Source organism: Microcystis aeruginosa NIES-4325, assembly GCF_008974145.1.
Lineage (GTDB): Bacteria > Cyanobacteriota > Cyanobacteriia > Cyanobacteriales > Microcystaceae > Microcystis > Microcystis aeruginosa_G.
Genome location: NZ_BJKP01000001.1, coordinates 115343 through 173013, shown reverse-complemented (window position 1 = coordinate 173013; position 57671 = coordinate 115343). Strand labels below are relative to the sequence as shown.

At 42.5% G+C, this 57671-nt stretch carries 47 protein-coding genes and 1 pseudogene (1 of these 48 cut by a window edge); 22 read left to right on the top strand and 26 right to left on the bottom strand.

All coding sequences use genetic code 11. The features are described from left to right. The 6 genes from MiAbW_RS00775 to MiAbW_RS00745 all read left to right on the top strand — a co-directional run. Nucleotides 1-2399, top strand: the 3' portion of a protein-coding gene (locus tag MiAbW_RS00775; protein WP_151694506.1) for an nSTAND1 domain-containing NTPase. The gene continues 1363 nt to the left of window position 1, outside the view; the window shows 2399 of its 3762 coding nt (coding positions 1364-3762); its start codon lies beyond the left edge, outside the window; its stop codon occupies nt 2397-2399. A gap of 383 nt (nt 2400-2782) precedes the next feature. Beyond that, nucleotides 2783-2989 (top strand): type II toxin-antitoxin system HicB family antitoxin, encoded by a 207-nt coding sequence (locus tag MiAbW_RS00770; protein ID WP_151694505.1) that lies wholly within the window; start codon nt 2783-2785, stop codon nt 2987-2989. After that, entirely contained in the window at nt 2986-3192 is a 207-nt protein-coding gene (locus MiAbW_RS00765; RefSeq protein ID WP_151694504.1) for a type II toxin-antitoxin system HicA family toxin, read from the top strand. The genes MiAbW_RS00770 and MiAbW_RS00765 overlap by 4 nt, the downstream gene beginning before the upstream one ends. Nucleotides 3193-3891: 699 nt before the next feature. Next, entirely contained in the window at nt 3892-4638 is a 747-nt protein-coding gene (locus MiAbW_RS00755; protein WP_151694503.1) for a pseudouridine synthase, read from the top strand. 26 nt (nt 4639-4664) lie between these two features. Then, nucleotides 4665-5426, top strand: coding sequence for a helix-turn-helix domain-containing protein (locus MiAbW_RS00750; RefSeq protein ID WP_151694502.1), 762 nt, complete (start codon nt 4665-4667; stop codon nt 5424-5426). A gap of 8 nt (nt 5427-5434) precedes the next feature. After that, on the top strand, nt 5435-6286 hold the full coding sequence (locus MiAbW_RS00745) for a hypothetical protein (RefSeq protein ID WP_151694501.1): 852 nt from the start codon (nt 5435-5437) through the stop codon (nt 6284-6286). A gap of 207 nt (nt 6287-6493) precedes the next feature. On the opposite strand, the gene MiAbW_RS00740 is transcribed toward MiAbW_RS00745, so the two are convergent. From MiAbW_RS00740 to MiAbW_RS00720, 6 genes are all read right to left on the bottom strand, one after another. Continuing rightward, the gene (locus MiAbW_RS00740) at nt 6494-7486 is read right to left on the bottom strand and encodes an aldo/keto reductase (protein WP_151694500.1); all 993 of its coding nucleotides are present in this window, start codon (nt 7484-7486) and stop codon (nt 6494-6496) included. 51 nt (nt 7487-7537) lie between these two features. Then, entirely contained in the window at nt 7538-10603 is a 3066-nt protein-coding gene (locus MiAbW_RS00735; RefSeq protein ID WP_151694499.1) for an efflux RND transporter permease subunit, read from the bottom strand. Nucleotides 10604-10685: 82 nt separating this feature from the next. Next, on the bottom strand, nt 10686-11063 hold the full coding sequence (locus MiAbW_RS00730; RefSeq protein WP_151694498.1) for a four helix bundle protein: 378 nt from the start codon (nt 11061-11063) through the stop codon (nt 10686-10688). Between the two features lie 75 nt (nt 11064-11138). Further along, complete coding sequence (locus tag MiAbW_RS00725) at nt 11139-12599, bottom strand: efflux RND transporter periplasmic adaptor subunit (protein WP_151694497.1); 1461 nt, start codon at nt 12597-12599, stop codon at nt 11139-11141. 100 nt (nt 12600-12699) lie between these two features. After that, nucleotides 12700-12822 carry a hypothetical protein gene (locus MiAbW_RS20375; RefSeq protein ID WP_274596514.1) on the bottom strand — a complete coding sequence of 41 codons (123 nt, stop codon included), beginning with the start codon at nt 12820-12822 and terminating at the stop codon, nt 12700-12702. Between the two features lie 51 nt (nt 12823-12873). Then, on the bottom strand, nt 12874-14451 hold the full coding sequence (locus MiAbW_RS00720; protein ID WP_151694496.1) for a hypothetical protein: 1578 nt from the start codon (nt 14449-14451) through the stop codon (nt 12874-12876). A 483-nt stretch (nt 14452-14934) separates the two neighbouring features. Here MiAbW_RS00720 and MiAbW_RS00715 point away from each other — a divergent pair, with 483 nt between their 5' ends. Then, the gene (locus tag MiAbW_RS00715; RefSeq protein WP_151694495.1) at nt 14935-15426 is read left to right on the top strand and encodes a hypothetical protein; all 492 of its coding nucleotides are present in this window, start codon (nt 14935-14937) and stop codon (nt 15424-15426) included. Here MiAbW_RS00715 and MiAbW_RS00710 read toward each other — a convergent pair. From MiAbW_RS00710 to MiAbW_RS00690, 5 genes are all read right to left on the bottom strand, one after another. Beyond that, complete coding sequence (locus tag MiAbW_RS00710) at nt 15423-16457, bottom strand: M42 family metallopeptidase (protein ID WP_151694494.1); 1035 nt, start codon at nt 16455-16457, stop codon at nt 15423-15425. The two genes, MiAbW_RS00715 and MiAbW_RS00710, sit on opposite strands and share 4 nt — an antisense overlap. Nucleotides 16458-16571: 114 nt before the next feature. Beyond that, nucleotides 16572-17909 carry a helix-hairpin-helix domain-containing protein gene (locus MiAbW_RS00705; protein WP_151694493.1) on the bottom strand — a complete coding sequence of 446 codons (1338 nt, stop codon included), beginning with the start codon at nt 17907-17909 and terminating at the stop codon, nt 16572-16574. Between the two features lie 320 nt (nt 17910-18229). Further along, complete coding sequence (locus MiAbW_RS00700; RefSeq protein ID WP_151694492.1) at nt 18230-19189, bottom strand: aldo/keto reductase; 960 nt, start codon at nt 19187-19189, stop codon at nt 18230-18232. Nucleotides 19190-19235: 46 nt separating this feature from the next. After that, nucleotides 19236-19427: a hypothetical protein gene (locus MiAbW_RS00695; RefSeq protein WP_151694491.1), complete on the bottom strand. Its 192-nt coding sequence runs from the start codon at nt 19425-19427 to the stop codon at nt 19236-19238. Nucleotides 19428-19547: 120 nt separating this feature from the next. Then, nucleotides 19548-21047: an SLBB domain-containing protein gene (locus tag MiAbW_RS00690; protein ID WP_151694490.1), complete on the bottom strand. Its 1500-nt coding sequence runs from the start codon at nt 21045-21047 to the stop codon at nt 19548-19550. Between the two features lie 130 nt (nt 21048-21177). On the opposite strand from MiAbW_RS00690, the gene MiAbW_RS00685 reads away from it, so the two are divergent. Then, on the top strand, nt 21178-23376 hold the full coding sequence (locus MiAbW_RS00685; RefSeq protein WP_151694489.1) for a phosphoketolase: 2199 nt from the start codon (nt 21178-21180) through the stop codon (nt 23374-23376). A gap of 74 nt (nt 23377-23450) precedes the next feature. Here the strand turns inward: MiAbW_RS00685 and MiAbW_RS00680 are convergent, their stop codons facing one another. Next, nucleotides 23451-24380, bottom strand: coding sequence for a 2OG-Fe(II) oxygenase (locus MiAbW_RS00680; RefSeq protein WP_151694488.1), 930 nt, complete (start codon nt 24378-24380; stop codon nt 23451-23453). An 84-nt stretch (nt 24381-24464) separates the two neighbouring features. Between MiAbW_RS00680 and MiAbW_RS00675 the strand changes: the two genes are divergently transcribed. From MiAbW_RS00675 to MiAbW_RS00665, 3 genes are all read left to right on the top strand, one after another. Further along, entirely contained in the window at nt 24465-25592 is a 1128-nt protein-coding gene (locus MiAbW_RS00675; protein WP_151694575.1) for an ABC transporter permease, read from the top strand. Between the two features lie 75 nt (nt 25593-25667). Further along, nucleotides 25668-26894, top strand: coding sequence for a glycoside hydrolase family 10 protein (locus MiAbW_RS00670; protein ID WP_151694487.1), 1227 nt, complete (start codon nt 25668-25670; stop codon nt 26892-26894). 421 nt (nt 26895-27315) lie between these two features. Next, nucleotides 27316-30195: a UPF0182 family protein gene (locus MiAbW_RS00665; protein WP_151694486.1), complete on the top strand. Its 2880-nt coding sequence runs from the start codon at nt 27316-27318 to the stop codon at nt 30193-30195. 149 nt (nt 30196-30344) lie between these two features. On the opposite strand, the gene MiAbW_RS00660 is transcribed toward MiAbW_RS00665, so the two are convergent. Together MiAbW_RS00660 and uvrB are read right to left on the bottom strand one after the other, a co-directional pair. Beyond that, entirely contained in the window at nt 30345-31340 is a 996-nt protein-coding gene (locus MiAbW_RS00660; RefSeq protein ID WP_151694485.1) for a flagellar assembly protein H, read from the bottom strand. A gap of 4 nt (nt 31341-31344) precedes the next feature. After that, nucleotides 31345-33348, bottom strand: a complete 2004-nt coding sequence (gene uvrB / locus MiAbW_RS00655) for an excinuclease ABC subunit UvrB (RefSeq protein WP_151694484.1) — start codon at nt 33346-33348, stop codon at nt 31345-31347. 191 nt (nt 33349-33539) lie between these two features. Here uvrB and MiAbW_RS00650 point away from each other — a divergent pair, with 191 nt between their 5' ends. Then, a complete protein-coding gene (locus MiAbW_RS00650; RefSeq protein WP_151694483.1) occupies nt 33540-34031 on the top strand; it encodes a hypothetical protein in 492 nt (163 codons plus the stop codon). 313 nt (nt 34032-34344) lie between these two features. Further along, on the top strand, nt 34345-35028 hold the full coding sequence (locus MiAbW_RS00645) for a DALR anticodon-binding domain-containing protein (RefSeq protein ID WP_151694482.1): 684 nt from the start codon (nt 34345-34347) through the stop codon (nt 35026-35028). 129 nt (nt 35029-35157) lie between these two features. Here MiAbW_RS00645 and MiAbW_RS00640 read toward each other — a convergent pair whose 3' ends face one another. Beyond that, nucleotides 35158-35988: a hypothetical protein gene (locus MiAbW_RS00640; protein WP_151694481.1), complete on the bottom strand. Its 831-nt coding sequence runs from the start codon at nt 35986-35988 to the stop codon at nt 35158-35160. A 364-nt stretch (nt 35989-36352) separates the two neighbouring features. Here MiAbW_RS00640 and MiAbW_RS00635 point away from each other — a divergent pair, with 364 nt between their 5' ends. The 3 genes and pseudogenes from MiAbW_RS00635 to MiAbW_RS19845 form a co-directional block, all read left to right on the top strand. Then, nucleotides 36353-36847, top strand: a complete 495-nt coding sequence (locus MiAbW_RS00635; RefSeq protein WP_002784781.1) for a hypothetical protein — start codon at nt 36353-36355, stop codon at nt 36845-36847. Nucleotides 36848-37196: 349 nt separating this feature from the next. Then, nucleotides 37197-37787 carry a Uma2 family endonuclease gene (locus MiAbW_RS00630; RefSeq protein ID WP_151694480.1) on the top strand — a complete coding sequence of 197 codons (591 nt, stop codon included), beginning with the start codon at nt 37197-37199 and terminating at the stop codon, nt 37785-37787. A 1028-nt stretch (nt 37788-38815) separates the two neighbouring features. Then, nucleotides 38816-39004: pseudogene (locus MiAbW_RS19845) on the top strand (IS30 family transposase); the annotation flags it as partial. 80 nt (nt 39005-39084) lie between these two features. Here MiAbW_RS19845 and MiAbW_RS00610 read toward each other — a convergent pair. The 3 genes from MiAbW_RS00610 to aroC form a co-directional block, all read right to left on the bottom strand. Next, a complete protein-coding gene (locus tag MiAbW_RS00610) occupies nt 39085-40851 on the bottom strand; it encodes a hypothetical protein (RefSeq protein ID WP_151694478.1) in 1767 nt (588 codons plus the stop codon). 495 nt (nt 40852-41346) lie between these two features. Then, the gene (locus MiAbW_RS00605) at nt 41347-42549 is read right to left on the bottom strand and encodes a glycosyltransferase family 4 protein (RefSeq protein WP_151694477.1); all 1203 of its coding nucleotides are present in this window, start codon (nt 42547-42549) and stop codon (nt 41347-41349) included. 13 nt (nt 42550-42562) lie between these two features. Continuing rightward, a complete protein-coding gene (gene aroC, locus MiAbW_RS00600; protein WP_151694476.1) occupies nt 42563-43663 on the bottom strand; it encodes a chorismate synthase in 1101 nt (366 codons plus the stop codon). 482 nt (nt 43664-44145) lie between these two features. On the opposite strand from aroC, the gene sfsA reads away from it, so the two are divergent. After that, nucleotides 44146-44865 (top strand): DNA/RNA nuclease SfsA, encoded by a 720-nt coding sequence (gene sfsA, locus MiAbW_RS00595; protein ID WP_151694475.1) that lies wholly within the window; start codon nt 44146-44148, stop codon nt 44863-44865. Between the two features lie 127 nt (nt 44866-44992). Here the strand turns inward: sfsA and MiAbW_RS00590 are convergent, their stop codons facing one another. The 3 genes from MiAbW_RS00590 to MiAbW_RS00580 all read right to left on the bottom strand — a co-directional run bounded on the left by MiAbW_RS00590 (nt 44993) and on the right by MiAbW_RS00580 (nt 46725). Then, the gene (locus MiAbW_RS00590) at nt 44993-45553 is read right to left on the bottom strand and encodes an NYN domain-containing protein (protein ID WP_151694474.1); all 561 of its coding nucleotides are present in this window, start codon (nt 45551-45553) and stop codon (nt 44993-44995) included. 73 nt (nt 45554-45626) lie between these two features. Continuing rightward, nucleotides 45627-46295 carry an energy-coupling factor ABC transporter ATP-binding protein gene (locus tag MiAbW_RS00585; RefSeq protein WP_151694473.1) on the bottom strand — a complete coding sequence of 223 codons (669 nt, stop codon included), beginning with the start codon at nt 46293-46295 and terminating at the stop codon, nt 45627-45629. A 172-nt stretch (nt 46296-46467) separates the two neighbouring features. Further along, on the bottom strand, nt 46468-46725 hold the full coding sequence (locus MiAbW_RS00580) for a hypothetical protein (RefSeq protein ID WP_151694472.1): 258 nt from the start codon (nt 46723-46725) through the stop codon (nt 46468-46470). Between the two features lie 782 nt (nt 46726-47507). Here MiAbW_RS00580 and MiAbW_RS00575 point away from each other — a divergent pair. After that, entirely contained in the window at nt 47508-48128 is a 621-nt protein-coding gene (locus MiAbW_RS00575; RefSeq protein WP_151694471.1) for a vWA domain-containing protein, read from the top strand. 49 nt (nt 48129-48177) lie between these two features. On the opposite strand, the gene glgA is transcribed toward MiAbW_RS00575, so the two are convergent. The 5 genes from glgA to MiAbW_RS00550 form a co-directional block, all read right to left on the bottom strand. After that, nucleotides 48178-49605, bottom strand: a complete 1428-nt coding sequence (gene glgA / locus MiAbW_RS00570; protein WP_151694470.1) for a glycogen synthase GlgA — start codon at nt 49603-49605, stop codon at nt 48178-48180. A gap of 160 nt (nt 49606-49765) precedes the next feature. Further along, a complete protein-coding gene (gene psb35 / locus MiAbW_RS00565) occupies nt 49766-49966 on the bottom strand; it encodes a photosystem II assembly protein Psb35 (protein ID WP_150977892.1) in 201 nt (66 codons plus the stop codon). A 59-nt stretch (nt 49967-50025) separates the two neighbouring features. Further along, a complete protein-coding gene (locus tag MiAbW_RS00560) occupies nt 50026-50433 on the bottom strand; it encodes a gamma-glutamylcyclotransferase family protein (RefSeq protein WP_151694469.1) in 408 nt (135 codons plus the stop codon). Next, nucleotides 50430-51455: an aldo/keto reductase gene (locus tag MiAbW_RS00555; protein WP_151694468.1), complete on the bottom strand. Its 1026-nt coding sequence runs from the start codon at nt 51453-51455 to the stop codon at nt 50430-50432. Before MiAbW_RS00555 ends, MiAbW_RS00560 begins: the two co-directional genes overlap by 4 nt. 655 nt (nt 51456-52110) lie before the next feature. After that, a complete protein-coding gene (locus MiAbW_RS00550; RefSeq protein ID WP_151694467.1) occupies nt 52111-52839 on the bottom strand; it encodes a GDSL-type esterase/lipase family protein in 729 nt (242 codons plus the stop codon). A gap of 227 nt (nt 52840-53066) precedes the next feature. Here MiAbW_RS00550 and MiAbW_RS00545 point away from each other — a divergent pair, with 227 nt between their 5' ends. From MiAbW_RS00545 to clpB, 4 genes are all read left to right on the top strand, one after another. Next, the gene (locus tag MiAbW_RS00545; protein ID WP_151694466.1) at nt 53067-53960 is read left to right on the top strand and encodes a methylenetetrahydrofolate reductase; all 894 of its coding nucleotides are present in this window, start codon (nt 53067-53069) and stop codon (nt 53958-53960) included. 119 nt (nt 53961-54079) lie between these two features. Continuing rightward, complete coding sequence (locus MiAbW_RS00540) at nt 54080-54382, top strand: hypothetical protein (protein WP_002768918.1); 303 nt, start codon at nt 54080-54082, stop codon at nt 54380-54382. A gap of 22 nt (nt 54383-54404) precedes the next feature. Further along, entirely contained in the window at nt 54405-54890 is a 486-nt protein-coding gene (locus tag MiAbW_RS00535) for a GNAT family N-acetyltransferase (protein ID WP_151694465.1), read from the top strand. A 92-nt stretch (nt 54891-54982) separates the two neighbouring features. Then, nucleotides 54983-57643, top strand: coding sequence for an ATP-dependent chaperone ClpB (gene clpB / locus MiAbW_RS00530; protein ID WP_151694464.1), 2661 nt, complete (start codon nt 54983-54985; stop codon nt 57641-57643). Nucleotides 57644-57671: the final 28 nt, after the last annotated feature.

The window sequence follows — 57671 nt, the reverse complement described above, 5'->3', positions numbered from 1 at the left end:
GGGCGGCGTTGGCGGAGGCGGAAGAACAATTGAAGAAACGCCCAGAAGATATCAGCCAAAGTGAACAGGATTTTATCAGGCAGAGTCTCCAAGAGCGAGAACGGATAAAACAAGCCGAAGCAGCCCGCAGGCGGCGGGAAATTAGAACCGCTTGGGGGATTGCGGCGGGTTCCTTGGTGGCGGTGGTAATTAGTACGGGATTGGGTTGGATGGCTTGGAAACAAACACAACAAGCGAAATACAATCAGGCTGAATCTATTGCTAGGCTTTCTTTATCTCTATTGAATGAAAATAAAGGATTAGAAGCTTTTGTACAAGCGATCAAAGCAGGAAAAATTTTGCAAAAACAACGTACAATTAATGCCGAAGTAATGGAGGCTTTACAGAAAGCTCTTGTAACAGTAAGAGAATATAATAGCTTTAAGGGGTATGGTGACCTAATCTCCAGCGTAAGTTTTAGTCCAGATGGTAAGACTTTGGCTTCTAGTAGTTCTGACGGCACTATCAAACTTTGGAATGTAGAAACTGGAGAAGAAATCCACACTCTCAATCTTGATAACTTTGCCAGTGATGGAATTGATAGTGTACGTTTTAGTCCAGACAGCAAAACTTTAGTTTCTGCTGGTAGAGTTATCCAACTCTGGAATGTAGAGACAGGCGAGGAAATCCCCACCGACATGGGGCGGGATGGGTATGTCGATACCCGCATGGGGCATGATAAGGATATCAGTTTCAGCCCTGACAGCAAGACATTGGCTTCTAGCAGTGATGGCACGACTATCAAACTCTGGAATGTAGAGACAGGAAAAGAAATCCGCCCCCTGAAAGGTGACGATAGTTCAGTCCAAAGTGTTAGTTTTAGTCTAGACGGTAAAATATTGGCTGCTGGTAGTGGTGACAAAACAATCAAACTCTGGGATGTAGAGACAGGAGAAAAAATCCGCACCCTAAAAGGTGATAATAGTTTAGCCCAAAGTGTTAGTTTTAGTCCAGACGGTAAGACATTGGCTTCTGGTAGTGATGACGGCACTATCAAACTCTGGGATGTAAAGACAGGGGAAAAAATCCGCACACTAAAAGGTGATAATAGTTTAGTCCAAAGTGTTAGTTTTAGTCCAGACGGTAAGACATTGGCTTCTGGTAGTGATGACGGCAGTATCAAACTCTGGGATGTAAAGACAGGAGAAAAAATCCTCACTCTAAAAGGTCACGATTGGGCAGTCAAAAGTGTTAGTTTTAGTCCAGACAGTAAGACATTGGCTTCTGGTAGTGCTGACAGCATTGTCAAACTTTGGGATGTAGAGAAAGAGGAAGAAATCCGCACTCTCACAGATTACACATCTTCAAATTTTAGCTTTAGTCCAGACAGTAAGACATTGACTTATAATATTGGTGGCGGCATTATCAAACTCTGGAATATAAAAACAGGGCATACAATTCAAATATTAAATATTGGTTATGGAGATTTTGGTTTTGGTTCAGATGGTAAGACATTGGCTTCTCTTAGTGGTGACGGCACTATCAAACTCTGGGATTTAAGGATGAAGAAACCCATTCGCTGTTTCAAGCAGCCAGCTAATTTCTCTCGTTCCTCCTATTCGGAATCACTTCCTTATATAGATTTTACTCCTGATCTCAAGACATTTGCTTCTATTCCTGGAGACGGAACAATCAAACTCTGGAGTTTAGAGAACAGGGGAAAAACTTATATAATTCCAGTAGTTAACTCCTCACAATCAAGTAAGGATGGAAGCAAGAATCTCCTTTTTATGAGTTTTAGTCCAGATAGCAAAATATTAGCTTCTGTTAATGGCTATGACGGCACTATTAAACTCTGGAATATAGAAACAGGAAAAGAAATCCGTACCTTTACCGAACATGATCCTAATATCCACTATGTTAGTTTTAGTGCCGATGGTAATAAATTAGCAACTGGTAATGATTATGGAATTATCAAAATCTGGAATGTTAAAAATGGTAAACAAATTCTTGCCCTTACAGAGAATAATGAAAATGGCGATGACAATCACTTTGGTGGTTTGGTTTTCAACCCAGATGGTAAGACTCTTGCAGTTATTCGTCAGAAAAAAAAGGAAATTGAACTTTGGAGTTTAGACAAAAAAATAAAATTCCGAACTCTTGTGGATTATGAAGATAGTTTCAATAATGATACTAAGAGTACTATTTTCAATAGTATTCACTTTAGTCCCGATGGCAAAACCCTAGCTTCTGTTGATAATCTTGGAACAATAAAACTCTGGAATGGAAACAATGGCTGGGATTTAGATGCTTTAATGGGGCGGAGTTGCGATTGGGTAAGCGCTTATTTGCACAATCCTAATTCTGATGTTAGGAAGGAGGATAGGGGTTTGTGTGATGGAATTGGTACAAAGAATTAATTGTCAGCTAAGTTAGTTCGGACTAAGGAGATTTGGTAATGACTTCCACGAAAGAATAGAGCTAACCAGCTAGGGTAAAATTAGGGTTTCGGCTTATCCTCAACTCAGCTTACCTAGGAATAGGCCGATTTATTTTGCTAAGGCTATATTTTGAGCAACTTTTGTCAATTTAGCCACAAACATAAACATAAATCGTAGGTGCGTTAGCTAAAGCGTAACGCACCCATTTAATAATTAAGTTGGTGCGTGGGGTGCGGATTATTAATTTGTTTTTTTGTTAGAGATTATCGCCCCAAACACCCACCCTACAAGATCAGGCTTACACAAAAAAACAAGTTTATGTTATTATTAAAATAAATCTCAGTCAATAAAAAATATTTATTATGAATATCAAAGTGGTTGTCTGGCAAGAAGATGATGTTTGGTGTGCAACTGTACCAGCTTTGTCTGGTTGTCATACTTGGGCAGACAATTATGATGATTTGATGGTCATGGTTAAAGAGGCAATAGAAGGCTGGTTAGAAGTTTCTCATGAAAAAAAATTACTTGATCGAAAAGAGAATCAGCAATTAGTGGAGATTTCTGTATGAAGTCAATCTCAGGTAAAAAATTATGTAAAGTCGTTGAAAGATTTGGCTGGAAATTGGCAATAATTAAAGGAAGTCATTATATCTATACCAAAGAAAATGTTTCTGCAATTATTGTTATACCAACCCATGGAAATCGAGATTTACCAATAGGAACATTAAAAGGTATTCTCAAAGATTCAGGATTAACTGAAGATGATATTTGACAACGTAACGCACCAATTTGATGATAAATTTGGTCGTTACGGCGGATTATTAATTTTAGTTTTTCATCAGAATTAGTAACCGCAAACACTCACCCTACAAGCTAATTCGTAGGGTGCGAAGCGCAAAAGTGTAACGCACCAATTGAATAATTAAGTTGTTGCGTTACGGCAGATTATTAATTTGTTTTTTTGTCAGAGATTATCGCCGCAAACACGCACCCTACAAGAATTTATAAAACTAAAATCAACACAGATAAATGTATTAGTCATGATTTTCTCTATCACAATTTCTTCCATCAATTGCCGATCTCTTTCTTCTCTCAACCGCTTGGATAACCGAGAAATAACCCGTTTAAAGTCATATCCCCCCGTAAGGAAAACTAGCCCGACTTTTTTAACAATTGTCGGCAAAATTTTGCTTGCTTTTTTCAGGGCTTTTTGCAATAATATTTTTATAAGACTTTATATATAATGGACTATTGGAGTCTAATTAAAAACGCACAAATTCCCATTATAAGAAAAGTATAACCGAAGCCGCCGCCCAAGTCAAGGGATTACTCCTCTTTTTTTTGAGAAGTTTTCAAAGAAAAAAATCCAAGAGGCAGCCGGAGATATTCGGTTTTTCTTCACTATTTGGGCGAAAAAACCCTTTTAGGATGCCTATAATAGGAGATAGAAAGGGTTAAAAACTAAAAAAAAATGGCGGAGAGAGTCCAGAAAATCCTTGCCCAGTGGGGGATTGCCTCCCGAAGAAGGGCGGAGGAGATGATCGTAGCCGGCCGGGTGAGACGGAATGGCAAAATCGTGCAGTTAGGAGAAAAAGCCGACCCCGAAAAAGATCACCTAGAGATAGACGGAAAAAAAATTGAACCGGGCAATCGTCCCCAAAGATTGTATATACTAATCAACAAACCCATTGGTGTGGTTTCTACCTGTAAGGATCCACAAAACCGGCCGACGGTGATTGACCTTTTGCCCGACTCCCTCGCCAGCAAGACGGGGTTACATCCCGTAGGAAGGTTGGACATTAACACCACTGGGGCTTTACTCCTCACCAACGACGGTCAACTCACCCTCACCCTCACCCATCCCCGTTATCACTTGCCCAAAACCTATCGGGTTTGGCTAGATGGTGCCATTGATAGACTTGCTCTCCAGCGTTGGCGAGAAGGTATCTTCTTAGGGGGAAAAAAAACCTTACCCGCACAGGTTGAGATTCTCAAGCAAACCGACCAAAAAACCCTATTAGAAGTTATTTTAGTGGAGGGAAGAAATCGGCAGATTCGCTGTGTAGCTGAAGAATTAGGTTATCACGTCCTGAAACTTCATCGCAGTGCCATCGGTCCTATTCAACTAAACTCTGGTAATAATTCCCCCTTACCCTTGGGTGATTACCGTTTTTTAACCCTTGATGAACTGAAATATTTAAAGAACCAGATTAACTAAGCTGAAAGTCAGCCCCTAATAGCGATATGTTTCGCCTTCTCCAATCACAACTCGATCCCCAGCATAGACAGCGCACCAAATTACTGGAAATCGGCGTTTATTTGCAAAAAAATCGCCTAGAACAGTCCCTTTCTCTCGAGGAAATTGCCCAGAAAACCCTAATCCCGCGCCATCGCCTAGAAGCACTGGAAGCGGGAGATTTGGAGGCATTGCCCGAACCGATTTATATTCGTTGGTTAATCAAACAATTTGCCGATAGTCTGTCCCTGGATGGTGAGACGATTAGCCGGCGTTTTCCCACCAAGGTCAATAACTTTTTTAGGGGAACAAAACCGTCTTTATCGCTGCCGAGTCTTCAAATTCGCCCGATTCATCTCTATTTTCTCTATTTAATCTTAGTTATTGGTTCCGTACAAACCCTATCCCACGTCCTGCAAAAATCGGTACTGCAATCCAATCGCTTGCCGCCGCCTTCCTTGCCACAACAGCAAATTGTCCAACCGAAAAGCAATCCCCTTCAACCGGTAGCCAACAAAACCAGCAATAATCAGCAGCTGGTGGTGGAGGTAAAACTGGAGGATGACTGCTGGCTGCGGGTGGTGGTGGATGGGAAGACAGAATTTGAGGGTGTACTGCCCCAGGGAAGCCATCGCACTTGGCAAGCAAACCGAGAATTAACCGTGAGGGCGGGTAATGCCGGCGGGGTTTACGTTGCTGTTAATAATGCCAATGCTAAACAACTGGGGCAACCGGGCAAAGTCGAGGAAGTCACCTACCGGGCAAATTGAGCGAATTTATGCAAAAGGTCTTTTCACCCCTTGAGCGCCTTCAGGGAGGGTTAATCGGGGCATATATTGGGGAATGCTTGCATAATCAACCCCTAATACCAGCCTTTAACTATGATGCTACACCAAGGACGACCCTGCTTTTACAAGCTCTGCAATCTCAGGAGGATATTACAATTGCGATCGCAGCTAGGCAGCAGTCGGAATCGGCGTTATTATTTGTGCTGTTGCCGGAGATTTTAACCTGGCCTGACCATGGGGAACGTTGGCAAGCTAGATTAAATTTTTGGCTGAAAAAGGGCTTAATTTCCCAGTTAACCCGACAAGAAGCGATAATTTGGGGAGAGGCAGTAGGTCTGTTATTAAAGGGAAAAAGGCCTTTAAATCAGTTAATGGGGCAATTACTAACTATTAACCCCAAGAATAAGCTATTAGAGCAGATTCAGTCAGCTTTAGGGCAGAATCATCCCTTCGAGTTCATTTTATCGGCTTGGGCGCCAGAAATCTCACCTTTGGGAATTGCGATTGCAGTTTCTCTTTATACTTTTCTGCAAACGAGCGAGGATTTCGCCGTTAGCGTGCGTCGCGCTAATTCTAGTCCCTATGAACGACAATTAACCAGCACTTTAGCGGGAATTTGGGCGGGATTGTACAACGGTATCGAGGGGATTCCCCTAGCTTGGCGGCAAAATTTGCCGAAAGAGCCTGTTAAACAGCAATTAATCGATAAAGCTGAGGAAATCTATCGAATTTCTTTAGGCATATCTCCTCATCTTGTTTTATCTCCTCATACTGCTGTCGCTTACGGGGGAACAATCCAACCCCGTCCTAGCTTAAAATTGGTCTCTCAAGATAATAATTAGGGTTTGCTGAATAAATCTAGAAACCTTGTTGGACAATATCTTTAGGCTTTTTTGACCTCAAAAATTGCCAGTTCTTCGAGTAATCGGGGGAAAATTGGCTCTCTTATTCTTTGTCTGATAAGTTTAACTTATCAGCGATCAATCTTTGCGTCCTTTGTGTCTTTGTGGTTCGCTCCACACCCCACCAACAAGCTTTTTCAGCCAACCCTACTTAGTTTGAAAGATATTTTGTACCATTTTTTTATCCAAACCTGCGGCAATTTTATCTAATTCTGCTATTTCCCCACTGTCTAAACTCCATCCTAAAGCCCCTAAATTATCCTCAGCTTGCCGAATATTTTTAGCTCCGGGGATAGGAATTGTTCCCTTACAGATACACCAATTTAAGGCAACTTGGCTAACGGTTTTATTTTTAGCTTGGGCGATAACTTCTAGGCAACTTATCAGAGGCGAAATAGCGGGAATTAATTGACCAAAAAGGAAGCGCCGTAATCCTGATGGTAAGTTTTTATTATCTCGATATTTCCCCGTTAATAACCCCAAAGCTAAGGGACTATAGGCAATAATTTTAATACCCAATTGATCACATAGTTCCTTTAATCCCAAGTCAGTGAGAGGATAGGTAGAAAGGAGAGAATACTGTACCTGTAAACTGGTAATAGGAATGCCGCGACTGGCAAACTTTTGATAGGCAGACTCCAATCTTTTCGGTCCAAAATTGGATAAACCGACTCCTTTAACTAACCCCTTTTCCAGACAATCCCCCAATCCGTCTAATAATCCTCCCTCCTGCCATGGCGCATAATTGCCGGTTGACCAGTGCATTTGCACTAAATCCACCCGGCGGCCTAATCTGGTTGCCGAAGCTTGACAAGCTTTCACCATGGCATGACGGGTTAAACGCCAAGGATAAGGGGCGAGTTTGGTGGCAATACGGATATGATCAGCGTTATAACCGCTATATTCCCCCGTAAAGCGTCCTAATAGCTTCTCACTTTGTCCGTTGAGTTTGCCTGTGCCGTAGGAGTCTCCCGTATCAAATAGGGTGACACCCCGATTGACGCAGAGATTAAAAACCGCTTGTAACTGGCTATCCATACTCTCATCGTAACCCCAGAGAAGACGATTTCCCCAGGCCCAAGTACCGCAGCCCATGGGGGGAAGAGATAGAGTTTTATCTGTGACTGTCAAGGGATTCATGGGTTAGTTTCTCTGGGTTTTTTCTCAAGCTTTCAGCAAGATATTCTACTACTAAATCGACTTGGGTTTTTGTTTAACAAATAATCCCCGGAACCAATAGTAAAAACTATCGATATAAGTAAAGATTACCGGCACAACCACCAAAGTTAATAGGGTGGAAGTGGTAAAACCACCAATAACAGCAATTGCCATCGGTGCGCGAATTTCCCCATCTGCACCTAAAGCTAAAGCAATCGGTAACATCCCGGCAATTGTGGAAACGGAGGTCATAATAATTGGTCGTAAACGAGAGACTCCCGAATCAATCACCGCCTTAAATTGTGGTTTCCCTTCCTGAAGACCACTCAAGGCAAAATCTACTAATAAAATCGCATTTTTAGTGACTAATCCCATCAGTAAAACTATGCCAATTAAAGCGTATAAACCTAACTCTTTTTGGGTAATTAAAAGAGCGATTAAAGTGCCACCAATCGATAAAGGAAGGGAAGTTAAAATCGCTAGGGGATAGAGAAAATTGTTGTACAACAAGACCAGAATCCCATAGATAGAAATAATTGCTAAACTTAACGCCCCCAAAAAACGAGCAAAGATATCGCGCATAATGCGAGCATCACCAAAGGGTTCTTCTGTCACCTCTGGGGGTAAGTTTTTCATGATTGGTAAAGCGCGAATTTGTGTCACCGCACTTCCCAAAGAAACTCCCTCTAAATTAGCTCCAATATTAACCTGACGTTGACGGTTAAAGCGTTGAATTTCCGCAGGTCCACTACCTAAGCTAATTGTCGCCACCGAGTTAAGCGGTACTAACGTCCCATTACTGCTAGGAACGCGCAAATTTTGCAGAGTTTCTATCTCACTGCGTCCATCGTTGGCAATTTTTACCCGGATGGGAATTTGTCGGTCAGCCAGGTTAAATTTAGCCAAATTAAACTCATTATCGCCGATTAAAGCTAAAGATGCAGTACGGGCGATCGCTCTGACCGAGACTCCCTGATCAGCAGCCCGGACGGGATCCGGTTGAATAATAATCTCCGGTTTAACTAAACTTACCCCGGAACTTACCTCGACAAAACCGGGTAAAGCCCGCATTTCTCGCTCTAATTTTTGGGCAGTTTGGGTTAAAATATCGCCATTTTCACTTTTTAGGACAATAGCTACATCTTTACTGCTTCCTGCTCCTCCCTGCGCCCGAAAAGTCACTCTAGCCCCCGGTATCTTCTGGAAGTCCCGACGGGTTTGTTCCTCAAATTGCCGTTGAGTTAGCGATCGCTGTTCCTTAGGAACTAAATTAACATATATTAACCCCGTATTTACCCGCCCCGAATCTCCCGGAATAGCCAAAACATTAGCGACGGCGGTATTTTTTTGCAGTAAACTATTCACCTGATTAGCCACGGCAACGGTATCATTCAAAGTCGCGCCGGGAGGCAATTCTAGGCTGATGGTACTTAATCCGGTATCCCCAGAACTAAATAACCCTTTTGGAATCAAAGGAACTAACTGTAAACTACCGATAAAAAAGACCAAAGCCGCCAATAAAGTCAGGATTCGATGACGTAAAGCCCAAGTTAACAAACTTTTGTAGGGACGAAAACGGGGGCGCGAGGAGGGATGATTATCACCGGTTTTGAGCTTTTTCGGCTGTAGAATATAGGCACTTAACATCGGAGTGACGGTGACAGCGATCAAACTGGAAAAAAGGGTAGAAACCGCCACCGTAACGCCGAAAGGTTGAAAGAATTGCCCCGGCACACCGCCCATAAAAGCAACCGGCAGGAATACGGCCATAATTGCCGCCGCACTGGCTAAAACGGCTAATCCAATCTCTTTTGAGGCATCAAAGGCCGCTTGCAGGGGTTTTTTACCCATAGCTAAATGTTGATCGATGTCCTCCACCATACACACCGCATCATCCACCAGATTACCCAAAGCTAAAGCTAAGGCCAGCAGGGTCATGCCGTTAAGGGTATAATTTAGGGACTGCATCACCCAGAAAGTTGGGAAAATCGACAAAGGCAGGGCCAAACCCGTGATAATCGTGGCGCGCCAATTACCTAAAAATAGACCCACCGTGATCACCGTCATCATACAACCAATCAGGAGATCGCTGAGAAGGCTTTCGTAACTAGCACGAATTGAGTCGGCACGGGTAAAAATTAATTGAAATTTAATATCTTCGGGCAGTTTTTTCTTTAAATTCTCGATTTCTTGACGAACTGCTGTTTCTACCGTCACCAAGGTGCTGCCAGTCCCCCGTAAAATCGAAAAACCCACCACTGGCTGCCCATCTAAGATGGCCATTTGTCGAGGATCACTGGAACTATCGCTAACTGTCCCTAAATTGCTTAAGGGGACGGTATCACCGTTAGGTAAAGAGATTTGATAATTTCTTAAATCTTCGATGGTTTCAGCGCTGCCGAGGGTGCGGACAGTTTGTTCACTGCCGGCGATTTCCGATCGCCCTCCGGGTAAATTAATATTAAAACTGCGAATTTGGTCATTAACTGCCGTGGCCGTGATCCCGTAGGCGATCAGACGGCCGGGATCTAAATCTACACGCACTTCTCGATCGACTCCCCCAACGCGATCGACTCGCGCTACCCCTGGTACTCCCGTTAAAGCGCGGCCAATTTGACGATCGACTAGATCACTTAATTCGGGGATCGATCTTTTCGGGGAGGAGATGGTATAGTTCATCACTGCACCCCCGGCAAATTCTAAACGTTGGACAATTGGATCATTAGTATCTTGGGGTAAATCCTGCCGAATTTGCGCTATGGCATTACGCACATCATTGGTAGCGCGATCGCTGTTAGTGCCAAGGATAAAGTTAACGGTGGTGGTGCTGCTGCCTTCGTTAACGGTAGAAGTAATTTGATCGATATTACCCAAAGCAGCCACCGCATCCTCGACTTTTTTGGTGACTTGGGTTTCCAATTCCTCAGGACCTGCGCCGGGTTGATTAACGGTGATAATCACGGCCGGAATGTCAATATTAGGAGAGCGATCAATCCCCAATCCTAGAAAGGCAATGTATCCCATTAGGGCCATAACCAGGGAGATCAGGATCGTCGGAATGGGATTTTTGATAGACCAATTAGAAATATTAAAAGCCATAATTTCAGTTATCAGTTATCAGTTATCAGTTATCAGTGGGTAAGTTATCAGTTACCAGATGTGAGTTTTCAGTTACCGGTTATCAGTTATCAGTTTTTGGTTTTTGGTTTTTGGTATTTTCTTGGCAGGTTTTTAGAATAGCCCAAAGCATTTTACCAATTTCCTCCGCATCATCATTGATACTTTGAAAGGCTCTTTCCTCTATGTAATTCGTGTCTTTCAATAGAGACAGCCAATACTTTGTTTCTAGACATTCCTTATAAGCTATTGACATTTTAGCTCGAAAATCAGCTTGAGAAATAGCTCCATTAGCCTCGGCAATGTTAGCCCCGATTGAAGTGCCACTCCTTAATAGCTGTTTTGACAAAACATATTCTTGTTTATTCTCACACAAATATTTATAGCCTTTAACAATCCTAATGGCAAATTTATAAGCTTTATCATAAACTTTACTCTCCATCCGTTTGCCCCGCTACCGATCACTGATTACTGTTTACTGATCACTGATCACTGATCACTGATCACTGATCACTGATTACTGATCGCTGATTGCTGTAATTTTGTCGCCATCACCGAGATAGGCTGCCCCTTTGACCACAATGCGATCGCCTGCTTGTAAACCCGTAAGAATTTCCACGCGATTATTCGGCATAATTTGACCTAATTGCACAGTTTTGGCGGTAACGGTGTTATCAGGTTCCACTAAATAAACTAGAGCTTGATTATCTTTTTGGGGTAAAACCGCGGTCATGGGGACGGTTAAACTATTGCTAGTATTCGTCACGATCGCACCTCGTAAAAACATCCCCGGTTTTAACCCTGTATTGTCGGTTAAATCGACTTTAACCGTTGCTTGACGGGATGCCTCATCGACGATGGGATTAATTTCGCGCACCTGTCCCGATAATTTTAAACTGCTATTAGCATCGGAAGTGATAGTAACAGGCGCTCCAACGCGGATTAAGGGCAATTGATTCTCAGGAACCCGCAATCTTAGCTCTAAACGCCCATTTTCGATGATTTTAAAGAGAGCATTTTGACCGTTGGTGGTGTCCCCGATGCGGCCATTTCTTTCGGCAATTTTGCCACTAACCGGAGAAATCAGGCGTGTCTCGTTTAATTGAGCTTTAACAATGGCTAAACGGCTTTGAGCTTCCGTTAATTGGGCTGTAGCTTGGGCGATCACTTCGGGACGGTTGCCTGCTTGCAATTGCGCTAGTTGCTGCTCTGCTTCTCCTAAACGAGATTGGGTCTGTTGTACGATCGCCGCTTTGTTTCTTTCTTCATTGAGGACTTCATCGAGACGATCCCGGGCGATCGCTCCTTCCGCTTCTAAACTTTGGTTTCTCTGGACGCGTTTTTTAGCCAAATCCCAATCCGATTGAGCTTGACTAATTTCGGCTTTTATGCGTTGAATAGCTTGTTTAGCTCTAGCGATCTCCTCTTTACGGCTACCCGCTTGCAATTCTGCCAAACGCGCCCGGGATTGGGCGACATTTGCCTGTGCTTGGGTTAATTGCGCTTGTAGGACGGTATCATCGAGACGAGCGAGAATTTGACCTTGACTAACGATATCGCCCTCATCGACAAAGATTTCTTTGATTTGTAGTCCCGTCGCTTGGGAAAGAATCGGGATTAATTCATCGGCTGCCACGCTTCCAGTCGCTTTCAGTGTGCGGGCCACGGGAGTAGATTCTACCCTAGTGGTGGTTACTGTTTGTGCTGGTGCCTCATTTTTTGCCGCTACGGGCTGAGTATTGGGGTTTTGGGCTGTTTGGGGTCGATTAGCGAAACGAGTCGCCCCTAGAGTCAATAAAACCCCCAATCCCACACCGATAAATAAACCCTTTCCTCCCGATAGCCAAGAGTTGGTTTTTGTCGGTTTTGACGAGTATTCGGGTTTCTCTGGCTCAATTTCGGGATTAAATGCGATAACTTCGGGAACTAGCGAATTATCGGCTGAATTCTGGTTATTTTCTAGGGTATCTGGCCGCACGATCTGCCCTCTCGGTAGATTCTGGATAAAATGTTAAGTTTTGTATCCATTTATAATCTAACGGAAAAAGGTCGCCTGTGGGGAAAGTAAGAAAGTCTTGTTACTCTACAGCGATCGCGTAGGGATTGTTGTTCATCAAAAAAGCACGGAATCCCACAGCAATCAAGGAACCACTCAAAAGAGTTATTAATGTCCAAATTTGGTTGCTTTGGGTTCCTTCCACCTTGATCAGCTGTCATTGCGGTTAACTCCTATCAGTCGAGAGATAATGTAATTATCGATAAAAATCCTCTTCATTCTCCACTTCACTTTTTTTGAGAAATCTCTCCTCATCTTCCAATTTGTCGCTTATTTCTGGCAGTTTTAGCAATAGTCCGGCGAATAACCAATAGTAAACAGAAACAGGCTCGACGGAGAGAGGATAATAGTAGGGATTATAGCTAATAAAAAGTAGGAAAATCCAGATACAGAGACCCCAATGCTTTAAAGCAGGATTTTTTACTTTTAAATAGGCTTTAAAGGTGAGAATACAGAGAATTGTCACCAGTACCATAAAAGCGATAAAACCGACGATACCGCCTTCGTAGAGGAGTTTAGCGTAGTAGGTTTCAATTAGTCTTATCCCTTCTTCTCCCGCTACATGACGAGCGCCACTGGTGGCTCTGCCTAAACCAAAACCAAAAAGCTCTACATATTTGAATATCCACTGCATTTGATCAACTACAAAGTCAATGGGAGACGAATATAGCCAGCGATCGATAAAATTTAGCCATCTTTCCCAAATAAAGGGAATTAACATCACCGCAAGCAGGGAAATCAGCCCCAAGATTCCCAATTTTAATGGTAACTTTCGTTTCTCTTTGCTATTAGCAATAAAAAGAACCAAGTAAAACAAAGGCACTAGCAAAAAAGGTACTCTTTGTCCAGAAGCCAGAGTCGCCAGGAAGACTAAAACCATTGCTACCCAACCAGCGATGCGCCATCTTTTTTGCGGATCACTAAAACTGGCTGCGTAACTGATGGCGCTACTAGATACTAAAAACCAAGCCCATTGCCAAGGATCAGAAAGTGTGCCGGGGAGACGAATTAAGCCTCGATCGGGATTATACAATACTGAACCCCCGACAAAACATTGAGCTCTCAGGCTGGCTTTTTTGCTAATATTCGGATAAGATTGGGCGTCTGATTTCGGGGCAATAACTTCCAGTTGATTGAGGGATTCACTATCGGGACAGATACCTTGTAGGAGTAAGAAGTATTGAATTAGAGCTAAAACGCAACAGATTAAGATCATCACGATTAAAAGCCGATTAACCGCGAACAAATCCCTTTGTTGCTCGATTAGATAGTAGCCACAGAGAACTAGGGGAATATAACTGAGGAGGGTTTTTAATCCCACAATTCCCACGGCAATTTCTCCTTGGGGCAGATTGACAAAAAGAAAAGTTATCAAGCTGCTGGCAAGTAAAATCAAAGCTGCGATGATAAAAGGTTTGATTTGGGGGTATAATTGCTTAAAAGTTTTGGTTTTAATTAAAATTGCCGCTAAAACACCGTAATAAAAGGCATCTTTGGCGATTTTGTAGAGAGCATAGGATGTATCTGCGTCAATTAGGTTGCCCTTTAGCTGAAAAACTCTCGCCACGGCCAAAGCGAAGGTACTATTTAGGGGAAGATAGATGATCAGGGCTAATAATCCCAGACGGGGATAGATAAAAGAAGCGACCAGGGCGGGAACTGCAAAAATCCCTAACAAGGCCACTTTTTCGTCAAATACCATTCCTAAAACTAGACTAATTAGTATAGTGGCGATCGCTAATATAGTCAGTAATAGGAAGTTCCTCTCCTTCATATCGTGTAGCTTGAATAGGTTTAGCAGAAAGTGTACCAAATTTTAGACGAGATTCTTCTTCTCAATGGCGGAGGTTGGGGGCTTTTCAGTGATCAGTAAAAAGTAAAAAGTAAACAGTGAGGTTCTTCGGTTTGTGTTAGGCAGTAGACGGGGTTATAAGAGATGAAACCTTTATAGAGAAAGACATTTGACGATTTTTGTCAATTGTTTTCCCTCTAGAACGAACTATAGCGTTTCCTGTTCGCAAGAGGTACATTATCAATCCTGAAAAGCTTAATTATCAGAGGTTTAAGTGTGCCACACAGACGTGAGAACCGCTATAATCAATTAAGTCTCTTGCCAGATAAGGATTTAGTCTATTTATGCCCCCGATCGAACCATAGCAAGTAACGAAGAACCGATCTGATACTGATCAAAGTTTCCTTTTGCTTCTTAGCTCTTGCTATACTTATTGAAAATTTTATTGATCTCAATCTTGACCCCGTGGCCGAAAATCCTTCTTTTCAACACCTTTATCAAGCTGGCATCAGTGCTTTTGAGCGTGGACAATATCGTCTTAGTATCCAGCAATTAAATGCGGCTTTAGCCTTAATTTCTCTAGGATCCCGGGAAGGGGGTGAGATTCAAATTTGGTTAATTTCTGCCCATCAGGGGTTAGGAGAGGGGGAGAAAGCTAGTGAAATCTGTAAGCAACTTATTACCCATCCTATCTATCAAATTCGCGAACAGGCCAAGCGTTTACTTTATATTATCGAAGCTCCCCGTCTCAAACGCCCGGATGAGTGGATGACGAAGATTCCCGATTTGGAGAAACTTCCCGATAGTACAGCGCAATTTAAAAAGGGAACAAATAAACAGAAGAAAGAAGAATCCCCCCCACCCATGCAGTTAGAGCAGCACAAAAATACTGTTTTTAGCGGACTGGCGATCACCGTTGTTCTATTGATGCTCTGGTTTTTTGCTAAAAATGGCTAAATTAGTTGACAATAAGCTTCTAATATGCTAATGCAGTTGGCTATGGCTCCTAAATGGGCAATTTCATAACCGTGGGTGTTTTGGGTGGGAAAACCTAAGCAAGCGGCCTTAGCTATATGACCGAATTTCATGGCAATGGAGGCATCGCTACCAAAACCACTAATAATGGCTAATTGCAGGGTTATTCCCGCCTTTTCGGCCGCAATTCGTAATTCTTGATTTAATTGCTCATCATAGATACCGTAACCATCCTGAGACAATAACACAGGACTGCTGCCATCCTGAATCGGATATTCAGGAGCGAGGGGACAGATTTCTAGGGCAATTAAAGCATCTAAGCGGTTATTTGCCGTGAAAAATAAGGCCCCTAAGGCTCCTACCTCCTCCTTAGCTGAGGCAACCAGATATATATCCACTGCGGGGTTAATTATTCTGGCCGCTAATTCTAAAAGAATCGCCACAGAAGCTTTATTATCGAGGGTATAACTGGCAATGTAGTCTTTTAGTCGAAAGGGTTGTTTTCGGTGTTTTCCCACCACGACTCGACTACCGACGCGCACCCCGCAAGCGTCTAATTCTTCTGGAGTCAATTTTGTCTCTATCCATGCGGATTCCCAGGTGACGGGAGTGTTTTCCTGCTGCACTTTTTGCGGGGATTCATGGGAAATATGACGGGAACCAAAGGAGAGAATCCCCGATCTGGTTTCTTGATCACCGATAATATCCACCACTCCCTCTCCGTAAATCCAAGGAAAAGCACCCCCGAGTCGGCGAATTTGCAGAGTGCCATCGGGATTAATTGCCTTGATAATAGCACCAATTTCGTCTTTATGACCAGTAATAGCAATTTTTTTAGTCGAATCCCGTCCTTTAATCTTTCCGATGACATTTCCTGCTTGATCTTGCCATGTTTCTAATCCTAACTCTTGAAAGCGTTCTAGTAAAAAGCGATCAATTTCCGTTTCCATTCCACTAGGAGAATGATGGAGGACAAGAGTGGCAATAGTGTCAAAGAGTTGATCAAAATCCATATTTATCTTGATTTGTGAGTCGAGAGAGAATTATTATCGAAACAGGAAATCGAGAAGGTTTGACAGGAACAATATTGGCGCAATCATAGACCTTCGGTGATTGCTAGTTAGCATTTAATGATTAATCAGAGGTGCAGAATTAGCGAGAAAACCGGCAACTTTCAGAGACTCTACCACTGAATTGTCATCCTCTACCCAATAGTTTTGTCCTAAACGCACAAATTGACGCTGAGTTCCCGCACCGATGGTGGCAATAACGGGAACTTTTGCCTTTTGTTTGTCTCCCGATTGCAGAATACTTTTAAGAAGATTTTGACGATTTTGGTTGACAACATCTTGCAGCGATAAATTAACCATCACCATTTTAACAGTTTCGATCGGTTCCGCATCTTCGATAATTAATTGTACCCGCTCATCTCGGCGATCAACCTTTCCCCACACCATTAAAGTTGCTTCCTCGACTAATAACTTTTGCAGATGTTCGTAGGTATCGGAAAAAACCACCGCTTCCGACTGTCCTGACGCATCTTCTAGGGTTAAAAAGGCCATAGGAGTACCTTTTTTGGTCATAATTTTCTTAACAGCATTTAATAGTACAATCGCACTGACTTTTTTTCTGGTTTTGTGTTCTTCTAAGTCAGATAAATTGATAGGAGATAGGACTTGAGCCGCTCTTTGTAAAGCTTTTAAAGGATGTTCGGAAACATAAAAACCCAAATGTTCTTTTTCCAGTTTTAACTTTTCCTGTAGGGAAAAATCCGCTACTGCGGTTGCACTGGGAGACTGTTCAAACTCGGACTCTTGTTTATTTTCTGTGCTACCTCCTAGCATATCAAAAATATTCATTTGACCACTTTCTTTCTCTTTGGTGCGTTTTTGCGCCCAAGCAACTACTAATTCTAAATCTTCAATTAATTGATGGCGATTAGGTTGAATTTTATCAAAAGAACCGCAATAAATTAGCGTTTCTAAAGCTCTTTTGTTGACCACTCGTAAATCAACACGCTCGCAAAAATCCCCTAAAGAAGTAAACTGTCCTCCCGCTGCTTCCCGCGCTTTTAAAATAGCCTCGATCGCATTTTCGCCCAGATTTCTAACTGCGGACAAACCAAAGAGAATTTTGCGTCCAATCGGGGTAAAATGTTTTTGCGATCGATTGATGTCGGGGGGTTCGACATCGATATTCATTTTCTGACAGTTTTCTCGATACTTTTCCACCTTATCCTGATTATCGCTACTAGCAGTTAGTAACGCTGTCATATATTCCACAGGATAATTAGCTTTTAAATAAGCGGTTTGATAGGTGACGTAAGCATAAGCGGTAGAGTGAGATTTATTAAAACAATTGGAGGCAATTAACCCGTTGCCCAGCAAAAAATTATGATCTTTCTCCACACCAATATCGTAAACGGGTTTTCTTCCCAAGGATTGACGACTGATAATTTTAACCATATTATTAACCCAACTCTCCAGAGATTTTTGCAACGGTAGCCATAGGAAGATAAAGCATAGCCATCAGATGAGCATGAGGAAGAATTTTAATCACTTCAAAGTAATTTAGAATGCCTTCAGTCATTGACAGTTTTGACCCTTTGAGAGCCAGTTTCAGAATATATGACTACCATTTTAGCCAATAGAGAGAATTCTTGTCTATTAATAAATATTACGATCAACATGGTTACATTCAGAAAAATCAATGGGTGTATCCATTGATGGATAAAGGTTTCAGCTTGTTTTAGTATATATGTACAAAAAGAATTCAGGTATAATTTTTAGAAATACCACAGTACAGGATTATCATCCAAGCAATCAGTCACCTGTTTACCAATATTATCAATTAATTGTAGGTCTTCTGGGGTTAAATTAATTGTCATTGCTTGAGCGTTATTAACTGCTTGATCGGCATTTCTTACCCCAGCAATTGCATTAGTTTGAGGTTGCTTAATTAACCAAGCAAGAGATAATTGAGCTAGGGAACAATTATAGCGTTTAGCAATCGGTTCTAATTGATTTAAAGCCGCTTGTACCCTCTGAAAGTTTTCGCCATGAAAGAGTTTATTTTTAATTCTATGGTCTTCTGCTGCCAACTGATAACCGTTTCTAAATTTTCCTGTTAATAAACCTTGGGCAAGGGGAGAATAGGCTAGAATAGAAATATTATTGTCTATACAATAGGGCATAATTTCCTTTTCCACCGAGCGCCAAAACAGAGAATAGGGAGGTTGAATACTCTCAATTCTGCCGTATTGACAGGCTTCTTCCAGTTGAGAGCGGGAGAAATTGGAAACCCCAATAGCGCGAATTTTTCCCTCTGCTTTCAGATAATTAAGAGCGGCCATAGTTTCAGAAATAGGCACTATTTCCGTGTTCCATGAGCCACTAGGCCAATGAATTTGATAAAGATCTATATAATCGGTTTGGAGGTTTTTTAAAGAGCGAACACAAGCAGCGATAACTTCCTCGTATTTGAGGTGATTAGCAAAGACTTTGGTGGCATAAATTACCTGTTCTCGCACATCGGCCAAAGCTTGAGCGACAATCGATTCTGAGTGACCTTCACCGTAGATTTCGGCTGTATCTATAGTGGTAATTCCTGCCTCAAAAGCGGCACGAATAGCCTTAATACTTTCCGCATCTTCAATACCTGCCCACATCTTTTTTCCTGCTTGCCAAGTACCGACGAGAAGGGGAGTAATTTCTATATTTGTCTGACCGAGATAGCGTTTTTGCATAACAGTTTTTTTGATGGGTGAGGTATGCTTAGGGTTTCAGTCGGGTTTAGGGCTGAAAATCCCAGCTAAAGAGGACTAAAGTGACAAGGATAAAAATTTTTACCAGTAGGGGTGTAAAGAACAAACTTAACAAGCCACAAAAAAGACCTAATAAGCGGGTACTGAGGCTAATTATTTCGCCGTGAACATTATAGCTAATCGAGAGGGAGATTAGGGCTAAAGTAAGGAGAAAAATCATAGTTTTCTTTCCTGAGTCTATCGAGCAGAAAAGCCGTGACCGCTCACGACTTTTTGCCGTTTCTATATCTATTATTAGCTCGATTACTTAGCTCATGACATCGGGTTAAAGTAAACTTTTTTAACGTAAAAGATTTAAAAATCCGTTGAAGAGGCCTGTCAGACCAGTAAAGGGACTTAAAACCGTGCCGAGGGTGTCGGTAGCAGAGGCCAGACCACTACGATGAACCACCACCACATCATTATTGCGGAGAATCGGGTTAGTTTTCTCGTTGATACCCTGGGAAAAATCGATGTTAATTGAGGTTTTGGTGACGGTCCCGTTAGGATTGAGACGAATTAATTCCACTGTGGACTGATTGGCGCGACGCTTATCAAAGTCTCCTGCGGTTAAAATTGCCTGATTGAGAGGGGTATTGGGAGGAACTTCGATTATCCCCGGTTTTTTCACCTCCCCGACCACTTTCACGTTAATAGTTTTAGGGGCAAAACTAGCCGATGCTAAGGTTTCCGATTCCTTGGACGAGATTTCGGTAGCGGTGGGGATAATCACCGTATCCCCTTCTTGAAGAAAGATATCGCCAGTCATATCACCTTTATCGAGCAAACTCCAGAGATCTACGGGGATTTTCTGCTGAGAACCGTCACGAGTATAACGCAGCACTTGCACCTGTCGGATATCGGCCAGGGGTTTGATGCCTCCCGCTTGTTGGATAGCTTGGGTTAGTCGGGCCGGTTTCCTGGTGCCGCCGCGATCTAGGTCATTATTATTATTATTATTATTGTTGGCAGTGGGGACAATGCGATGGGATCCCGGACGATAAACTTCTCCCACCACAGTAACATTAATTTCTCGATCGCTATCTAGTCCAAAATTGGCATCGGCTAATTGGTTGACTTCCCCGACGCTAAGGGTCGTTTTAGTGGGAATAACGATGCTATCTCCATCTCTGAGGCTAATATCCTGGGTTGTATCGCCTTTTTGGATTAATTGCCAGAGATTGGCTTGAATTAGCTGTTCTTGTCCCTTGAGGTTGCGTCGGATTTGAACTTGACCAATATCGGCCACCGTAGTCACTCCCCCCGCTTGCCGGATTATTTCGGTCAATAGGGGCGTTTTTTGGCTTTGTTCGGGGTTAATTGTATAGGTACCTGGACGATTCACTTCCCCCGCGATGGCGATTTGCAGAGGCCGGGGGGTGAGAATGCTAACAGTAACCACGGGACGCTTGAGATAGGTGGTGTAACGTTTGGCGAGGGTTTGGCCGGCTTCGGTAACGGTCATTCCTTCCACTTTGACGCTGCCAATCAGAGGTAAAGTCAGGGTTCCATCGGCTAAAACAAGGAAATCGCCGCTTAAATCCGCCACTTGGTAAACGGTGACGCGCACTTTATCCCCTTCTCCCAGGGTGTACTCTTTGCTTTCTGCGGGGATAGGAGCAATCGCCTCTTTAGGGGGTGTAGCAATACTAGGAGGAGTGGCTTGGACTGGGCGAGCCGCTAAGGAAGTTAGGGGGGCAACAGTGCCGATAATTAACAGATACCGCAGTGATTTACTGATTAAATCCTGTAATTGGCTGCTATTTAACATTATTAATAGGGTTAATTTTATCGTTGACATTGGCGATCAGTGTAGCATAAATAGTCGATCGCCTATGGAAGACCCCTGTAATATCGCATCTATCGAGAGTTACCGCTAACTGTAAGATAGTTTTAATGATTGCCTGTATGTAAAGGGGTATATTAATTTTATGACAGCTACTAGCACAATTCCCGATTTTTGTCAAGGGATAAAATATTTTGGGGGTTCCTTACCCGAATTTGATAAATATGCAGGAAAAGCCGCTATTGCTGAGGGAAAAACCGCTATTAGTGACGCTAATGACCCGAATGCTATCTATCAAACTCTCCTAGCCGCCGATGCTTTGCGTTACCTCACCCTACAAATCACCGCTACCAAAGAATCGGGACATCCCGGCGGTTTTGCCAGCGCTGCCGACGTGATTGCCTCTTTGATGATGTTAGGTCAGAAAAATATTTTCACCGAAGTAGGCCATCATGCCCCCGGTTTTTATAGTAACGTCTTTCTCGATCGCTCTCTGGAAGCCATGGGCATCAGCAACGTCAGCGAATTGGGAGAACGTTTTCGGGAAAAACACGGACTTTTAGGGCATCTTTCTGGACAAATACCCGGACTGCTCGGGCCGGCTGGTCCTTTGGGCCAAGGCCAACATTTTGCCATGGCGGCGGCCAAATTACACCCTAATACCCTTTTCCCTGTGACTATCGGGGATGGTGGTTTAGGGGAACCCTACATTATGAGTAGTTTTGGTCATTTTCGCACTGCTTATCCTGAAATTACCAATTTTCTGCCGATTTTAGTCTGGAATGGCTATTCCCAAGAACACCATAGTATGGTGTCCCTGAAAACTAACGCCGAAATGGAAGCCTATTGGCGCGGTAATGGTTTCGAGGAAGTGATTCTCATTAATGCCAAAGACTTCGATGATGCTAATCAAAATGGGGAATATGTAGATAGCACCAAATTCTCTTTTAACCAGCGTCTGGAGTTCATGAAAGCGGTGTTAATGGCCACGGATAAAGCCGCCCAATTAGCTTTAGGAGGCAAACTAACGGTGATCATTATTAAACAACTTAAAGGGGCGGGAGTTCACAAACGGGGAGCGGCTTCCCATAATCTTTATCCTGGTGATTCTTTAGAAAAAGATTATATCGTTAGTGCCTTACAAGAACGCGCTTTACCCCCTGAAGCTTGGGCAATTGTTCGTACTAATTTCGAGCGTTCTGGAGGGGGTCCAGCAGCAGAAACAGTGGTAACGGAAAAAGTCCTCCCGCTGCCGGATTTAGGAACCTTACCGATGACGGAATATACTGTGGGTGGCGATAAAAAAGTGGCCACCACTGCCATGGGGGAATTAGTGGTAGCTGTGGGTAAAGCTGACCCCAATTTTGTCGTCACTAATGCTGATGGTAATGCCGCTTCGGGAATTAATAATATTAACGTCGGTTTAAAGATTATTCACCCCACCACTGATGATACCTATTTCCAAGCACCTAACGGTCAAGTTTATGAGCCTTTAAGCGAGGACGCTTGTGCTGGGTTAGCCGTCGGTTTATCTCTCTTAGGAGCACGGACTTTATGGTGTTCCTACGAGTCTTTTGCTATCAATGGTTTACCGATTTGGCAGACTGTAACCCAAGCGATGGCCGAATTACGTCGTCCCACCCCTTCTACTATTACTTTATTCACCGCCGGAGCCTTAGAGCAAGGGCGTAATGGTTGGACACACCAACGCCCAGAGATTGAAAATTATTTCGCCGCTATGATGCGGAATGGCAATATTTTTCCTCTCTTTCCTTGTGATGCTAACAGTATTCAAGTCTGTTATCAATGGGCTTTAGGCACAAAAAATAAAGGCATTACTATCACCGCCAGTAAATCGCCTTTACCGGTGCGAATCACCTTTGAGCAAACCCGTCAAGCTTTGGAAAAAGGCGGTGTAATTCTCCACGAATCGGAGCGCAGTAAAAAAGTCGTTTTTGCCGTTATTGGTGATATGACTTTATTACCCGTCTTTGAGTCTGCACAACAGCTAGAAGCAGCAGGAATCGGGGTAAAAATCGTCTCCGTAATTAATCCCCGTCGTCTCTATCGTCCTAGCGATGTGATGAGTGAAACTAGCTCGGAAGCTGATAATAAATTCCTCGATGATGCTGGTTTTGACAGCCTTTTTGCTGGTGATGCTTTAATCGGAGTAACCGGTGGTACAAGCGCCATGTTAGAACCGATTATGTTACGCAGTAATGCGTCTCGGGATGTCTTCGCTTGGAAACGGGGAGAAACCACCGCCAGTGCCGGGGAAATTATGGCCTATAATGGCTTAACTGCCAATGCTTTAACTGCGCGTGCTACCCAGTTATTAGGCTAAGTTACCGGTTAGTTTTTTTGATTATTCCCTACTCTCTTTGATTGGAGAGTAGGGATTTTTTTCTCAGGTCACTTTTACCAACGGGGTAAACTTTTAATCACTTTCCATAGGCGAGGATATTGGAGGGATAGATAGCGCTTAATATGGGATTTTAAACTAACTAAATCCTGAGATTCTTTCAGTTCTCTATCTTGATAAAAACGAATTAAATCATCCCGTCTTTTCAGTAAAATTTTAATTTGTTGGTAATCTTCTGAGCTTAAAACTTGATGGGGTTGAATATTTTCTGGCAGTGGGCGCGGAATGTAAAAAGTTGTATGCGATGGTGATAATTCCTGGATAGGACGTTCTTTGGTATAGAGATAAATAGAAAGAGATTTTCGGGATAAATGCCGTTGATTTTCTGGTAAATTAATCTGAGAAAATCCATGCCATGAATGTTCATTGGTTTCAAAAATAACACAACGATTAAAGATAGGTACAAACGATTTAATCCTATTTTCTTCTGGTTGAAGAGGATTGGAATGTAACTCTAGATTTCCTCCCCAATCTGCTTGCCATTGGGGATTTAAATAGATTAATAAATTCAAGCGGCGATGATACCAGTGACGCTCATCGAGGTTAAAATCAATGTGAGGGTCTAATTCTTGACCGTGTAAATTTTCATGGGTTCCACCGCCATAAAAACTAGGGTCTGGAATTAAATTATCAACACCGGTTAAATGGGAAATTAACTCTAAAAACTCTTGAGCTTGAACGTAGCGGCCAAACTGTTGATAAACACCCCCTAAAGCGATTAAATCTTCATTAACTGCCTTACCGCCAACTTTTCCTAACTCACTAATAGCTTTTTGCGGATTAAAACTGGGAAAATTTTCTAGCAAAATTTGCGCTTGCTCCCTCACTAAAAAATTATCGATGACCAAATGCTTAAACGGTTGCGCTGTCTCAAAATCTTGACGATAGACAGGAGATTTCTCATAAACAAGGGGATTAATAAACATTAGACAGCTTTTTTGTTGGTATGATGAATTGTAGCAATCAAACTGGCAAAATAAAGATTAACTCTCCTATTGACCTCATCGCCTATGGACTGGTGGCACAAACTCAAAGATAATCATCTCGCTCGTTGGGGGGCAGTTTTACTGTTAATCTTCTATTTAAGCGTAATGGCGGCGGATTTTGTCGCTCCCTACTCTCCCTACTCCTCCCAACCCGGTCAGTCTCTCCTACCCCCCACCGAAATCTTTTGGCGCTCGCAGTCGGGAAGTAACAAGGGTGAGTGGATTGGCCCCCACGTCTATCCCACCACTCAAAGTGCTATTAATATAGAAACTGGTGAGCGGAAACTAATTAGAGATTTTAACAAACCCTTGCCGCTGGGTCTCTTGGTTAAGGGTGAAACTTATAATTTCGGTCAAATTCGCCTACCTTTGCCGCCAAAATGGCAGGAAGTAACTTTATTCCCCGGCATCCCTTTTGATCTCCATCTGTTCGGGGTCATCGGCGATGGTAGAATCAATATATTGGGAACTGACGAATCGGGACGCGATAGTTTTAGTCGCTTGATTTTCGGGGGCAGAATTAGTTTATTTATCGGTTTGGTCGGGATTTTAATTTCTTTCCCTATTGGTTTATTTGTCGGTGGCGTTTCTGGCTATTTTGGCGGTTGGTTAGATGGGATTTTAATGCGTTTTGTGGAAGTTTTAATGACTATCCCCGGTATATATTTACTCGTGGCCCTAGCGGCCGTTTTACCCGCAGGATTAACCAGTACCCAGCGCTTTTTATTAATCGTCCTGATTACTTCTTTTATCAGTTGGTCGGGATTAGCGCGGGTAATTCGCGGTCAAGTTTTATCCCTGAAAGAACAGGAATTTATTCAGGCTGCTAAAGCTATGGGAGCAAAACCCCTTTATATTATTCTGCGTCATGTGCTGCCCCAAACTGCCAGTTATATCATTATTTCTGCTACGTTAGCTGTGCCGGGGTTTATCGTGGCCGAATCGGTTTTAAGTTTAATTGGTTTGGGAATTCAACAACCAGATCCCAGTTGGGGAAATATGCTTTCTCTGGCTACCAATGCCTCAATTATTGTTCTACAACCCTGGTTAATTTGGCCGCCTGCTTTGTTAATTATTCTCACCGTTTTAGCTTTTAATTTACTCGGTGATGGTTTACGCGATGCTCTAGATCCTCGCAATTTAGAGAGATAATTTACTTATTTTAGCAATGAACAGTTATCAATGAACTGATAACTGAAAAGTCTTCCCACTTCCCCACTTCCCATTATGAATAAAATCAGTAAAACTTTTAATAATTTCGCCGATATTTTGGTGATTTATAGTCAAAGATACGGGAAAATAAGCTGGTTAATATTTTTAATTATCTTTGCTTGTATCATAACGATAACCTTTAATTTTCCCGCACAATCGACCAATCAACCCCAAGAAAAACCCGAAATTCGTGGAGTTTGGTTAACTAATATCGATAGTGAGGTATTATTTAAACCGCAAACCCTAAAAGATGCCCTTGATAGGTTGGCTGATTTAAACTTTAACACTATTTATCCCACGGTCTGGAATTGGGGTTATACACTCTATCCTTCTAGGGTAGCAGAAAAAGTGACGGGACGAGCGATCGATCCCCATGAATCTTTAAAAAATCGCGACTTTTTAGAGGAAATAATTAGCCAAGGTCATCGGAAAAAATTAAGAATTATTCCCTGGTTTGAATTTGGTTTTATGGCTCCCGCAGATTCAGAATTAGCCAAAAGACATCCCGATTGGTTAACCCAAAGACAGGATAAAAGTGTGATTTGGTGGGAAGGAAAAGTGCATCAACGGGTGTGGTTAAATCCCCTACATCCGCAAGTACAAAACTTTATTACCGATTTAGTCAGCGAGATTATTACTAACTACGATATAGAAGGAATTCAGTTTGATGATCATTTTGGTTATCCCGCCGATTTTGGTTATGATGAAATCACCATTAAACTCTATCAAAGGGAACATTCGGGAGAATTACCACCGCAAGATTACCAAGATAAAGCATGGATTCAATGGCGGGCTGATAAAATTACTGACTATATGAATAGTTTAGCCCAGACGATTAAAAAGCAGCAACCTAAAGCGATTATTTCTTTATCTCCTAATCCCTACACTTTTTCCCTAGAATCTTATCTTTTAGATTGGCAAAAATGGCAAGAAAAAAACTTGATTGATGAATTGGTGGTACAAGTATATCGAACTGATATGAACGCCTTTGACTGGGAATTATCCCAACCAGAATTACAGCAAGCTAGAGAATCTCTCCCCGTAGCTATTGGGATTTTATCTGGTTTAAAAGGTCGTCCGATTCCGATGGTTAATATTACTCAACAAGTGGAAAAATCGAGACAAGAAAATTTTGGCGTTTCTTTCTTTTTCTACGAAACTTTATGGAATATGAGTAATGAATCTCCTTCCTATCGACGCAGAATTTTTCGAGAAATACTCCAGTCTGCTAATCCTAGCTAAAACTGCTGACTTTAAGCGAAATTATTGCCCTAATCAGGCTATAGTTTTTTAAGTTTATCTTTAAATTAATAAAAAGCAGCAGGGAGAGACGAGAAGGCTGCATCTCATTTTTGTCAATCTACTGAGTTGGAATTTTTAAAGGGAAACTCTCTGCTAAAATTAGTCATTACTTCTGATTTTATCACTCAATCCAAGCCTTTGGGGGGTTCTACCCCCCAAACCCCCCGTTGGGGACGCGTCGCGGTCCCCAAACCCCTCGCGCATTAGTTTTTCGGTGGGATGCTTACACGCAGCTGCTGATATATTTGTAATAATTTAAGAGTCACTGACTAATTGCTGATTTTCCGGATTTCTGTAAATGTGAGATGCACCCGACGAGAATCGCTAGAATGAAAAAAGACGCTCCCTTATCACTTTATTTATGCTGATCAGACATAACCGAAGCTCGATCGCTAAACCTATCTTACTGTTTCTCGGCTGCCTTGTGATCGGGGAGTTGGGGGTATTAGTGGTAGCCAATAGCCTCTGGTTTACCGAGATGGGTTATTTAAACACTTTCCTGAAACAATTATCTTGGCAACTAGGATTAGGTTGGGGAAGTGCGGTTCTTTCTTTACTCTTTATTTTTACTAATTTACGTTTGGCCCGGCGTTTTCGTTGGCAAAAACCCCAGGAAGATAGTTATCCTCTTAGTCCTCAATCTCCTAGTATTAATTTACTCAGCCTTTTGATTATCGCAACGGGCATTGGAGCTTGGATCGGGTCAATGTTATTGTATTACAGTAAACTAGCCCTCAGTCTCTGGACACCAGATTTTAATCTCCCTAACCTTAGTTCTTCCCTCAATTCTCCTCTGGAAATAGTTTGGATTAGGCAAGTATTAACCGATATTTCCAGTAATCTGTGGCAAGGTTTAATCATCGCTTTTTTAGTCCTGGTATTATTAATTAAAACCGAGTATTTTTTGCGAATAATATCTATAGTATTTACCATAATGCTATCTTTTATTATTGCTGGGCAGTGGGCGAATTTTTTAAAATATTTTTATGGTGTTCCCTTCAATATTAACGATCCTCAATACGGGAATGATTTAGGTTTTTACATCTTTCAATTACCCCTGTGGCAGTTACTAGAATTATGGCTCAGTGGTGTGGGAATATATACTCTTTTTGCTGTTAGTTTAACCTATCTTTTTTCGGGCGATAGTCTTTCTCTGGGAAGATTTGCGGGGTTTTCCCGTCCGCAACTGCGTCATTTATACGCCCTGTGGAGTGGGTTAATGGGGCTGCTAGTATTACATCATATTATTCAGCGTTACCTGCTACTTTATTCTCCAGAAGGAGTAGTTTATGGTGCAGGTTATATCGATGCTCATGTTGGTCAATTTATTGAAATTATTCTGGGAATTATTGCAGGAATAACCTCTATATGGTTAGGAGAAAAAGCATTATTTGGTAAAAAAGACCGTCGCAATTTATACAAAAATACTAAGAAAAAGTTGGTATTTTTCCCCTACTTAGTTCCTGTATTTCTCTATTTAATTGTTTGGATAAGTGGCATAATTATCAGTGGACTATTACAAAGAACTGTCGTACAACCGAATGAATTAGTGAGAGAAAGACCCTACATTGAAAGAAGTATTCAATCCACAAGAGCGGCTTTTTCCTTAGATAGAATTGATGCCCAAGTTTTCGATCCACAGGCCGAATTAAATTCCGAAGTTTTAGAGAAAAACCATCTAACTATCGATAATATTCGTCTTTGGGACACCAAACCTCTACTAGAAACTAACCGACAATTACAGCAAATTCGCTTATATTATAAATTCCCCGATGCTGATATTGATCGCTATCGGGTACGAGTAGGAGTGCCTGAAAAAATCGAGGAACGTCAAATATCCGAAAAACAACAGACCATTATTGCCGCTAGAGAATTAGATTATAGTGCGGTTCCCACTTCTGCTAACACTTGGGTGAATAAACATCTCGTTTATACCCACGGTTATGGGTTCACTCTTTCCCCAGTTAATTTAGTAGCTGCGGGGGGTTTACCCTACTATTTTGTCAAAGATATCGGCACAAATAAAGACGAAGGAGCCCTACAAACCTCTAGCAAATTAATTGATTATAGTATTCCCATTGGTAAACCCCGCATTTACTACGGGGAATTAACTAATAATTATGTGATGACTCCCACCACCGTAGAAGAATTGGATTTTCCTAGCGGGGATGGAAATGTCTATAATACCTACGATGGTAAGGGAGGAATCCTAGTGGGAACGGGGTGGAGACGTTGGCTATTTGCCCTTTATCTGCGGGATTGGCAAATGTTATTTAGCCAAGATTTTACTCCCGAAACTCGCCTATTAATGCGTCGTGATATCCAAAATCGCGTGCAAACTATCGCACCTTTTTTAAATTATGATCGCAACCCCTATTTAGTAGCGGCAGATGTGGGCGATAGTAGCAGTAAATTACATTGGATTATTGATGCTTATACTATCAGTGATCGCTATCCCTATTCTGACCCAGGAAAGGATAAATTTAACTATATTCGCAATTCGGTGAAAGTGGTAGTGGATGCCTATCATGGAACGGTTAATTTCTATGTTGCCGATGAAAATGATCCAATTATTCAGACGTGGAGTAAAATCTTTCCCCATCTCTTTAAATCTTTAGCAGAAATGCCGAAAACTCTCCGCAGTCATATCCGTTATCCCGAAGATTTATTTAGTACCCAAGCGGAAAGATTATTAACCTATCACATGACCGATCCACAAGTATTTTATAATCGAGAGGATCAATGGGAAATTCCCCTAGAAATTTACGGCACAGAACCCCAGGCCGTATCACCCTATTATTTAATCATGAAACTGCCAGATTCCGACAAAGAAGAATTTATTCTCCTCCATCCCTATACTCCCTCTAGTCGGCAAAATTTAATCGCTTGGTTGGCAGCGCGTTCAGACGATAGAGAGTATGGTAAGTTATTACTCTATCAATTTCCTAAACAAAGGTTAGTGTACGGACCGAATCAAATTGAGGCTTTAATTAACCAAGATCCAGATATTTCTCAACAGATTTCCCTTTGGAATCGGGACGGTTCTAAAGTTTTACAAGGACACCTATTAATTATTCCCATTGAACAATCTCTACTTTATGTAGAACCTTTGTATCTAGTGGCAGACCAAAATAGTGTTCCGACAATCGCTAGAGTAACAGTTGCTTATCAAAATAAAATTGTCATGGAACCAACCTTGAAGGAAGCTTTAGAAAAGCTATTTCAAGGTGATCAGAGCTAAATTGCCGCTAATTGGCCACAAATTAGCAAGAAAGCTGATGCTGGTTCCAGAACGATCCTCAATATCCCCGAATTTACCCAGAAAATAGTCTGCTCTGGTTAAGCAGCTAATTTTAAAATCCAGTATCATCAAAGGATTGAGTTATGCGTTTAATTAGAAAAGTGGGCAATTAATTCTGTGCGAGATGAATTAATTATTAAAGGAGTAAACTCCTCCACTGGTAATAATAAAATGCGATCGATGATTACGGACAAATCTGGGTCTAAACTACCAAAACGAGCTTTCAATAAATTTTCTATCACCAGACGTTCTCCTTGTTGAAGACCTTGTTGAAGACCTTGTTGAAGACCTTGTTGAAGACCTTGTTGAAGACCCTGTTGAAGACCCTGTTGAAGACCCTGTTGAAGACCCTGTTGAAGACCCTGTTGACGGCCAGCATCCAGTTCTTCCTGAAGACGGGAAGTGTATAAAGGTGATAATCTCATAATTAACTCTCTATCCTCCTGTTCAAGCTCTTGATCGTTAGTTAAAGAGGTTCTCAAGTTTAATAATAATTCTAGAGCATTTACCCGAAAAGGATGATCCTCTGGTAACGATTCTAGCTCATCGATCGCCCTTGCTTGTACTTTTCCCCGGCCTAAAATTCTTAACCAGAGAGTTGCTTCTGTTGAGGGTAATTGATGGATAACAGTGATTGCCGTGCGTAAAGAGGGAGCTAAAAAATAGATACCCTCCCCCCAATTCTCCTCATCTAATTTAGCTCCGAATCCTCCTAACAGTTGCGCGGAAGCGGTGGGAGTCAAAATCCAGAGACGGGGGATTTCCCCATCGTTAACATTCGTTTTCTGACGATTTGCTTGACGATTAATTTCTCCTTCCACTTGCAACAGTTTTAACAGACAAGTCCTAATTTCTGTAGCGGTGACAGGATTACGAAATGGTTCAAATAAACAGGGATTAATCGCCATTTGTCCCAGTAATCCCAGCAGCTCTCTAGGATTATTATCGAGGATATTGGGTGAAAACCAGACATCGATTTCTCGTACTTCTCCGCGTACCACCCGTGCAGATTTTACCTCTCCCAGAGAAGATAATAATTCTTCGAGATAATCTTTTGCAAACTGGTCATGAATAAATCTAGTCATAGGTTTATCTAACATGATTTAATAACTTATCGCGCAATTGCTTAATCCGATCACGGTATTTAGCCGCTGACTCGAATTCTAGATTTTTCGCCGCTTCTTTCATTTGCGCTTCTAGTTGTTGAATTAATTCGGGAATTTGTTCCAAAGAAAGTTCTTCTATATTCTCACAAACCTGCTCTAATTGTTGGGAATTTAGACGACGGGAAATATCCAGAAAAGCCAAAATTGAATTACTCGACCTTTTAACAATCGGTTGCGGAATAATCCCATGTTTTTGGTTATATTCCTCTTGAATAGCGCGCCGTCTCTTGGTTTCTTCGATCGCATTAATCATGCTATCGGTGAGATTATCTCCGTAGAGAATTGCCTGACCGCGAATATGACGAGCAGCCCGGCCAATGGTTTGAATTAAAGAGCGGGTAGCCCTTAAAAATCCTTCCTTATCTGCGTCTAAAATCGCCACTAGAGACACTTCCGGCAGGTCTAACCCCTCGCGAAGCAAATTTACCCCGATCAGCACGTCAAAGACCCCTTCTCGCAGGTCTTGAATAATCTCAATCCGTTGAATTGATTGAATTTCCGAATGCAGATATCTAACTTTAATTCCCCTTTCTTGCAAGTATTCGGTTAAATCTTCGGCCATGCGTTTAGTTAAAGTGGTAATCAAAACCCGTTCATTTAACCGCACTCGCTCCTTAATTTCCCCTAATAAATCATCCACTTGTCCCTCGGTTGGTCGCACAAAAATCTCAGGGTCTAAAACTCCCGTCGGTCGGATAATTTGTTCGACAATGCGATTTTCTGACTGTTCTAATTCCCAATCTCCCGGAGTGGCCGAAACAAAAATACATTGATTAACTTTCTGCCAAAATTCTTCCGACTTCAAAGGACGATTATCCGCAGCGCTGGGTAAACGAAACCCGTGATCGATCAAAACTTTTTTTCGTGATTGATCGCCATTATACATCCCGCGAATCTGCGGCACACTGACATGAGATTCATCCACAACTAATAACCAATCTTGGGGAAAATAATCCACCAAACATTCCGGCGGTTCCCCCGGTAATCTACCCGCTAAATGCCGCGAATAATTTTCTACTCCGTTACAATAACCCACTTCCTGCAACATTTCTAAATCATAACGAGTCCGCTGATCTAAACGTTGCGCTTCCAGTAATTTGCCCGCTTTTTCTAACTCCAACAAACGATTATCTAACTCGGTTTTAATATCCCGACAGGCCACCTCTAAACGTTCCTCCGGGGTAACAAAGTGACGGGCCGGATAAATACTAATTCGCTCTAATTTTTGCAAAACTTCCCCCGTCAGGGGATCGAGATAACGAATACTTTCAATCTCATCGCCAAAAAAATCAATTTTAATCACCCGATCCTCGTAAGCGGGAACAATTTCCAAAATATCGCCCTTCAGACGAAAACGACCGCGAGTTAACTCCAAATCATTGCGATTGTACTGCACTGACACCAAGGCCCGTAATAATTGCCTTTGGTCGAACTCTTGACCAACTGTTAAGGAAATCGCCGCTTTTAGGTATTCCGCAGGCATTCCTAAACCATAAATACAACTAATGGAAGCGACGACGATCACATCCCTGCGTTCAAATAGCGATCGCGTGGCCGAATGGCGCAGCATATCGATCTCATCATTAATCGAAGAACTCTTTTCGATGTAGGTATCGCTGACGGGAATATAAGCCTCCGGTTGATAGTAGTCGTAATAGCTGATAAAGTATTCCACGGCGTTATTGGGGAAAAATTGCCGCAATTCGTTACATAATTGGGCGGCCAGGGTCTTATTATGGGCTAGGACAAGGGTAGGCTTGCCAATTTTCTCGATCACAGCGGCAATGGTGAAGGTTTTGCCGGTGCCGGTTGCCCCTAGGAGGGTTTGGAAACGATGCCGGTTTTGCAGGGAATCTAGCAATTGATCGATCGCTGCCGGTTGATCCCCAGTGGGTTGAAAGGGTGCTTGTAGTTGAAAAGCGGACATTAGCGGCTAGGTGTAGAGAACAGGCAAAATAAATTATCAATCAAATTACCAACACTTATAGGGTTTTGGGAAAGAAAGATGTATCTTAATATTAGAGAGGATTTTAAAAAAAGATTAAAAGTCTTCGAGAATACCCTAAACTTAAATCTTATCGTTTCCCCGAAGCTATTAACGGAAAGGAGTATCAGGTTATGACGGTGGAAAATCTAGAAACGAACGGGACTCAAACCCCGGCAACCACAGAAGAAAAGACCAGCAGCTCACGCGGTAAAGCTACTACGGCTAAAACCGCCAAGGATAAAGAAGTGGTCGCCCTTTCGGTGAAAAACAACGCTGAACCGGCTTCCAAAGCGTTAAAATTCTATCAACCCGAACATCGCTTACCCGAAAATCGTCCTGTTGGTACTAGCCATCTTCACTTCACGGAAGATGAAATGTTACCAGGGGGTCGTCCCGTGGAAGTTAGCCATCTGAAAGTGGTTAGTACCTATTCTTCCGTCGGTGGATTGCGTCCTGTCGGCTCTAGTGGTATGGAAGTCAGTAGCACTCTAGCGATTTCTGGCAATCGTCCGATCGCTCTCAGTCATCTGCACATTAGCGAAACTTATACAGTCATGGGTAATCGTCCCGTTGCTTCCAATGAAATCGATGATCCCGAAACTTTAATGGGATTTTTGGATTAATTGTTTTGTTGGTCAAGATAGATTTTTTCCCTGTCCCGGACGGGGAATTTATTTTTTTTCCCTTTACTTAATCACGATATTGAGCAATTAGTTGGTATTTTCCCGGTTTTAATTGCAGAGGGAATAAGCCATCCTGAGAGATTCCCTAACTGCTAATCATTCCCTTGGGATTAGTTTCCAAGTGCCAGCGACTAAAATAAGTAATTCCTCGATCGACTTGACTGGTATCATTTGAAATGACTACACAGCAAGCAACCCACAAAATTGGTCAATTGTCCATAGCGTTTGAGATGCCCTTTTCCTGCTTCTGAGTATGAATTTTATCGGCAATCATCCCTCGATCGAGCATTGTTTAAAACAACAATTAATTAATATTTTTCCAGAAAACAACCATAAATTAACTTTCTATCGTTGCCCAAAAACTGATAGTGTCCTCTATCGTTCACCTCTGTTTTATTATTTTACGCCCGCTCAATGTCAAGCGATATTTAACCATTTAATCGCCCTTTTTCCGCAAATTCAGCTTAGGGAAGGATGGCTAGAATTATTATTAGATCAGCAATTTTTGTCCTTTTGGTTACTGAAACTAAATGATTTAATCGATAAATTTTTCTCCGATCAGCTTCCTTTCCATCCCAGAGGAGAATTTTTCTTTTTATTTCAATACACTCACGCTCGCTATTCTAGTTTGTTACCACTGCTCAATCGGGAAAAAATTAGATTAACCGATCCAGAACTATTATCGTGGCATCATCCCGCCGAAATAGCCTTAATACTGCAAATTTTAACCGTTTGTGATTGTTGGGAACGCCAGAAACTCTATCCCCTAACCGCAAATTTTTGCGAAGCGATGCTCAATTTTGAGCGTAACTGTCGCATTATCGGAGAATCGGCCCCAATTCAGCGATCGAGATTAATCCTGATTAGCGTCAGTCAAAAACTACTTAACCGTCTTCTCCGTCAAAAATGGCAACTGCTACCGTTGACAGAACTATAAAAATATTAACTTTTGTGAATTTAGTGGACGAAACCATCAGCTTATGATAGATTCTAATTAGTGTGAGGAGCGAACCAGAATAGAGAGCCGAGACGAAACATGGACAGTCGCCGGCTCTCTTTCTGTTGTTCAGGAATTATCTTTTTCTTGGCGATATTTAATAAAAGTGGGCAAATCAACCCGAAAAGAGGAATATTTCGGGGAAGGAGAGATGAGAGGTGCGGGCCAATCCCTGTCTTTCTTATTTAAGGATTCTACTGGCTCAATTGTCTCTAATTCCGCTAAAAACTCATCGATGGGAGCCACTTCATCGCTTTCTTGATTCTCTGTCTGAGACCAAGGCTCGATCGCCGCTGCCTTGGCGACAATGGCTGAATCTGGGGGAGAATTGCGATCGCTACCGCGCTGGAAATACTGAGCCAAGGCCGCTTTATACTGGAGGGTGTAGCGTTGTTGACGTTGAAGACGGGTGCGTAATTCCTGTAATTGCTGGTCATAGTTGCACAGTTTTTGGCTTTTTTCCTGATAACTTTCCTGAATTAAGGCACATTCTCGCTCTAAACGGGCTAATTGTTGACGGTTCCGGGTCAATTCTGCGGTTAAATTGGCAATGATCATCGGTTGTCGCTGTTCTGCTTGACGATACTGTTCGATTTCCCCTAAAGCTCGCTGTAATTGTTGCTTTTCGTATTGCAGTTCCTCGTTTTGCTGCTGGATTAGGGTATCGCAACTTTGCAAGCGACGATGTTGCTCGGCCAACTGCGATCGCAGTTCTGCGAGAGCTTGCTCTCGTCGCCAGATCTCCGCTTGTAATTCTTGATTTTGTTGACGTAAATGAGAGGATAGAGCTGCCCAATCTGTCTCATCTGTTGATTGACTCTCATGCTCGACAATTTCAGCAGTGATGACAGTATCCGCGTGGGTGAGATGATCGAGGTACAGGTCGGAATTATCGTTCATAAAAGCCAAAGGATGAGGAAACCTAGAAGTTTAGAGACGTTGAAAGCCTTCTATCGTTCCAAAAAAAAATGGGAACCGCATTGTTAGAGACTGCCGCGCGGTTCCACTGCCGATCCTTGAGAGGAGAACACTATAAATAACCATAAGCTTATTAGGAATTTTTGTCAATACTTAATGATAAGATTTTTCATTAAAGTAGAGGGGAGAGGGGAATCGACTAATTCCTAGATAACCTGAGTTCGGGTATCTGGCCCGGGGCCAGGGAAGAATTAGCCACAGCAAAATTGATACAAGCATCGGTCGAGCGGGTTAGCGGCTCGATATGCTTCAATAATCCTATAGTTTTTATTTTCCTTGTCGTATCATGCCACGTCCCCCGAAGAAAACCCCTAGCACCCCTGAACCCCCCGAAGAGCCAATTAAAGCCACTCCTCCCCTACAACCTCTACAAATTATTAAAAAGGGTTCTAGAGCAGCAGTACCCCCTAAACCCCCGGAAACCCCTCCAGAAATAATTGAGGAAAAACCAGCCGCAGAAACGGTAAAATCAGTCAGTAGTGAGATAAAATCTCCCCTCCGTCCCCGTTCTGATTCGGCTCCTCTATTCCGAAAACCGATTCCCAAAGCAGAAATTCCCGTCATCGAAAAAGCGACGGGAGCCAATGGCGAAGTATTTAATCTGACCGATTCTGTCCTCATTACCGAACCTTTTGGTACTCGTATTCCTGCTATTATTGATAGTTTTTATGCTGATGATCAAGGCGAAATCTGGGCGCGACTCAAACCAGTGGAAGTTAATCCCGATTGTCGCTGGGAACAGGCCTGTATTCGCTCTCAGGGTTTGGTAAAAGCTGAGTAAGACAGTTATCAGTTATCAGTTATCAGATTTGAGTTTTAAGTGTGCAGTATTAACAGGTAATTCTCTTGCATAATTAATTTTTGAGGGTTCAAAAACGTTAAAAATAAGGATTAAGTTGCCTAAAATCTGTAAATAGACCCTTAATTCTCCTGACTACTGACTCCTAATCCTAACAACAATTTTTGATTTTTACAAGAGGTCTGATGATTTGGTATTCTCAAAAGGTTTACTGATCAAGGGTATGGTATGATTAAGGGTAGTTTGTCAGACTGTGATATTTTTCACGATAATCTGTTTTTATCTGATATCATGTTGAGAAACATTCACTCTCTAAATTTGGGTTTAAATTATGATAACTACACTCATCGAACGAGAAGCAGAACCAATTTTAATTAGTGACTTAACTTGGAGAGAATTTAAAGCTGTTGAACAGCTAATCGATCGCCCAGGGTTAAGGTTATCTTTTTTAGATGGAGTTTTGGAGATTAGAAAAATGCCAGGGAAAAAACACGAAACTATCAAAAAACGTATTGCTTCTTTAGTAGAAATTTATTTAGAATTTTTGGGATTAGATTTTACTCCTACTGGTTCTGTCACCTTAGAAAATGAATTTGAAAAGGTTAAAAGAGAAGGTGATGAATCTTATGAGTTGGGAGCCAATAGAAAACATCCTGATTTAGTGATTGAGGTGGTTGTTAGTAGTGGAGGAATTAATAAACTGGAAGCATACAAACGGTTACAAATTCCCGAAGTTTGGTTTTGGATGAATGATGAGTTATTGTTTTATAGTTTAGGAAATGAGGGATGTGAAGCTGTTAGTAAATCGCAACTTTTACCGAGTTTAGATGTAGGTTTATTGATGCGCTATATTAATACAGAAAATCATGCTCAAGCACTGCGGGAATTTAGAGCAGGGATAAAAATTATTGAATCAACATAACAATATAAAATGGTAATTTTTTCTGCCTATCTAAAGATTATGGGTTAACTTAACAGTGGGAAAATGCCGAGAATTAAATTCTCAATATTCCATCACAAGGGAACAAGTTTTTAACCGTTTTATCGCCTCCGTATTATTAGAAGAAAGACGAGCAGGTAATATTCCTGCTTAGGAAGGAATTAGGATTGTAAGAGAAAGAATTTAATAGCGATATGAATCCTTAAAAAGACAGTATTTTTCGGAAAATGCTCTCATACTAAATCCGTTTATTAAAAACTGATTATTTATTCTCCCCTTTGCCTTTTGCCTCTTGCCTTTTGCCTCTTGCCTTTTGCCTGTCTTGATATGTAGCCTATACTCAACAGATTTAATATTATTCATTCTTAATTCTCCTGACTTGAAAGAGGGTGTAGGGTGTGGGGTGTAGGGAAGGAAACCTCTTTCATCTCTGGTGGTGAAAATTTTTTCATCGGGACTGACTCCTGACTACTGGCTACTGACTCCTAACCAACCAAGACAATTTTTGATTTTTAGAAGAGGTTTATAATCAACAGCTTATCTAGCTGATGGCTGACGGCTGATGGCTTTGATATCTGGACTTCCCCCATACAGAAATACTAAAAAATTAACAAAACCCTTACTGCATGGAGCTTCTCAGAAAAAATTGAAAAGACGCTACTGGGTACATTTTCCCTTTGAAAATGCCTGTACCGTTGACTGTATCTAGAGTAGAGCGATTCCGTAGAGTTGGCTGTATAGTGATCGCTAACCTTATTGTAACAGATGGTGTCATTAATCTCTAGAGTCAGCGATTCCCTCTGTAGCCATGTTTTTGATGGTTTTCTGCCCCGAAACAAGCTATAATGGTCGAAGAGTCAAATTTGAAAAATTTTGCCTCAAACCCTGTCTGCGTAAGAATTTCAGGAGTTTGTACCCAGTAGTTTATTAGTATTACATTGCTTTAACTCAGGCTCTGTAAGACTTTGAGCCATAGCTAGTATGTTTATACGGGGGAAGTCCAGTGATATAGAGGATTAAATGAACATACCAATGGATTGCTAAGGCAATTCTTTCCCAGACAAACAAATTGCAGAATCAAGAAACCTGCTGAACTTGAAAGATTGTTTGATTTGATTAATCACAGACCTCGAAAATACCTTGACTATCAAACTCCCGATGAAGTATTCTACAAACATACTTCAGACTTCTTTGCATTGACTATCAAACTCCCGATGAAGTATTCTACAAACATACTTCAGACTTCTTTGCATTTCAGATATGAATCGGCGATTTAAACTCAGGGCATTGCATTTTGATTTCCTACATTCATATCTCTGTTATGCAACGCAAAAACATCATAATACATTAAGGATACAGTAGTAAAAAAATTATGCAGGTTAGTATTTGAATTAAAATTTTCCAGTTTTGTTGTTTCCTCAAACAACTCCCTGCTTACAAAATCCCAAACTTGGGATTGTTCATTATCTAGACAAAAACTTCTTAATTTCAGAAATAAGTGATTTTGAGAACAAGCTAGAAAATTGTAGCGATTAAAGGCAGGATTACTGTTGATTGCATTTTTACTGGTAGTCTTTATCTTGATCTTTTTTTGTAAATAACTTCCTAATAAGTTAATGAGAACATTTTGGGAACGCCAAGTTTGATTATTGAAGGGAAGTTGATGTAGTGAGGGAATTTTTCTGATTATTTCGTAATGGATAGGTGATGTATATCTTCTTTGGGCAGACATACCAAGCGCTACTTCTAAAAGAGGACGAGTACAAAACAATTCAAATGAGTTTTTTGACCTGACTTGATTTCCAAGCCAGCGTCTCATACGTTCTTGAGTATAGAAGAAGTCTAGTATATCTGCGGGCGGAATACCATCATTGAAGCAATTTTGTACGAATTCATTCAAATATTGTTTAACTAAAAATTGTCCTTCTGTCTTAGCAATTGTCTTAAACTTAAATGTTTGATTAGTCAGATACTTCTGTATCGTGTTTTTTTCATATCCATGCCGTCCCATTAAAAAAGCAGCATCACAATAATTTCCTCTAACAATTTCCCCTCCTCCTCCTCCTAGATATATCGAGGTGTCTTGACTATTCTCCAATTTTGCTATTGCGATCAAGTCTGGTGCATACATCAAATTGACCATACCATCAGATTGTTTCATTAAACTTAAACTTATGGTATCCCACATTTCAACTATTTCTCTTTCTATCACTGTCACTATTTGGTGATCAAGAGTCATATTTTGGGCAATTGCTTTAGCAATTGTTGCATCATAACTATCAGGATGTCCATAGGTAAAGTATTCTGCGTTAATTTCGGCTAAAGTCAAAATAGTTAGGAGAAGTCGCGTATCTAGACCCCCTGTTAAGCCACATCTAATCCTTCTGAAATTAGTTGGTAAGATTTCACACATTCCAATTAACCTACTCAATAATAACTCGATATTCGGATACTTTAAGTTGTTTTCTGAATAGGTTTTCTGTTCTGAATAGTTTTTCTGTTTTGGTACTGGTAAATTTATATCAAATTGCCAATGTTGTGCGCTAGGTATAACTTTCACTCCTGAACATAAAGTTCTATCATGTCCAGTCCATCCTAGACAAAGAAATAGATTAACTCCTAGTGAATCAAAAGAGGTCGAGTTAATTACTTTTTGAATTAGACTTACACTATTACTAATTAACCATGTTTTTCCACGATTCCAGTAATAAACTTGATAGAGTCCAAGGTAATCGTTAACAACTTCAATTTTAAGTGGGTGGATAGATATCTTAATAGCGACAAACTTCCCTTCTAAGACTGAAAATATTTCCCCCCAGTGATCATTTAATTCTCTTGCATTCTGAGTATTAAAAGTATTTTGATAATTAACTATTACTCCATCATAAAAAACAACGGTATCCTGATCATAGAAAACATTAGAATTAACAAATGGTTGTGATTCTGGAATATATCCAAATATTGAGCCACTCTCGAATTTACAAGACCATAATTTCGATGAATCTAATGAAGGATAGCTTTTGGATGTTTCAGCAAGTTGATCCAAAACTATATGTTGAATTTTGCTTGATATGTGCCAGCCTATAGCGGTGTGCAGTCGTATGAGGTACAGTGTCACGAGCTATAAACCATGCTAGGCAAAGCTTAGTCTGTATCTCACTCAATCGCTTACCGCTATATAATAAATAAGTTCATTGGGTTATCCTCTAAATCACAGTAACCGTTTAACCGTTTAGGGGGGGCAAAATTATGCTAACATAGAAAGTAGCAAGTGGCAAGGTCTGGCAAGTTCGCAGCGGGAGCATCTCACCTTTGCAATGAGCATAAATATTTAGTGGAAAAATAGGCTTTTCGAGGGTAATTCTTGTTTTAATTCTCCATGTACGCAGTCTTTAAAAGCCTCTATTTCGTTCCAAGACACGATTAAGAGTGGCTTTTAGGCTAAGTATAATTACTTATCGCGTAAGTGAGATGCTCCCGTTCGCAGCTTTCTTTTCACTGATTACTGTTTACTATTCACTGATTACTGTTCACTGAAAAATCAACTCAATAACCAATCTAGATGATCCTGTAAACATTGCTTGAGGTCGTAGCGTTGCTTGATAGTTTCCCTAGCATTTAAACGCAGATTTTGCCAACCCTGGGGATAATCTAACACTTCATCGACGCGATCGGCTATTTGTTGGGGAGAAAAGAAATCCACTAATAAACCATTTTCCCCATCGGTAATTAATTCTCGCACAGGGGGAGTATCGGAACCAATCACGACGCAACCCATCGCCATAGCCTCTAACATTGACCAAGAAAGCACAAAAGGACGGGTAAGATAGACATGGGCCGCCGATGCCTGTAAAACCTGTTTATATTGACCGTAGGGCAGAGAACCGGTAAAATGCACCCGAGATAAATCCAAAGAAAGGCTTTCTAACATCAATTGTTTATAGGTTTTGCCGTCCGGTAGAGTTTTCCCATAAGCGACCCGATCCTCTCCGACAATCACGATATGACAGTTAGGCCGACGGGCTAAAATTAGGGAAACAGCCGTCATAAATTGGGGAAAACCGCGATAGGGTTCCATTCCCCGGGTTGCATAGGTGACAATCTCCTTAACACCCGATAAGTCTAAACCTATCTCTGGAATCACTAACTGCACATCGGGACGGGGACAGAAATAGTCCGTATCGATGCCATCGTGTAAAACCGTCAGTTTCGAGTGAAATTCGCTGGGAAATTGTTGTTTTTGCCAGATAGTCGGCGATAAACCTCGATCGCAACTGACCAGATCGATCAGGATTGGCGCATTTTTAATTCTAATCCGGGCCTCGGCATCAGCATTAAGGGGATCCGCCGGATCAAAATCAGCATCGGAACCATGGGCATGATAAAACCATTCAAAATAGGCTAAAAACTTAGTTTTCGGGAAAATATCCTTGATAAATAGACCCGGCCCCCAGCCAGAATGTGCATAGACAATATCGGGATAAAATCCTTGATTTTTCAGTTGTTGGCAAACACCATAAACCGCTTGACCTTGTAAAACCGCACTTTCCAGGGGACGGACATAATGATGGGTTTGGGGAGAAACAGCGCGACTTTCCTTGTAAATAAATTTTTTTACCCCCGCTATCTCTCCCTCTTGCCTGGTAGTGCCGAAAATCACTTGATTTCCGGGGTCTTGAGCCAAAACCGTGATTAAATGGCGAAATTGGGCGGGAAAATTGGAATGAAGGAATAAAAATTTCATCGCGGGTAAAGGTTTAGAAAAAGCGATCGCTAATCGTACATTGTCCCTGAAAACGGAGCAGATGATCGCATAATACCAAAGCCATCATCGCTTCTACCATTGGGACGGCCCGGGGTAAAACGCAAGGATCGTGTCTTCCTTTGGCTGCCAGGGTGGTTTCTTCCCCGCTGCGCGTCACGGTTTTTTGTTCTTTACCGATAGTCGCGGTGGGTTTAAAAGCGATGCGGATAATAATATTTTCACCGTTACTGATTCCTCCTTGGATGCCTCCCGAACGATTGCTCGTGGTGCGAATTTCCCCGTTATCATCGATAAAATACTCGTCATTGTGTTCGCTGCCGGTTAAGAAGGTTCCCGCGAATCCCGATCCGATTTCAAATCCCTTACTCGCGGGTAAGGACATCATACCTTTAGCTAAATCGGCTTCTAGCTTATCAAAAACTGGTTCTCCCAGACCTTTCGGCACATTTCTGGCTACACATTCCACCACACCGCCGATCGAGTCCTTATTCAGGCGAATTTGGTCGATCAGGGCGATCATTTTGGCGGCCGTTTCCTCGTTGGGACAACGCACCATATTACTTTCCACCTCGTCGAGGGTGACGGTGTTGGGGTCGATGATTGCCTCAATATCTTTAATTCGCTTCACATAACCGATAATCTCGACATTATAGACAGATTTAAGGATTTTTTTAGCGATCGCTCCTGCGGCCACCCGGCCGATGGTTTCCCGGGCCGAAGATCTGCCTCCTCCTTTCCAGTTGCGAATGCCGTATTTTGCCTCGTAGGTGGCATCCGCATGGGAAGGTCGAAATTTCTCGGCCATTTCGTTGTAATCTTGCGAACGAGCATCCTGATTCCGCACTAAAATAGCGATCGGTGTACCGAGGGTTTTGCCTTCAAAAACGCCCGAAATTATCTCACAAATGTCATTTTCCCGACGCGGGGTCACGATTCTGCTTTGTCCAGGTTTGCGACGGTCTAAATCGATTTGAATCTCCTCTTGGGAAATGTCTAAGCGCGGAGGACAACCATCGATAACCACTCCTACCCCACCCCCGTGAGATTCTCCAAAAGTGGAAACCCGAAATAGTCGTCCGAAAGTGTTACCCATAATCTCAATGTCTATTAAGCCTCAAGGTTTTATTGTACCTGAACGGTTATCAGTGATCAGTGATCGGTGATCAGATGTGAGTTTTTAGTGGACAGTCTCAAGTAGAAAATTGCCGTTTTCTTGTCAATGATGCCATTTTTCAAAAGTAATCGCAGAGATGGTTAATTTCCCTTACCCCCACAACCAAAGGGAGAGGGAAGTAAAATTCCGGCTCTTTTATTCTTTGTGTGATAAGTTTAACTTATATAAGACCGATCAATCTTTGTGTCTTTTCTGTCTTTGTGGTTCGTTCCATTCGCTCGCCAGCAGGACTGTATTTTAGAATACATTTTACCCACCAAACCCAAGAGAGTAAAATGCCTGCTACGAATAAAGGAAAATAGTATGATTACTGTTTACTGATAACTGAAAGGTCTCCTTTCTTCAGTTTAAGATGCCAAAAAAAGGCTATTCTTTACTTTATATAGCCCGGCGAAAATTTGATGACTTCCTTGTTGGTTCACACCTATCCTTCTCTTGTCCAGGGTATTTTAATTAAACGTTACAAACGCTTTTTTGCCGATATACAACTGGACAACGGAGAATTAATTACGGCCCATTGCGCTAATACCGGACCGATGACGGATGTATGTGTAGAGGGTCAACCGGTCTATCTTTCCCGCAGTGATAACCCGAAGCGAAAATTAGCTTATACCTGGGAGATGATTCAACTGGGGAAGACTTGGGTGGGAGTTAATACCAATCTTCCTAATCAGGTGGTGAAAAATGCCCTGTTGCAAGGTGTTTTTCCCGATTTGGTCAAAAATGACACCGAAGTGCGATCGGAAGTGGCCTACGGTCAAAATAATGGCAGTAGAATTGATTTTCTGTTGACCCATGGTGATAATTCCCTCACCTATATCGAGGTTAAAAATACCACTTGGAATCAGGGAGAAACGGCACTTTTTCCCGATACTGTCACCACGCGAGGACAGAAGCATTTAAACGAATTAATGGCTTTATTGCCAGCAGCGGAGGCGATTATGCTCTACTTTATCAATCGGGGTGATTGTGACCGGTTTGCTCCGGGGGATAGTAAAGATGCTAAATACGGGCAGTTATTGCGTCAAGCAGTGGCTAAAGGAGTCAAAGTTTTACCCTGTCGCTTCCAAGTGACACCCACGGGAATTAATTATTTAGGTTTAGCAGAATTGCAGCTGTGAAACCAGTGGTTTAGATCGGCCGGCTTTTAACAAAATCCTCGAACCGCAACTGACCTTGAAAAGCCTAGAGACACAGTTACCTGTGCCTCTAATGGGGATTTTGTCGATACATATTTGAGGTAATTTGTCAAGGTTTTTGATAACTAATTCCGTGGCGCATTTTCTCTAATTTCTGTTGCACCTTAGCATCGAGAGAATGGAATAAAAAACGCCCTTTGGGACTTTGAGAAGAACTCTGGGATTTTCTCAGACGACGACCGGTTAAATCCACCTCGATTTCCAGACGTTGAGCGGAAATCCACTGGGCCCCATAACCCATAACGGTCATTTTTTGGGCATTATCAGAGGTAGCGACGATAATGCGTCCGATAGCTGGGGCGCGATCGTGCCAAAAATCGGCACAGGTTTTCTCGATATAGGTGTCGGCGGTTTGAGCGTGAGCGGTAAAATAAACCGATAAATGGTTAGTGTAGCGTTCCTGGCTGCCGGGGGTATCTTGAAGGTAGGAATCGAAGACGATTTGGGTTTGATAACCCTGATGGTGGGTGTAACCGATTAGGGTTTCAATTAACTTGTCTCGCGCCGGTTCGAGACCGTGGCGATCGCTAATTTTTTTCAGGGACGGCCAAGCGCCGATGACGTTGTAGCCGTCAACCAGCAGGAGAGAACGATCAGAAGAGTTAAGCATGGCTTTGAGAGTAATTCGTGTGGCATTAAGGGCAGTTCTAAAAAACAGCGTCCTAATGATATTAACAAAAAATCTAGGATTCTCCCGCCGCACTTGCCAATAATCTCGCTTTTAATTCTAGGGCATTTCCCTGATCCGTTACCTTACCACCCTCCAACAAAAATGCTCCATCGCTGTAATCCAATTCATCAAGGCGATGGGTCACCCAAAGGGCCGTAATTCCCCGGTTTTTGACCAATTTCTGCACTTGAGAGACTAATTCTAACTGAGTATCCCCATCCAAAAGGGCGGTGGGTTCATCAAAGAGCAAAACCTCGCAATGACGAGCTAAAGCCCCAGCAATGGCGATTCTTTGCTTTTGTCCGCCACTAAGAGCATATATCGGTCGTTTTTCCATTTCTAATAAATTCACCGCCCCTAGGGATTCCCGCACCCGCGCCCGAATTGCCGGCGTGGATAAACCCTCGGATACCAACCCAAAAGCCACATCTGCCCCCACTGTTGGCATAACTAACTGATGGTCGGGATTTTGAAAAACAAAACCGAGGGGGTTGGGTATCTCTATTTCCCCGCGACTAGGTTTTAATAATCCCGCTAATAATCGCAGCAGGGTTGATTTACCGCTGCCATTTGTCCCCAACAACATCCAAAATTCTCCTCTGGGAACTTGCAAAGAGCAGCCATTTAATACTGATTTCCCATTCGGCCAGCTAAACCAGAGGTCTTTTACTTTTATCGTCATGAATTATTAGCCTTTTCAGTTATCAGTGTCACTGATCAGTTATCAGTTATCAGATTTGAGTTTTTAAGTGTGCAGTATTAAATAGAAGTTTCCTACTGTCTTTTTACTGCTCACTGATTACTGATTACTGGTTACTGCACACTGATAACTGATTCAAGAACTATTCTGTGGCTCAAGCGACAAACCCCGGCGCTCTACCGGTGGAGGCAGCCCCAGATTTTTGTGACACAATCACCGCACTGATCTGATTGCTAAAAACCGCCACCTTTTTATCGGTTTGTTTTTCGCAGGTTAATTCTAATAATTCGGGATTCGGCGATCGCATAGCGTTAAGAATTGTTTGATACAAAGCGTCTGCTCCTGCTTCTTCCTTGCGCTGCAAGGAAATGGGGATGGGCGAGAGTTTCAGGGTAATATCGATCGAATACATGGTTTAGCGTTCCCTTCGAAAAAACAAGTCAAAAACCATTGTATAGCAGGGGTTGGGAAGTCAGTGATCAGTTATCAGTGATCAGATGTGAGTTTTCAGTTCACTGATTGCTGTTTACTGTTCACAGCGAAAATCTCCCCCTTAACCATCACCCGCCACAGATAACCTTAGGGTTATAACCCTGACTGCCTGACACATCTTGGGGAATCACTGACAGGTTAAGGCAGGTATGCGAGAGAACCAAATCAAAGAAATCTTGTTCAGCTCGCTTTGAAGCAAAAACTGGTTCGGGATTTTTGGGGAGAAGGGCAATAGGCATAAGAAGTTCTCGTCCCTTATGAAAAACTCCTTGTAGCCAACGTAAGCCAATTTTGGTGCGAGGATGAAAGTAGATTTGGTTGTCATACTACTGCTCGGAATAAAATAACTCTTTTTTGTGACCAATCATTCGATCGCTTATCGTAGGATTAGTGCGATCGCTTTTTTGTTTGGGGTATCGGGTTAAGAAATTTTCAGACTTTTTTCATTTTAGCCCGACCGGTTTTCTGGCGATAGTTTCTGCTGTTGCTGGCGCTGTCTCCCCCTCAATAGTTAAAAAACCCTAGTCGATCGAGGTGGAGTTTCCATCCTAGAGTTTAATAATTATTAGACTATAGCGGTAAGCGATTGAGTGAGATACAGACTAAGCTTTGCCTAGCATGGTTTATAGCTCGTGACACTGTACCTCATACGACTGCACACCGCTATAGGACGAGCGCAAATTGCTTGGAGGTATAGCCCCTATGGCCAGTGAAAGTGTTGTACAGGACAGAGATTATACTCTGATTATTGACAAAAGTGGCAGTATGTCCACGGCTGATAGACCCAGCGAGAAAACCCGTTGGCAAATTGCCCAAGAATCCACCCTTGCCTTGGCTAGAAAGTGCGAGGAAATCGATCCCGACGGCATCACTATCTATCTTTTCTCTGGACGTTTCCGACGCTATGATAATGTTACATCCGATAAGGTGACGCAAATTTATCAAGAAAATGAACCGATGGGGAGGACAGACCTAGCCGCTGTTCTCCAAGATGCCCTCAATAATTATTTTCAGCGCAAAACTGCCGGCAAAACTAAACCAAACGGAGAAACTATTCTGGTGATTACCGACGGAGAACCAGATGATCGCAAAGCGGTGATGCGTCAAATTATCGAAGCTTCTCGAAAACTCGATAACGATCAAGAATTAGCGATTTCTCTGATTCAAGTAGGACATGATCGACAAGCAACCGAATTTCTTAAAGCTTTAGACGATCAACTAGAATCAGCAGGGGCCAAATTCGATATCGTTGACACGATTACTATCGATGATATGGAAGATATGACCCTAGCGGAAGTTCTTCTCAACGCCATTACCGATTAATTTCTGCTGGAGTAGGGGGGATAGATCTTCACCCCTACTACAGGGGGATTTAACTGCTAGTCAGGGCGACAAATTTATCCTTTTCTTCATCGGATAATTGATCCGATTGTCCGGTGATTTGTTTGTAGATTTTGAGATATTCCAAAGCGGATTTATACCAACTGAAATCTTGAGTCATTGCCCGTTGCTGTAGTTTTTGCCAATCCTGTTTATAACGGAAACTTTCCCAAGTCCGGATCATACAGGTAAACAGGTCTAAAGGTTCATAGCGATCGAAACTAAATCCCGTTCCTTTTTCCTGAATCGGGTCGTGGAAAGACACTGTATCGACTAAACCACCGGTGCGACGGACCATGGGGATGCAACCATAACGCATGGCCATTAATTGGGAAATGCCGCAGGGTTCAAAACGGGAAGGCATTAACAAAGCATCGGCCCCCCCATAGATGCGACGGGAAAGGGCATCACTATAGAGAAGATGCAGGGACATTCGCCCCCGGAAACGGGAAGTCATCTCCCATAGTTGGGTTTCATAATAGCGATCGCCTGTACCCAAAATAATCAATTGAGCATCGGTATAGGTGAGAAAGCGATCTAAAATTTGCATCACTAGATCAATACCTTTTTGTTCCACCAAACGCGTCACCATCCCCATGACAAAGGCATTTCTGCTGACCTGTAGCCCCACTTCTTCTTGCAGGGCAATTTTATTGGCCAGACGTTTTTCTAGGGTTTCTGGGGTAAAATTCTGCTTAAGATAAACATCTTTCGCTGGGTTATACACCTCCGTATCGATACCGTTGACAATCCCCACCAGATTGCCGGAAATATAGGACAATAATCCCTCTAAATTTTCGCCATAAATGGGGGTCTGTATTTGATGGGCATAGGTCGGAGAGACGGTAGTGACGCGATTAGCAAATTGAACCGCCGCAGCCATGGTATTATCGCCCTGCATATACCAAGGACACCAAGTCATTTTTTCTAACGCCTCCCGCCAAGGCCCCTGGTAGGCGAGATTATGGATCGTAAAAACGGTGCTAATATCGGGGTCTTGGTGCATCCAGACGGGAATCATGCCCGTATGCCAATCATGACAGTGAATAACTTGCGGTTTCCAGTAATTCCAGGCAAATTCCGCCGCACCATTGGCAAAAAGGGTAAATCTCCAGGCCTCATCTTCGCCTCCGTAGATACTGCGTCCGGAGAAGGCTAGATGACCAAAGAGGTAGAGGGGAATGTCCGTATCGGGTAAAACCGTTTCATAGACTAAAAAATCCTGAAACATGGCGAATCCTGACCAAATGGGTTCGGAAGGGATCTCCATTTTTTCCTGAAGAAAACCGTAGTAGGGCAGGAAAATCCGCACGTCATGACCTAGCTGACGCAAGACTTTCGGTAATGCCCCAATTACGTCCCCCATTCCCCCAACTTTGGCAATCGGGGCGGCCTCGGCACCCACAAATAGAATTCGCATACTGTTCCAGCTTCTGTGAAGATCGATATGGGCAATGTTAGTGATTATAGGGGAATTATTCACCCAATCGATCAAATATCTTGATTATTTTCCCGGCTGTTGGGGATTTGTCAGTTATCAGCCAACAGTATGATAACTGATCACTGATTACTGTCTTTTGCTAGGATTGAGAATCAGAATCTACCTCGGTCTTTACTTCGGGGATAATATCGGGTCTTTGGGCATCTTCCCAACCAACTGGGCGTTTAGAATTGTACCAAGCGATCGAACCGATGGTGACAGCAGCGAGAAAACCGACCACATAAACTGCTACAAAATAAACGGGGAATTTGCCACTGGCCACTTCTAGGAGTAGATACATAATTTTTTCACGATTAAGCTTTTAATTTGTATATCTTAACAGAATCGGCCCGATCATCCCTATTCTCGATCGCTACTGGTCCAGCAACCGGAAGGCAGCCAAACACCCCCATGAAAAGCTATTTTTGCCGGTGTCATCATATATCCCCAAGCTTCGCCGATCAATTCTCGCTCTAGATTATAAATAGGAATTCTGCGACGCTGATACTCGTTTTCTTCTGGAGGTCTGCCGGGTTGATAATCTTCCAAACTATCCAAAAGCCCCATATCATAATCTGCGTTAAAAGTCAATAAAATTCCCTTGACCCAGCCCTCGCCCTCGGTCAGTCCGGGATAACCGAGGGCGGTAAGATGGTATAAATGCCCCTTTGTGTAAGCGGTTTTAGAGTTGATCACTTTTCCTGCACAGTAGGCAGAATAGTTACTTTCCTTGGGTTTCAGGGTTCCATAAACAAAGACTTCTATCATCGATCCAATTGTGCCGCTACTCCTCCTAATAGGATATCGCGAACAAATTGACTGGCTAAAAGTTCGTGGGGAAAACCGAGGGAAATGGCACTGATATTATCGAGTCGTTGCAGATGTTCCCTGGTTAGGTTAAAGTCCACACAGGCGAGATTATCCTGCAATTGAGACAATCTTCGAGCGCCAATGATGGGAATTACGGAGTTAGGGCGATTTCTCAGCCAATTTAATGCCACTTGTGCCGGTGATTTCTCGATTTCTCTGGCAATCTCTAGAACGGTCTCGGCAATTTTCAGATCGCGATCAAAAATTTGAAAAGGTTGGTCGGTCATGCTTAAACGACCATCGACGGGGTTGGGTTGATTATATTTTCCCGTTAAAACTCCCCCTCCCAGGGGACTCCAAGCTGTCACCCCGATATTTAATGCCTTGGCCATGGGCAATAATTCCCGCTCGGGGGTGCGTTCCTTGAGAGAATATTCTATTTGTAGTCCGATAAAGGGTGTCCATCCCCGTAGGGTGGCCAGGGTGTTTGCTTGGGAGACAATCCAAGCAGGACTGTCAGAAATGCCGATATAAAGGACTTTTCCCATCCTGACTAAATCATCGAAAGCGCGCATCACTTCCTCGATAGGAGTGAGAGAGTCCCAAAGATGAAGCCAGAGTAAATCGATGTAATCAGTGCCTAAACGCTTTAAACTAGCTTCTACCGCTTGAAAGAGGTTTTTTCGATGATTTCCGCAGGCATTGACATCGCCGGGGCGGGTGTTGAGAGAATATTTGGTGGCGATTACCCATTTTTCTCGATCGCCCTTGACAAATTCCCCCACTAATGTTTCACTGGTTCCGTTAGTGTAGAGATTAGCGGTATCGATAAAATTGCCGCCCGCTGCCGCAAAAGCCCGAAAAACCGCCCAACTTTCCTCTTTATCCGACCCCCAACCCCAATCTTCCCCGAATGTCATCGTTCCCAAACATAGTTCGGAAACTCGCAGACCACTATTACCTAAAAGTTTGTAACGCATATTTCCAGTAGGGTTTCTTAGCCTAGTCTAACGGCAAAAATCTTCACTGTAGGTAAATTGTATTAAATATTGGCTCTTTCCCTGTCTATTTTGGCAATAATTCCTCCCCTTTAGGTATCTAGGGTTTACTGAATAAATCTAGGTAATTATTTGGTAGTAGTGCCGTAGCCCTCTTGCTTATCTGGTCTGAATTGTGTAAAATATTTATTAATAAAAATAATTGGAACCCAATCAGTCTTTAAACCTCTAGCTTGATCGTGACTTTTCTGATCAATATCTTTTTCTGGCTCCTGTCTGGCTTACTCAAATATGGCTCTTCTGGTTTCCGTGTGGCAACGAGGTCTATACTGACAGTTTTTCCCGCCAAATAGTCCTAAAAGTCTTGCCCGATCAGCACTTCAGGATTACATGGGCAAAAATTATCACACAAGGTCGAGAAGAGCCAGCTATTTGACCTTTTTTGTACCTTTCTTCTAGACTTTATTTAGTCTAAACCTTTTTCCTAGATGCATTTCAGGCTTTTTCAGCCAACCCTAGTTAGTCAGACTTGCAGCGTTTCTCAGATCTGGAGTTTAGACTAACAGGGTTTGACCAGTTTATTTGCTGGCTCTTCTGGTTTCTGTAACGCCGCTAGAACCACTGAGAACAGAGGATATCACTTTTGTGCAATTCCTGTGAACGGTTGAATAAAACCATCCACACCGACAAAGGAGGTGAGGGGCGACCAGTTTAAAATATCCTCTAAAATTGATTGATAGCCCTGGACATTGGGATGAAGTCCATCTTCCATTAATCTTTCTTGGCACCACAGACCACCCCGGTCCATCCAGAGGTCAAATAAATCGAGATAGGGAATATTCTGCTCTAGACAAGCTTGTTTAGTGGTTTCTTTAAAACTATACTGATCGCGATGGTTGAAGTAAAAACAATCTAAAAAGGGCATTTTCCGCTCATCCACGGGAATCATACCTACAAACAAAACCGGGCAAAGAGAACGGGCCCGGGCGAGTAAATGTTCCATTTGAGTTTGAAAAAGATCGTGATCGGTGTAGGTGCGACCATCGGGCCGGCCTAAGCGGGCTGTATCATTAACACCGACGGAGAGAAGAATTAGGTCAGGGAGACGATTGCGAATTTCACCCCTAAGACGAAATTCCTGTTCTAAACGTTCGGACACTTGTACCACTCGATCGCCGCGAATACCCAAATTATACAGGGCATGACCGGCACTTTCCATCCACAAACGACGTAGGCGTTCGGCCCAACCGCCACCCACGGGGTCGCCATAGCCATACACAAGGCTATCACCTAAAGCGACGATTTTGAGGGGATGAGTCATGATTAGGGCTTTGTCTTTAGTAGGTAAACGAGAAAGAGTTTGCATGATCGCTCGATCGAATCGGTTATCCTTTACACTTGTAAACGAATTTGGTTAAACTGTCCGTGTATTATACTACATTAGAAATTTTTTCCTGCCAGTTAACTTAAATATCAGCCAGGCACTGACACCGACCAGTATAAAGCGGCGCCGCCCGATGATCATTGCTTCCATCCCAGTCATTTCCGGGCTAAATCTGCTATAGAATCTATGATTAAAACCTAGATAAATTGATGACTACTCGTTTACGACGCGCGGTTCAAGACCGAGAATTTTTGATTACAGCCGAGATTACTCCCCCGAAAGGGGGTAATGCCAGTCATATGCTAGAAATGGCCCTATGGCTAAAAAATCGCGTTCATGCGGCTAATATTACCGATGGCAGTCGCGCAGTAGTGCGAATGTCCTCTCTGGCTGCCTCCGCTATTCTCTATCAACACGACATCGAACCCATCTGTCAAATGGCCTGTCGCGATCGCAATGTGATCGGATTACAAGCAGATCTCATGGGTGCTCATGCTTTGGGATTGAGAAATATACTAGCTTTAACTGGAGATCCTGTCAAAGCAGGAGATCATCCCCAAGCTAGAGCAGTTTTTGACCTAGAATCGGTACGTTTGTTAAAATTAATCGATAAATTGAATAAAGGTTTTGACTTTAACGATAAATCTTTACCAGATGGACCCCTAGAACTTTTTGCTGGGGCTGCCGTCGATGTGCAGTCAAAAAGTTGGTCTGGTCTTCAAAGCCGTTTTGAGCGTAAAATCGAAGCGGGAGCGCAGTTTTTTCAAAGTCAATTAGTTACGGATTTCGAGTGTCTTGATAAGTTCATGCAGCAGGTGGCCTCCCTCGCCGACAAACCGATTCTAGCGGGGATTTTTCTGTTAAAATCAGCTAAAAACGCCGCTTTTTTAAATAAAAATGTGCCGGGGGTACAAATTCCCGATCAGATCATTCAACGACTCGCTGATGCACCTCATCCCCTCGAAGAAGGTATCAAAATCGCCGCCGAACAAATAAAATTAGCCCGGCAGTTATGTCAAGGTGTCCACATCATGGCAATAAAACGAGAGGATTTAGTCCCGAAAATTCTCGATGCGGCTGGTATTCCGCCAATACATAACTGATATAAAAAGTCAATAGTTTTTATAAAAAATTAACTTTCATTTTGACTAGCGGTCTTTTGACAAGAATTCTACCCCTAACCTAGGATGGGAAGGCTGAAAGCATCTTCGGGGTTAAAAGCATGGATTCCAATCTAGGTCAAGAAAAAGAGAATAGTTGTGGTGGGCGAAAATGGTTGTCGATCGGTATTGCCCCCACCGGTATAATTTCTATTGGTATTGTTCCCATGGGCGTTATTTCCATCGGTATTGTTCCTATGGGAGTAGTTTCCATTGGAACTGTGGCCATGGGGACAATTGCAGCCGGTTTTGTGTCCATGGGACTTTTCAGTATTGGTAGCGTTGGGATGGGATTAAATAACGGGCATTTTTCCAATCTTAATTCTCCCCCTGCTGAATCTCCCCATAAACATCATCAGCATTAAAATCAAGATTTGACCAGCAATCATGAATTATTCTATCCGTGCTGCCGTTGCTACCGATGTCAAGGCTATTTTTGACTTAATTGTCGCCCTAGCGGCCTATCAAGAACTCAGCCATTTAATGACAGGAAATAGTCAAGCTTTAGGGGAGCATTTATTCGGAGAAAAACCCTACATCGAAGCATTGGTGGCGGAAGTAGAGGGTAAAATAGTCGGTTTTGCCCTATTTTTTGCTAACTATTCCACCTTTATAACTAAACCGGGGATTTACCTAGAAGATATCTTTGTTTTACCCGATTATCGCAGTCAAGGTATCGGGAAAGCTTTACTAATGGCTGTGGCTAAAATTGCCGTCGCTAGGGATGCAGGACTTTTAGAATGGACTGTCTTAGAGTGGAATCAACTGGCGATCGATTTTTATGGAAAAATGGGGGCTAAGGTCTTCCAAGAGTGGCAAATTTGTCGTCTCACCGGGACAGCTTTAACCCAATTGGGTAATATCGATCAATAAGTCAGACCTTTTGCCGATCCCGGAACTTTGTGATCGATCGAGACTCCTTGCTATACTATACCTCTGACACTGGCTTTCCTCATTGGTGCAGAATGCAACCCACAGACTCGAATAAATTTACCGAACAAGCTTGGGATTCGATCGTTAAATCGCAAGAAATTGCGCGACGCTTCAAAAATCAGACCTTAGAGGTGGAACACGTTATTATTGCCCTCCTAGAGCAGAATAACGGTCTAGCCACCCGGATTTTACAAAAAGCTAATATAGAAATTCCCCGACTGCAACAGCAGCTAGAAGTCTTCACCAACCGACAGCCGAAAGTGGCCATCGTCGATCAATTATACCTAGGTCGTGGTCTTGATCTGCTCCTCGATCGCGCGGAAGCATCCCGGGAAAGTTGGCAAGATAAATTTATCTCCGTCGAACATCTTCTCGTCGGTTTTGCCGAAGATGAAAGGGTTGGCCGGAAATGTTTACGCACTTTCAATCTTGACCCCCAAGATTTAGAATTAGCCATCAAAGCGATTCGCGGTACTCAAAAGGTTACTGAACCCAATCAAGAGGAAAAATACGAAGCTTTAGATAAATATGGACGGGATTTAACAGCAGCGGCCAAAGAAGGCAAATTAGACCCGGTTATCGGTCGTGATGAAGAAATTCGACGGGTGGTACAAGTCCTCTCGCGACGGTCGAAAAATAACCCGGTTTTAATCGGTGAACCGGGAGTAGGAAAAACCGCTATTGCTGAAGGATTAGCCCAAAGGATTATTAACGGAGATGTTCCCGAATCTTTGAAAAATCGTCAGTTAATTTCCCTCGATATGGGAAGTTTAATCGCTGGGGCAAAATATCGAGGCGAATTCGAGGAAAGATTGCGGTCAGTCATGAAAGAAGTGACCCAATCAGAAGGGCGAATTATTCTCTTTATCGATGAACTACATACCGTTGTCGGTGCGGGTTCTAGGGAAGGGGGATCGATGGATGCGGGCAACCTATTAAAACCTATGTTAGCCCGGGGAGAATTGCGCTGTATTGGGGCGACAACTTTGGATGAATATCGCAATCATATTGAAAAAGACCCCGCTTTAGAAAGACGTTTTCAACAGGTTTATATTAAGGAACCTTCCGTGGAGGATACTATCTCGATTCTCCGGGGTTTAAAAGAACGTTATGAAGTGCATCATGGGGTGACAATTACCGATTCGGCCCTAGTGGCAGCAGCTACCCTATCCCATCGTTATATTAGCGATCGCTTTTTACCCGATAAAGCGATCGATTTAGTCGATGAAGCGGCGGCAAAATTAGAGGTAGAAAGTACCACTAAACCCGCCGATTTGGAAATGATAGATCGTCGCTTAATGCAGTTACAGATGGAAAAATTCTCCTTAGAAAAAGAGGAAAAAAAAGATCGAGCTTTTCAAGAGCGTTTAGAAAGAATTATCGAAGAAATTGAGGAATTAGAAAGTAAACAAAAGCCGCTCGCTGACCAATGGCAAACGGAAAAACATATCGCCGAGGAAATTAAATTATTGCGAGAGGAAGAAGAACAATTGCGCCTACAGGTGGAACAGGCGGAACGGGCTTATGATCTCAATAAAGCAGCCCAATTAAAGTATGGCAAACTAGAAATTTTACAACGAGAATTAGAAGTAAAAGAAAAAGAACTAGAAACGATTCAAGCGGCAGGTTCGACCCTGTTAAGACAACAGGTAACTGATGCTGATATTGCTGAAATAGTCGCCAGGTGGACGGGAATTCCGGTCAATCGTTTAATGGAATCGGAACGACAAAAATTATTAGAATTAGAGTCTCATTTACAGAAAAAAGTTGTCGGACAAAATGAAGCGGTCACGGCAGTAGCGGCGGCGATTCGACGCGCACGCGCGGGAATGAAAGATCCTTCGCGTCCGATTGGTTCATTCCTATTTATGGGACCCACAGGAGTGGGTAAAACCGAGTTAGCGCGGGCCTTGGCGGGGTTACTGTTCGACTCCGAGGAAGCTATGGTTCGCATCGATATGTCGGAATACATGGAAAAACACGCGGTTTCGCGGTTAATCGGCGCGCCTCCGGGTTATGTGGGTTACGAGGAAGGGGGACAACTATCGGAAGCGGTGCGTCGTCGTCCCTATTCTGTGGTTTTATTGGATGAAGTGGAAAAAGCCCATCGGGATGTTTTTAACATTTTATTACAAGTGCTTGACGATGGGCGCATTACCGACTCTCAGGGACGAGTGGTGGATTTTCGGAATACGATTATCGTCATGACCAGTAATATTGGCAGTGACCATATTTTAAATGTTTCCGAAGATGCCGATTATGAGGAGATGCGGAAACGGGTTTTAACAGCTTTGCGGAGTCATTTCCGTCCCGAATTTTTGAATCGTATTGACGATTTAATTATTTTCCATACCCTGAAAAAAGAAGAATTGCGTTACATTGTTCGTCTGCAATTACAGCGTCTGGAAAGATTATTAGGAGAACAAAAAATCAATCTGGAATTAACTACCGCCGCAGAAGATCATATCGTTACTGTTGGTTACGATCCCACCTACGGGGCGCGACCTTTAAAACGCGCTATCCAACGGGAGTTAGAGAATCCTTTAGCCACAAAAATTCTCGAACAAGCTTTTATGGAAGGGGATACGGTGGTAATTGATTGTCTGGATGAGGTGTTAAGTTTTAGCAAAAAGGAGCTAGAAAGGGAAGGGCAAACATTAGAATTAGCTGTGGTTCACCTCAGTTCAGATTAAAACCAGACAGGGGATATATTCCCGCCAA

Bases quoted from the DNA above. Each gene is read 5' to 3' on its own strand.
- MiAbW_RS00770 (WP_151694505.1), top strand. From the start codon at position 2,783: ATGAATATCAAAGTGGTTGTCTGGCAAGAAGATGATGTTTGGTGTGCA.
- MiAbW_RS00765 (WP_151694504.1), top strand. From the start codon at position 2,986: ATGAAGTCAATCTCAGGTAAAAAATTATGTAAAGTCGTTGAAAGATTT.
- MiAbW_RS00755 (WP_151694503.1), top strand. From the start codon at position 3,892: ATGGCGGAGAGAGTCCAGAAAATCCTTGCCCAGTGGGGGATTGCCTCC.
- MiAbW_RS00750 (WP_151694502.1), top strand. From the start codon at position 4,665: ATGTTTCGCCTTCTCCAATCACAACTCGATCCCCAGCATAGACAGCGC.
- MiAbW_RS00745 (WP_151694501.1), top strand. From the start codon at position 5,435: ATGCAAAAGGTCTTTTCACCCCTTGAGCGCCTTCAGGGAGGGTTAATC.
- MiAbW_RS00740 (WP_151694500.1), bottom strand. From the start codon at position 7,486: ATGAATCCCTTGACAGTCACAGATAAAACTCTATCTCTTCCCCCCATG.
- MiAbW_RS00735 (WP_151694499.1), bottom strand. From the start codon at position 10,603: ATGGCTTTTAATATTTCTAATTGGTCTATCAAAAATCCCATTCCGACG.
- MiAbW_RS00730 (WP_151694498.1), bottom strand. From the start codon at position 11,063: ATGGAGAGTAAAGTTTATGATAAAGCTTATAAATTTGCCATTAGGATT.
- MiAbW_RS00720 (WP_151694496.1), bottom strand. From the start codon at position 14,451: ATGAAGGAGAGGAACTTCCTATTACTGACTATATTAGCGATCGCCACT.
- MiAbW_RS00710 (WP_151694494.1), bottom strand. From the start codon at position 16,457: ATGGATTTTGATCAACTCTTTGACACTATTGCCACTCTTGTCCTCCAT.
- MiAbW_RS00705 (WP_151694493.1), bottom strand. From the start codon at position 17,909: ATGGTTAAAATTATCAGTCGTCAATCCTTGGGAAGAAAACCCGTTTAC.
- MiAbW_RS00700 (WP_151694492.1), bottom strand. From the start codon at position 19,189: ATGCAAAAACGCTATCTCGGTCAGACAAATATAGAAATTACTCCCCTT.
- MiAbW_RS00695 (WP_151694491.1), bottom strand. From the start codon at position 19,427: ATGATTTTTCTCCTTACTTTAGCCCTAATCTCCCTCTCGATTAGCTAT.
- MiAbW_RS00690 (WP_151694490.1), bottom strand. From the start codon at position 21,047: ATGTCAACGATAAAATTAACCCTATTAATAATGTTAAATAGCAGCCAA.
- MiAbW_RS00685 (WP_151694489.1), top strand. From the start codon at position 21,178: ATGACAGCTACTAGCACAATTCCCGATTTTTGTCAAGGGATAAAATAT.
- MiAbW_RS00680 (WP_151694488.1), bottom strand. From the start codon at position 24,380: ATGTTTATTAATCCCCTTGTTTATGAGAAATCTCCTGTCTATCGTCAA.
- MiAbW_RS00675 (WP_151694575.1), top strand. From the start codon at position 24,465: ATGGACTGGTGGCACAAACTCAAAGATAATCATCTCGCTCGTTGGGGG.
- MiAbW_RS00670 (WP_151694487.1), top strand. From the start codon at position 25,668: ATGAATAAAATCAGTAAAACTTTTAATAATTTCGCCGATATTTTGGTG.
- MiAbW_RS00665 (WP_151694486.1), top strand. From the start codon at position 27,316: ATGCTGATCAGACATAACCGAAGCTCGATCGCTAAACCTATCTTACTG.
- MiAbW_RS00660 (WP_151694485.1), bottom strand. From the start codon at position 31,340: ATGACTAGATTTATTCATGACCAGTTTGCAAAAGATTATCTCGAAGAA.
- uvrB (WP_151694484.1), bottom strand. From the start codon at position 33,348: ATGTCCGCTTTTCAACTACAAGCACCCTTTCAACCCACTGGGGATCAA.
- MiAbW_RS00650 (WP_151694483.1), top strand. From the start codon at position 33,540: ATGACGGTGGAAAATCTAGAAACGAACGGGACTCAAACCCCGGCAACC.
- MiAbW_RS00645 (WP_151694482.1), top strand. From the start codon at position 34,345: ATGAATTTTATCGGCAATCATCCCTCGATCGAGCATTGTTTAAAACAA.
- MiAbW_RS00640 (WP_151694481.1), bottom strand. From the start codon at position 35,988: ATGAACGATAATTCCGACCTGTACCTCGATCATCTCACCCACGCGGAT.
- MiAbW_RS00635 (WP_002784781.1), top strand. From the start codon at position 36,353: ATGCCACGTCCCCCGAAGAAAACCCCTAGCACCCCTGAACCCCCCGAA.
- MiAbW_RS00630 (WP_151694480.1), top strand. From the start codon at position 37,197: ATGATAACTACACTCATCGAACGAGAAGCAGAACCAATTTTAATTAGT.
- MiAbW_RS00605 (WP_151694477.1), bottom strand. From the start codon at position 42,549: ATGAAATTTTTATTCCTTCATTCCAATTTTCCCGCCCAATTTCGCCAT.
- aroC (WP_151694476.1), bottom strand. From the start codon at position 43,663: ATGGGTAACACTTTCGGACGACTATTTCGGGTTTCCACTTTTGGAGAA.
- sfsA (WP_151694475.1), top strand. From the start codon at position 44,146: ATGACTTCCTTGTTGGTTCACACCTATCCTTCTCTTGTCCAGGGTATT.
- MiAbW_RS00590 (WP_151694474.1), bottom strand. From the start codon at position 45,553: ATGCTTAACTCTTCTGATCGTTCTCTCCTGCTGGTTGACGGCTACAAC.
- MiAbW_RS00585 (WP_151694473.1), bottom strand. From the start codon at position 46,295: ATGACGATAAAAGTAAAAGACCTCTGGTTTAGCTGGCCGAATGGGAAA.
- MiAbW_RS00580 (WP_151694472.1), bottom strand. From the start codon at position 46,725: ATGTATTCGATCGATATTACCCTGAAACTCTCGCCCATCCCCATTTCC.
- MiAbW_RS00575 (WP_151694471.1), top strand. From the start codon at position 47,508: ATGGCCAGTGAAAGTGTTGTACAGGACAGAGATTATACTCTGATTATT.
- glgA (WP_151694470.1), bottom strand. From the start codon at position 49,605: ATGCGAATTCTATTTGTGGGTGCCGAGGCCGCCCCGATTGCCAAAGTT.
- psb35 (WP_150977892.1), bottom strand. From the start codon at position 49,966: ATGTATCTACTCCTAGAAGTGGCCAGTGGCAAATTCCCCGTTTATTTT.
- MiAbW_RS00560 (WP_151694469.1), bottom strand. From the start codon at position 50,433: ATGATAGAAGTCTTTGTTTATGGAACCCTGAAACCCAAGGAAAGTAAC.
- MiAbW_RS00555 (WP_151694468.1), bottom strand. From the start codon at position 51,455: ATGCGTTACAAACTTTTAGGTAATAGTGGTCTGCGAGTTTCCGAACTA.
- MiAbW_RS00550 (WP_151694467.1), bottom strand. From the start codon at position 52,839: ATGCAAACTCTTTCTCGTTTACCTACTAAAGACAAAGCCCTAATCATG.
- MiAbW_RS00545 (WP_151694466.1), top strand. From the start codon at position 53,067: ATGACTACTCGTTTACGACGCGCGGTTCAAGACCGAGAATTTTTGATT.
- MiAbW_RS00540 (WP_002768918.1), top strand. From the start codon at position 54,080: ATGGATTCCAATCTAGGTCAAGAAAAAGAGAATAGTTGTGGTGGGCGA.
- MiAbW_RS00535 (WP_151694465.1), top strand. From the start codon at position 54,405: ATGAATTATTCTATCCGTGCTGCCGTTGCTACCGATGTCAAGGCTATT.
- clpB (WP_151694464.1), top strand. From the start codon at position 54,983: ATGCAACCCACAGACTCGAATAAATTTACCGAACAAGCTTGGGATTCG.